The organism is Arthrobacter sp. SDTb3-6, assembly GCF_013376095.1.
In the GTDB taxonomy this organism is placed as follows: domain Bacteria; phylum Actinomycetota; class Actinomycetes; order Actinomycetales; family Micrococcaceae; genus Specibacter.
The window spans coordinates 56744-98128 of the sequence record NZ_JAAMFN010000013.1 but is presented as its reverse complement, the minus strand read 5'-3'; the positions used below and the strand labels follow the sequence as shown (position 1 = coordinate 98128).

Here is a 41385-nt window from a genome sequence, read left to right as displayed (position 1 = left end):
ACACCTTTCCTCTCCGCCTGCCGGTTGCTGCGCGGTACTCGGCAGGAAATCGGGAGGATGTCCCATGATTGACGGCGTTGAAATCCGATTCAAGCGCCGTCCCTGACCTGGCAGAGCCCTGGATCAGCGCGCTTCAAGCACTTGGACCGGGGACTGTTTTTGAATTGTCGGATTGAAAAACAACACACCACTTGAATTACAAGGCGAAGCGTCGTTTATCTTCGGCTGGGTTCCAAGGCAACGAGCGGGGGCACCGTCGCTGACTAAGCGCATCGCCGAGTGTTCCGCTCCCGGGCAACAGCAACGTATCAGGGTGCCGTCAAAGGCCGGGAGTGTGCTGTTGGGTAATTGTGGCTGATGTTAGAGATGCAGGGTATGGAGTGCTGTCGTCCAGTTTGCCGCAATGGCGTGTTGCGCTGCAGCCAGGCCCACTTGACGTGAGCAGACGGCCCGATGCAGGGCATTCTCAACGGTGTCCTTGGGGTTGTACGTGGACGCCGCCCCGGCCCGGTTCGGTTCCACCCAAAGGTTCGATACGGAATTCGCGCCTCCGAGCTCCAGACTGACCAGGTGGTCGTACTCCAGGGTCCGGCCGGACTTGATACCGTACTGGGACAGACTCGCGGTCTTGAACCGCGCCATGACGGCGGAACCAGGTCGGACCTTCGAGGTGTAGCCGGTCCTGCAGATCGTCGTTCGGATGTTACGCTGCGTCACAGCCGGATCAAAGGCTCCGGGTGTGCATCGGGCATCGGGCAGGTACGCTCCGGCGCGGTGGTTGAGCGTCCGCAAGTGGCAGGATCGGGCGTTTAGATGCAGGTCCGTGACCATGGCCTTGCCGGAATGGACGCGCCGCAGGGCCGGTACCGCGGCTTCGGCCACGCTGGCGGGTCCGAGGATCGCAAGAAGGATGCAAAAGACGCTGACAACGGCGATGGAGCTTGTCAGGAACGCTCGGGTGTTGAGACGGGTCACAAGTTCAAGAGGTACAGCACCGCGATCCGAGGCGCAACAGAGTCTCGACGATTGAACTGGAACCCGTCTCACCATGGGGTGGCCCAGATGATGACGGCTTGCAGGACAGTAGCTGACCGACGCGTTTGGGCAAGAATGCCACACGCCGGTGGCCAGCCCGCGTCATTGTCTTCTGGTATTGAGGCTTCGAGTGACTTTCGTTGCGGCGTTTGTGGACTTCGTTGACGTAGGGGCAGGGCCGCCTGCGGCGGAACCTTTGTGCTTTCGGTTGGCTCTCTTCCCGTCGTTGTCCGGGATGGCGCACTGGATGCCGCGGGAGCGCAGGGAGGACCGGAGTCGTTGACCGTGTTGCCGCAGTCCGCCACCGTGTCGGTGGCGACCGGACCCGGTTCAACGTTGCCAACTGCCGGTCGCCTGCCGCCGCACTCATCGCCACAAACCGGGCATGAACCTCCATGCTGTAACTCGAAGGCGCGTTGCCCAGGGAACCGGAGCCGGTATGCGCGTACACCGTGGCCAACGTGGTACACACGGTCGCGGCCGGATAGTTCCCACCTGGCTTCCCCGCCATCGCCCAGACCTGGTTGGTCGAGCAAGTTCATCGTGTCGTAGCCGTCCCTTGGCCGGCCCCGGCCGGCTCCCCACCGACCGACCCGGTGTGCATCACTTGATGGCCTTGCCCAATGGGCGGTGGGCATTCGCCCGGTACCTGCCGATCCCGGTACCAGCCGGTCCAATATGACACCCTTGGACCTCTTCGACGCCTTCACATGCGCGGCGGCTTCACTGTTTCGTGATTTCCCTGCGCGCAGAAAAGGGCACCTTGTAGCCCACCCATCCAATGCGCCAAGGCACCCGAACATGCGCCAGGGCTTTCGCGGGCACAGCCCAAATGAGGCACACACGGCATTATCGAACAACTACCTTTTATGAGTCTCGCTGCGGTCTTGACGCAGGCCCGCAATCCGGCCATCGTTGTATGCGTTGAGCATATTCCCGCAGTTGGCAGGAGGAAGCATGACGAATCCCAGCACGCCCATTCAGGGCGCACCGTCCTCGAAGAGTCCCGCGATGCACGAGGCAAAGGATCGGCGCCAACTGCTGCCTCCCAAGCCGGACCAGCGCGGCCCGGACCTTGTGCCCTCGACCGGCACTCCCACGGGCGGGTTGAGCGGCTCCCGGAGCCCACCCGATCGTGGCTCCGCATGGGGACAGCTCCCTCCAAGGGCAAACCGGTCCAAATTAAGTGTTCATCTATCCGTTCGATGAGGTTCGACGCCGTCGTGCCGGCCGGGCCGGGGCACGCGCCTCCGGGATCCGCGAAAGAATTCCGGCACGCAGGAACGCTCGGAGGGTCGGCAGGGCGGTTGGGGCGGTGGCGGATGGTTGTCACGGTTTAATCAGGGTCACGAAGCGCAGGCTCACGTGACCGTAGGCACAAACAAGGAGGAATGTGATGGGTCTGGGCGACAAGTTTGATGCAGCGAAGGACAAGGTGGCCGGCAAGGCCAAGGAAACCATCGGCAAGGCGACCGATGACAATTCCATGGTCGTCGAGGGCAAGACGGACCAAGTCAAGGGAACCGTGAAGGACAAGGTTGCCGACCTCAAGGCCCACCTCCACGAGGACGCGGACAACCTTAATAAGGACGACACCGAAGGCGGGGCAGCCGGTCCGCAGTAGCGTGCAGTTGCGCAGGGGTGGACGGTGAATCAGTGGCCGCCCGCACCCTGTTCCCCACTCCGCCGGGCCGGCAGTCGCGCGGCAAAGCCGCGGCTGCCTGCCCGGCCGGTGTCGGCAGGGAATCCCGGAGGAAACAATGACCCATGGGAAATGGAGACAGTGCCATGACAATCTTGATCAAGGTCCTGAGCATGGGCGCCGCCTTGGCGGCAGGCGCAGCCGTTCGCAAGGCCCTGGAAGCCGGATGGCGGAAGGGCGCCGGGACCGAACCTCCCAAGGACGCCGGAAACCTCAAGAATCCTCTGCCGGGCGTCATTGCCTTCGCGCTGGCCACCGCGGTCTCGGGCGCCGTCATCCAGGTGGTGACGAAGCGGCTTGGGCGGAAGGCCATCCTCCGGCTCGAGCGGGGTGCCGCCGACGGGTAGGACACGATGCGGTGATGTGTGAAAGACCAGGGGCCGGCAGCATTGATGGGTCGCCCCTCGCAGCCAAGTTTGAGTCAGAAAGGAGCGTGCGTCATGCGCAAAGTGGAGTCATTGGTCACCGGGTCCCGCGTGCTGACCGGACGGAACCATACTTTTTCCTATGTTCTCCCGCCAGGTGACGGCTTCGCTGTCGGGAATTTTCGGTTCGATGTGGACTCCGGGGCCTGGAACTGGTCCCACGGCGCCTTCACCATACATGGATTTGAGCCCGGCGACGTGGTCCCGACCATGGGCTTGGTCCTGGCGCACAAGCATCCCGCGGACCGGGATGAGTTCGAGCGGATTTTCCGCCGCGTCATGACGGACGGCGGAACCATGGTCAGCCATCACCGGATCATTGACGGGCATGGCCGGACACGCCGGGTCATCATGGTCGGCCAAGGCGTGGAGGATGCCGCCGGCCGGATATGTGCCGTCGACGGGCACTTCATCGACCTGACGCGAATCATGGAAGCTGAAACGGCAGCCGGCGCCGATGCGGCGGTACAACGGGCCGTGGAGAAGCGCCACTTCATTGAGCAGGCCAAGGGCATTCTGATGGGACGGCACCGAATTGACGCGGAAGCGGCCTTCGGCATGCTGGCGCAGGTCTCGCAACACTCGCACAGGAAGCTTCGCGACGTTGCGGTGGACCTGGTGGCTTCGGTGGTCCAGGAAGGTGGCTGCCCCGAACTGCCCGGGACGCCGGGCCGGGGCTGACGTCCGGTACCGGAGCGGGGCGGGCCCGGTTTCCCGACGGCGCAGACGGCGGCCTCGGGTGCTGCTGCCGAAGCTGCGCCGCGGGACGCTGTGGGCGTCATGCTTCCGGCACGGGTGCTTCGAGCCGTGTCGGGTCCGGCAGCTGCCGAGGCCCCCGGCCGCCCTTTTCCGTCCACCTCGCGAACCTCTTCCTCAACGCAGTCACGACCTGCTTGGCTGTTCGATGCCGGCCAGACCGGTTTTAGCGTCAAGGCTGCCTGGAACCTGCTCCGCCGTCGCGCTGGACGGCAGGTGGAATGCGCGGAAGGGAAGAAGGGGGCGCTCCCCGGCCGGGCCGGGGAACCGACGGCGAGGTGCCCAAGTGTGGCTTCCGTTCCCGGTTCTGCGGCGTGCTGGCCTAGGGGGCGTAGACTGCGGGCAGGTCTTCAAGCAGCGGGGGCCCGCGACTGCATGCAGTCCCCGGCCTGCGGAGGTCCCTCCGTCCGCGCCGGGTGTGCAAGCGCGGGCCGGCATTCCTGAAGTCCACCCAAGCCTGACAAAGGAATGCTGATGTCAACGAGAGTTTCTGACGACGAACACCCGGACTTTGACCCGGAAGGGGGACTTGAAGGCTTTCAAGGGCAGGACGCGCTCCTCTCCGCGGTCACGGTTTCTGAGCAGCTGCAGGATCTGGTCCTTGACAGCGGGGACGTGGGTGAATTTCTTCGGGAACTGTGCGTCTATTCGGCGGCCCTGGCTTCCGCGGATGGCGACGAACCCATGGATTGTGCCGTGACCCTGTACCGGCGTCGGCGGGCGCTGACGGGAGGGGGGAACACAGACAAGGCACGGATGCTCAATGAGATTCAGGCACGCATGGGTGAGGGTCCTTGCCTGACGGCACTGGTGGAGCAGCACACGGTGGTGGTTGACGAAACGCGGACGGACCTGCGCTGGCCGGAATATGCCGCGGCCCTGGTTAAGGAAAACGTCTACAGTGTCCTGGCCGTTCCGCTCGTTCTGGAACAAGGGGCGGCTGCTTCGATCAACTTTTTCTCCTCCACACCATTTGCCTTCACGGCGGGAATCGTGGCGAGCGCCGAACAGTACGCGGCACAGGCCCAAAAGGCGCTGCGCCTGGCTGTGCGCATCGGCAGCAAGCAGCAGATTGCCGAGGATCTCCAGGAAGCCATGAAATCGCGCACGGCCATTGATCTGGCGGTCGGTGTCATCATGGGGCAGCAGCGCTGTTCCCAGTCTGCTGCCTTCGAACTCCTGAGTCGGGCATCGTCGTCGCGGAACCAGAAGTTGCGCGAAGTGGCCGAAGCTCTCCTGGCAAACATCACCAAGTCCACGGTGGCAACGCACTTCGAGGAATGACCTGCAGGCCTGTCCCGCGGGTACACCGGCCGGGACGGGCAGCACGCGTGGGCCGGCTGCTGGTCCTAGTCCGCCGGTATGGACATTTGAAAGCCGCACTGGCAGCGCAGGACCACACTCGGAAACGTCGCCTTCACATCCGCAGGTTCCCCGTCCCGCGGGTGGCGGGTGGAGAAGCGGATCTCGCCTTTTTCCATCGGTTCGCCGCAATGGATGTAGTAGCGGCCGAAATGCAGGACTCCCGCACGGCCTGGCTGGTTGGCCAGAAGCTTGGCGACGTCTTGGACCGATGCATCGTGCGCGAAAAACGCACCACAGCTCCGGCATTCGTATTCCAGGGAGACCAGGCCGCTTGTCCGTGGAATGTGCGGCTGGATGGATTCAACAATCAGGTATTCGTCGGTTTCGCAGTTTGTGCACGTGAGCGACGATTCCGCCCGGCCCTTGTGATCGCCGCTGGCATGTATGGAGTGGTTGGCAGGCATCGAATCTTCTCCTGGAATGGAGGATTGCTATCAACGCGCCGGACCAGCCACGGCGGCCAGCCGGAATTCCGGCTTCCACACATGCCTGCCAGGGGCATCGATTGGGTGACAGGGCACCCTGCCGTTTGCTTAGGCCGTCGAGTGTAGTCTTCGATAGCTTCGTTTCCTTGTCAAGCACCGTCCCATTCCTTGAACGTTGTCGGAGTACCGGCACCTGCGCCACGCCCGCCACTTCGGCCGCCCTCGCCGACATGGCCTGCGCATACTACCGGCGCTCCCAACCCGGGTGGTTCCGTGCACATGCGTCGCCTGAAGAAGCGATCGAGGCCTTTCCTGCTCGATTGGCCGAAGAAGCGGATGCCAGGGTTTGCAACTTTTACCGGAGCAAAATCCTGGCCTGGGCCCCAGGCCCAGGGTGTGTCGTCCAACCCATCCCCGTCGCCCATCGCCGGCTGCTGCACGAATGGGGGGGCGCCTACAGGGGAACCGGAAATACGTGACCTGTTGGCTGCACAGCTTGGCGGATGTTTGCGACCGCGGCCCATCTGCTGTCCACGGTAACCGATGGCCAGGTTGCCTCGTGGGAAAGCCCGAAGACGCCCACTGCGAGTGATGCCCACCAGCCCATTTGGCGCTGTCGGAACCCGGGGGCTCGGAGGATGCGAAGATTCTGCCGCCGCGGAACCGGCACGGGCCACCAGTGCCGGCCCTGTGACAGGGGCGCTCCGGGGCACCGTCACACCAGCAGAGGGGCCGTCACCGCCGCAGCCACTGTCGTAGGGACCAGGTGCCCGTCACCGGCCGGCGTCCCGTCCACCGTCCAGCCGGGGGCCGGGACGAGGCCACGTTACCCGCGGTCCACGATCGCGTGAACTGCGCCCCTCGGAACCGCCGAATTGACTTCGGCGCAAGATGTCGACCCAGTGGAGAATTTTTCCCGGTGTACGCGTGGAGACAATAATCAGCGGGGGACTCTCATGTTGCCCACTTGGCCTTGTTTTTGAACCGCCTGGTTTTATAGGCTGAAACATGGTCCATTGGAGCGCCCGCGAATTGGTGATTGCCGGCGCTCCGATGGAATTTTGGCCTTTGGCGTGCACGCGTTTTACCCGCCTGCTGCAGGCCTGCAACCGCGAACCTGCCAGGCCGTCAACGGGTGGGCTGGCGGACGCGGCATATCCATCCGGCCAGCTGCCATTGTGGCTGGACGGCGTTCCTGGGGGCACTCCTGCGGGCTCGTGCGTTGCAGCAGGGGCGGCCCCAAAAAATGGGAGTCATTCTGGCCCGACGGTCCGAACGTCCGGTCCCGGCATGGGCCGCGGTGTACCGATCCGCGAAGTTCCCGTCCGCCGGCACGGCATCCCCACCCGCAAGTCCATGCACGAACATCTCGGCTGCGCTGGGACTGGGCTGGCATCCAGCGAGGTGCGACCCGGTCCAGCTGCAAGGCAGGATCTGGAAGGAAAGGCAGACAATGTCCACGATTCAATGGGTTTTGACCATTATTGGCATCATCGTCTTGTTGATCATCATTGCAGTGGTGGCCGCCGCCGTGCGCAGGCGGAGCCGTCGTCACGTGGAGGAACAGCGTGAGAGAGACCGGGAGCAGGCTGCCGAGATGCGGATGGAAGCCAAGGAAGCCGAGCTGAACGCACGAGCGGCGCAGGTCGAGGCTGTCCGCACCGAGGCAGAAGCGGACCAGGCACAGATCGACGCCGAACGGCTGAGGATGCAGGCCGAGGAGCGGCGCACCGCGGCCGATGACCAGGCTGCACAGTCCGTTGAAGGACGCCGCCGCGCCGATGCCGTTGACCCTGACGTGGACCAGGCAGCGGTGGACTTGCCTACCGCCGGGCCGGACGGCGTGGCTTCTCATGATGTTGACAGCCGCCGCGGAGACGGCCGGCTGCCGGGCCAGGACACCGGGAATCCAGGCTGAGGCAGGGTGGGACGGTTCCTTCCGCACCCCTCCCGGGCGGACTGCCAAGGCTACTCGGGCCTGCACCCTGACGACGGCGGACGCCAGAGCCCCTTCTACATGCTTGGGCAGGGCGCGTAAGCGGCCGAAGGGCTCCGCAGCAAGGAACCGGGGACGGCGGCATCATCCGGCGCGTCGCAGGACGTGGGGCTAGCCAGGCTACGGCCCGGGGCCGGCGCATCACCGCCGCGAAGACCCTCATGCGGTACGACAGCCATACCATTCCGCGGGCCTGGGCGCACGCGGGTTCACCTCGCACGCCAATGCGCACATCCACGCCACCGGACTGGATGCCGCAGGGCGAACCCAGTACATTTGCCAACCCCACATTCGGGACATCCGTGACGGCGAGAAGCACCTCCGGTCACGGGCCTGCGCACGGCGGTTGCCGGCCATGCGCAGGATCGTCTCGCGTGATTTGGAACCCTAATTTGGAACAAGGAGTCGCCGGCCGCCGTCGTGACCCGGCAGCCGGCGTCCGGCCCATCGACCGGGTCCGCCTTCGAGTCGGCGGGGCGGCAAAAATGGCGTGGGATTTCCAGCGCCGACGTCAATGGCAACTGGGGTGGCATCGCCGGAAACGAATTCACCGCAAAGGACTTCCGCACCCGGCAGCGCACGGCCGGGGCGGCACCTTCGCCGGCCTGCTCCTTCCGCTCCGGCGCCGCATCCCTCGGGGCCGTGACCGCAGCCGGCCGCGAGGCCGGGGAATGGCTGTAAAACATCCCGGCCAGGGCCGGGGATTCATGGGTGAATCCCCGCGTCATTGGGCCGGTTGAACAGGATTCGTCGCCGCGCCGGACGCCAAAGGGACCGCGCAGTCCTGCCGATCCGGCCCGTCAATACGGCGCCGTAGCGGGGGCTGCGGTCCTGCCGTCAGGGCGCCCGGGAGGGCTCCCTGCCCGGGTCCAACGCTGCCAGGAAGGCCGCGAAGCCGCCGTCGAGGCGTCCGTGCCGCCGGCCGGAGGTGGTGACGCGGCACGAATCCGTGGCAACAACGGCATGGCCCCTGGCGCGTGCCAGGGCTACGAAGTCCCTGTCCTCATGCAGGGCCTGGTCGGCAAAGCCGCCCAGCGCCTCAAACACGTCGGCGCGGAACCCCATGTTGGCCCCATGAACATGCGGATGCCCCTCGCCCAGGTCATGGCAGGCGAACCACTGTGCCAGGGCGTGACGGCCCAGGTCGGCGGCGGCGGGCTCGACTGTGCCGGTCAAAACATCTGCGCCGCCCGTGGCGAACGCATGGTGGCGCACCAGCCACTCGACCGGGACGGTGCTGTCCGCGTCGGTAGTGGCGATCCAAAGTTGCGACGGCGGGACGCGCGCCAGGGCCAGGGCGGCAGCCACGCCGGCGTTCCGTGCGCCGCCAACCCGTCCGGCACATACGGTGCCCACGCGCACCGTGGGGTGGGCCGCCAGGATTTGGGCTGAATGGTCGGTGGTGCTGTCCAGTACCACCGTGAGCGAGGCCAACACCTCGGGGAGCAGACCGGTGAAGCGCTGGATGGCGGAGTTGAGGGCTTCGAGCGTTCGCGGCAGCAACAGGGCCTCGTTCCGCGACGGCACGACGACGGCGATCTCCCGGATGGCCCTCGTCATGGTAGCGCCCGGATGCGGAACGTCTCGAGGACAAAGTCGTCTTCCGAGTAGCTGCCGGCCAAGGCCAGCCGTGGATCTGCCCGCAACAGGCGGTGGACGTCGGCACCGTCCAGCGGCCACCCGGAGATGGGATGGCGCCAGTGGCACGCTGCCAGGACACCGTCCGGCAGCGTCGATGCGGCCACGTGGTCGAGGAGGCGGCCCAGGCCTGTTTCGGAGAAGTAGTAGCCGGTTTCGGAGAGGACGAACAAATCGAAACGTCCCTCCGGCCAGTCCCCGGGAAGGAGCGCCTCCACGATGTCGGCATTCGACAGGGCAGCCGTGCGGCCCCTGGCGGTGGCGACAGCCTCGGGGCTGGCGTCGACGCCCAGAACGTGTGCGCACCGCAGCGCCAGATCGGCCGTCAGCGCCCCTGTTGAGCAGCCAAGTTCAAGGGCGGACTCAAAGCGTTCCCGGGGCAGCACGGCCAACAGGAGCGAGCGCTTCCGTTGTTCATACCAGGAACCGGGAGCCCAGGGTTCGGCGCCGCAGGCGTGGACGGCGTCGAATTGTGTCCGCAGCCAGCCGGGGTAGGCGGGGCCTTCGCGCGTGAAATGCCCTGCCGTGTCGATGAACGTCTCGAAGGGGCGGTGGAAGTGTGAAAGCACGCCCGGGCCGAGCAGGGGTTCGTCGCCGGATGCGGCGGACAGAGGCGCGATTTGGCTGGTGTGGCCCTGGATTGCCGCGGCCTTGGCTGCTTGTTGCTGCCTGGTCAGGTCGAGCCGGCGGAGCGCGGGCCACGGAACCTGCCCGTGGGCCGGAGTGCCCCAGTGCCACAGCCATATCGGGTACTCCAGCAGCAGGCTGTTGGTGGCCCGTGCGGCCCTGGCCGCGGCGGAACCTGCCGCGTCGTGGTCCGTGTGGCCGTCACCTGACCACGGTGCAACGATCAGGGTGCCGTGGCTGCCGGACACGGCGGCGATGATCTCACTTTCCAGTGCCTTTCGTTGTGCGTGGACGCCGCCGTCGGGGATGTCGAGGAAACGGTGCACCGCGGCCGGGGCAACAGCCGCCAGGGCCTTTCGCAGCTCGACGGCGCGGACAGCTGCGAGGTCTTCCGGGGTGTGCGTGGGGGAGTGGGGGTGTGAATTTTCACCCCACGTTGCCACCAGCACCTCGATCGGCACCTGGTGCGCGGCTGCGTGCTGGAGCAGGCCGGCCGCGCCGAGCGTCTCGTCGTCGGGGTGCGCCGCGAGGACCACCAGCTTCGGCACTTCCGCCCAGTCAATGGCCAGCCCCAACATCCGTGCGATGCGCGGACTGCCGAGCCATTCGGACTCGGCAGTCGTGGGCTGGTCGTGCGTGAAGGCTACCATGGCGGGGTTCCCGCCCCTATGGCGGCCAGGATCATGGCCCCGTGCGCGGCGACAGAGCGTTCAGCGTGGTCCTGGCGCATATACAGTTCAAGGTCCGCCACGCGCTGTGCGTGCCCTTGCTCGAACGCCAGGGGTTCCGGGCCCATTCCATGCGCCGCGACGGCCTTGACGGTCTCCGCCGCGCCGACGGCCGCGGCCCGCACCCGGCCCGCGGCGAGGGCGGCGTCGCGCGACGCTTCTCCCATGGGCGCATCCATGCTGTCGGCGAGGCCGGCCGCCGACTGGAATACGGAGCGGGCCGCCCACAGGGCCTGGTCGGCACGGCCCAGGTGCCACAGGGCGATCTGGTCCGGTTTCCGCGAACGGCAATGTTGGAGGAGGCGCCGCGCAAGCGAGGTCGCTGCCCCCTGCCAGACCGCAGCGACGCCGGCTCCGCCCCAGGAAAAGCCGGGCCGTTGGACGTACCAGCCGGGCCTGCCCACGGGAAGTGCACGAACCCCGGTCAATGACAGGCGCCGGCTGGGCACCCGCGGCAGGCCCAGTGCCGTCCATGGCGGGCCCGAGCTCGCCACCCCAGGGTCACGCAGGTCAATGGCGAACAGCCTTGCGCCGTCGTCGGCTTGCGCCGTGATGAGCGCATGGCTGAGGCTGTCCGCGAGTGAGCACCACGGCTTTTCCCCGTCCAGCTGCCACGTGCCCGCATTTTGCCTGGCGAGCAGTTGGGGCCCCGGACCCTGCGCCGCGTATACGCCCCAAGTCCTGCCGTCGGCGTGCAGTTCCGCGCAGCCGGCCTCGGCCAGGATGGCGAGGGCATCCAGGTGCGGCTCGACAATGCGGGCCGCGGTGAGGTCGGCAGCGCCCAGTGTTGCCAACAACTGCCAACGCCCGAGCGTGTTTCCACGCTGGGGCAGTGCTGCGGTGCGGCCCAGGCTGCGGGCCAATTCCAGCATGCGGTCCACGTCCCCCTGGCAGGACAGCGCGGCGGTGTGGCTCGCATCCAGCGCCGCCATGACGGCGGGCGGCGGCGCCGCGCCCGCGTCCAATCGGACGCCCAGGGACGTAGGGGTGTGTGCCTCATGCGGTTCGTTTGGTGCCGGGGTCGGGACAATCACGGGAGCTGCTCCTCATGGTGGAAGTGAATGCTGACGGACAGCCGGTGCGGGCGGTGCCATGGACCTCTGGGGCCGCTACTCTCCGGCTGCCTCCCCTGGAGGCTCAGAGGAGAAGGACTCCCGTTCCCGCCGTGTGGGACCGGCGTTGTCCCCGTCGAGCGGGGCGTCCGTTGAAGGCGCTTCCGCCTCCGGTGGCGGCCCCCACGGCGTCGGATCCGCGGACCCCGCGTCTGTCGCGCCGCCTGGCGGGACCTCGCTTTCGGGGGTGGGCGCGCCGTAGCCCGACTCCTCGGGTGCACGGGGCTGCGTCGGTTCGCTGCCGTTGGTCTCGTCGTTTGTGTTCACTGCCTGCTCCTCGATCGTTGTGGAATCTTGTCTTTTGGTTGTTCGAGCCGGCCACTACTGCGAGGGGCCGGAAGGAAGGGCCCCGCCTTCGTCGCTCCAGTCCTGGCCGAGGTCGTCGTTCAGGGCCGGGTCCGACTCGACGTCCGGGGCATGGTCAATTCCGCGGGGCTGGGGTGCCGTGCCGGACGCCGCGGTGGTCTGCACGGTTGCAGGGCCGCCGGCATTTTCCATTGCCTGATCGGGGCCGGTGAACTTGCCAATCACCCGGGTTCCCAGCTTGGCGGCCCCCTCTTTCAGGGTTTCCCCCACTTGGGTGACGGTGTCCTGCACCTTCGCCGTTTCCCACAGGGAACGGGCAGTGATTTTAAGGTTGTCAAGGTTTTCGTAACCACGGCGCCCGGCCCTTGTGCCCAGCACATACCCTGTGCCCAGCCCCGCAATGAATGCCAGTTTCACTTTCATGGACAGCTCCTTGCCTTAAATCGTTCAATTGCCGGAAAGTGTCTCCCCGGGGACCTTCGGTTTCACCCCGGCCACACGGACCTGAAAAGCGCCGCCCGGGAGCCTGTGCCCGCCCGCAGGAGTCGCTTCCGCGCGCTGGCAGCGGCTTCCGGGCGTCCTCATCCCAAGTAGCGCCCGCCGGTGACGCCGATGACGGTGCCGGAGACATAGGTGCTGGACGGGTCCGCCAGGTAGACGTAGGCCCCGGCGAGTTCGGCCGGTTGGCCGGCCCGCCCCAACGGCGTGTCGTGCCCGAAGTTCCTGATCTTTTCCACGGGTTGCGTGGGCGGTTGGAGGGGGGTCCAGATGGGCCCCGGGGCGACGGCGTTGACCCGGATGCCCCGTTCACCCAGGGAACCGGCCAAGGAATGGGTGAGGCTGACGATGGCCGCCTTTGTCGCCGCGTAGTCAAGCAGCGTGGACGACGGGTGATAGCCCTGGATTGACGTTGTGTTGATGATCGATGCACCGGGGTGAAGGTGCGCCAGTGCTGCCTTGGCCAGCCACAGGAGTGAATACACGTTGGTTTCAAAAGTCCGCTCCAGTTGGCTTGTTTCCAGGTTTTCCAGGGAATCGACCGACATTTGGAAGCCGGCGTTGTTCACGAGAATGTCGAGTCTGCCGAGGGTTTCCACCGTTTGGGCGACGGCGTCCTGGCAGAATGACTCGTGCCGCAGGTCTCCTGGCAGGGCCAGCGCCCGCTGGCCGGCGTCCTCGACCAGTTGCACGGTTTGCGCGGCGTCGCTGTCTTCCTCTGGAAGGTGGGTGAAGGCGACGTCGGCTCCTTCCCGCGCGTAGGCGATGGCGACGGCCCGCCCGATTCCCGAGTCGGCTCCCGTAATCAGGGCGGCCAGTCCGTCCAGGCGGTGGTTGCCGTGGTAGCTGCCTTCGCCGTGGTCCGGGACAGGGTCCATGGCCCCGGTCCAGCCGGGATAGTCCTGCTGTTGGCCGGGAAAGCGTTCGCTGGCGTAGGCCGTGCGCGGGTCGGTGAGCGGAGCGTGACCACCCGACGCCGGAATGTCACTTGTTGGTGGCAGGGACATGGGGACTCCTTTCACTGGTGGCCCCGGTGGCGCCCGTGCCGGGCCAAATGACGCGCGCCGCCTCGAAGGGGTCGCCGTAGTCCCAGGCCGGGTCTTCACGGTTGGGGCGCAGACGCGGGCCGGAGGAGGTGTGGGAAGGGCTGTCTGGGGATTTCGACATCACGGGATCCTTGATGTTCACGAATTTTCGTGTGCGAGTCGCTGAAAAGCACTCTGCAGCCGGCTGCTCGACCCCCGGCGGAAACCGCCGATAGACCACACTCTAGCGGGGAGCCGCGGCTCCTGCCACCCCCTCCGTGCGACCTTCAGGACGCTTCCGGTGCCTTCGGTCCTTGACCGGGACGCCCGCCCTGGGTCTCGCCGATGGCTGCCAGAACGACTTCGGCCCGGTCCACGTGCCGGGCAAATTCTCGGCGTTGCCAGTCCGCACCGGTGCCGCGCGTAAGGCTGCGGTGGAGCAGGTGCCGGATCCGGGTTCCTTCGCTGCCCGGGCCCAGGGCGGCGGACAGGTGCGACAGCAGGCCCGCGGCGACCTGTGCTGCCGGAACGGGGCGAAAGGAACTGGGGTCCAAAAGTTCGCTGCCGAGTCCGTTCCGTGCGGCCAGCCACATTGCCGCGCGCAGGAGCGCTTCCGGGACCGCCGGCGGCGCGACGTCCGCGCGCCACTGTGCGGCGGCCGTCTCCACGAGTGCCCGTGCGAGGCCGGCGAGCACTTCCGCTGTTGCCACGTCGAGGCATACGTCGGCGACGCGGATTTCCACTGTCGGAAAATGCCGCGACAGCCGGGCGTCAAAGTAGACCATGCCCGGATCCAGCAGTACTCCGGTGTCCAGCAGGCTGTCCACCAGGCGCCCATAGGCGCGTGCGGAGCCGAAGATCGGTGTGGGGCCCGTTGTCGGCCAGCGGTTCCAGACCCTGGAGCGGAAACTCGAATAGCCCGTGTCGTTGCCGTTCCAGTAGGGCGAATTGGCACTCAGGGCCAGTAGGAACGGCAACCATATGCGGATGCGGTCGAGCACGCCCACGCCCTCGTCGTCGGAAGCAACCTCCACATGGATGTGCATCCCGCACGTCAACTGCTCGGCTGCCACGAGCCCGTGCAGGTCCGCCATCCGCCGGTACCGCGGGGTGGTGCGCAGATGCGGGGTGGCTGGCAGCGGGGAGGTGGCCAGGACGGCAATCCGGGCCCCGCCGGCCTGCGCAGCGGCATCAGCGGCGGCCCGGCCCGCGCGCAGCTGGTCGGCCAGCACCGCCAAGGTCCCGCAGGGGTCCGTGGAGACCTCAAGCTGCTCCAGCTGCAATTCGCCGGTGACGCGTGCCCCCGCGCCGGCGGGCTGCCAATCCCGTTCCGTGGCCGGCATCGTCAGGACAGCAGAGGCCGCCGGCACAGGGCAGCGAGTGAGGGGATCCACGAGGAGAAATTCCTCCTCAACTCCGAACGTGCGCATCGCGGTCCCGCCATTCCCGAAGTATCCGCATGGAACCGCTGAAGTGGTGTGGGGCGGTCAACGGCGTGGCCGGGCCCGTCCTGCTTAGAGGGTAGGCCCGCCATGGTCGCTTGTCCATGCTTTATTGTCCGCGGTGTCCAGTCTTCCCGGACCCTGTCATGTTCGACGCGCAAGCCGGGCCGGACGGTATGCCGACGCCGCCGGACCTGGCGCCCTTCCCCCCGCCATAACGTCTGTTGGTGTGATTGGCCATGAGGCGTTCGAGCCACAGCTTCCGGCTGAAATTCATGGCTGGCTCACAGGGCTGCGCAACGGCGGGTTCCGGGCGTGCCAGGCGGGGCGCCTGGCAGCGTCCGTACCGGCCGGGGAACCGCAGTGTGGTCCAGCCGTGCGGGCAAGGACGAGGCCACGTCGCCCCAGCTGCGGGGCGGCCGCCCGGGGACGGGACCTTCCCCGCGCCGGGTATGGGGCCGCGGTGGTTTTATTCGCGTTGTTCTGGCTCCAGTCCACAACCACCTTCCTGGCCTGCAGCTCGCTGCGCATCCGCGAAATGACCGGTTCGGGGTGGTCCTCTTCCAACGCACGCTGCATTCGGCCAATCCGGCCCAGCCAGGTCAGTGTCGCCAGGTCGTTGACGGGCGGTTACACGTGGGAGTGGTCCATGTGCTTTTGGGTGGTGCGGGGATGCTGGCCGCCGCGTTGCCCAGAGTTTAGACTCGCAGCATGTTGCACGATTCGAATGAACCCTTCCCGCCCCACGTGCTGCGCGAGTACGCCATGCTCGCTGACGGTGAACGGGGGGCGCTTCTTGGCCCGCGCGGCGACGTGGTGTGGATGTGCGCGCCGCGCTGGCACAGCGGAGCGGTGTTCTCGGCCCTGATCGGCGGGCCGGGGGTATTTGGTGTGACTCCCACGGATCTGCACTCCGTCTGGGGCGGCAGTTACGAGGACGGGACGCTCATCTGGAACAGCCGCTGGACCACGAATGCCGGCCAGATCGGATGCCGCGAGGCCCTCATGTACCCGGGCGAGCCAGAGCGGGCCGTCATCCTTCGCCGCATCCGCGGCGTGGCGGGTCCGGCGCGCGTCAGGGTGGTGTTGGACGCCCGTGCCAACTTCGGCCGGCACCGGATGACCCGCCTGTCATTGTCCGAGGGGGTATGGACGGCGCGGTCTGGGGACCTGCGCATCCGCCTCACCGGGGCGGCGGGGGCCCGGATCGACGACGGCGTGTTGTCGATGGAGGTTGATGTTGAGGAAGGCGCGGAACACGACCTGGTGCTGGAAGTGTCCTCGGTGCGCCTTCCACGCACCCCGCCGGATCCGGACGCGTCCTGGATTGCGACCGAGGAAGCCTGGCGGAAGGCCGTCCCGGGCATGGGCAACACCATCGCGCCCGACGATGCGCGCCAGTCATATGCCGTCCTGCGGGGGATGACCGGGGCGGATGGTGCCATGGTGGCCGCGGCGACGATGGGACTGCCTGAGCGGGCCAACGCGAACCGCAACTACGACTACCGCTACGCCTGGATCCGCGACCAGTGCTTCGCCGGCGAGGCCGCGGCCGCCTGTGGCGCCCTTGATTTGTTGGATGATGCTGTACGCTTCGTGACCGGAAGGCTGCTCGCCGACGGCCCCCGGATGAAACCGGCCTACACGGTTGACTGTGGCAGGGTTCCCGATGAAGTCGAACTGGGGCTGCCCGGCTACCCGGGAGGTTCCAGCAAGGTGGGCAACTGGGTCAACAAACAATTCCAGCTTGACGCCTTCGGGGAGTGCCTGCTGCTCTTTGCGGCCGCCGCCGGGCTCGACCGGCTGGAACTGGACCATTGGCGCGCGGTTGAGACGTGCATAGCCGCGATAGAGGAGCGCTGGCGGGAGCCGGACGCCGGGATCTGGGAGCTGGACAACCGGAGGTGGGCGCATTCGCGGCTGATTTGCGTGGCCGGGCTGCGTGCCATCGCGAGGCACGCGCCTGCCGCCCAGGGTTCACAGTGGGCTGTTTTGGCGGACGTGATCGCCGCCGACGTGTCCGAGGATTGTCTCCACCCGACCGGTCGGTGGCAGCGGGCGCCCGGGGATGAGCGGGTGGACGGTTCGTTGCTTATGCCGATTGTTCGCGGGGCCCTGACGCCCGACGACGTCCGCAGCGCGGTGACGCTCTCTGCCATCCATCGCGAGCTGGGCAGGCAGGGGTTCCTGTACCGCTTCAGCCAGGACGCCCGGCCGCTGGCCGACGCCGAGGGCGCGTTTCTGCTGTGTGGTTTCACCATGGCGACCGCGCTGCACCTCCACGGGGAGGAAAAGGAAGCGGTTCGTTGGTTCGAACGGAACCGTGCGGCCTGCGGTTCGCCGGGCCTGTTTACGGAGGAATACGACATCGAGCAGCGCCAGCTGCGCGGCAACTTCCCGCAGGGCTTTGTCCATGCGGCCATGTTGGAAGCCTCCCGGCGCCTTGCCGAACCGGGAGGCGGGCATGCCCCGATCGACATCTGACCAGGCCCGGTCCGGGGGAAGCGGCACCTCTGGGCCGGAATGAGGGGGCGCTTAGGCGACCCGGTATTCCTCCATCGCGCCGGTCCGGACGGCCAGCCCGTTGCCCGGCTCCGTGGAGGGGCGCAGGGCCCCGCCGTGCGGGTCAAGGCAGCCCTCGAAAAACAGGTTTTCGATGCGGACATGGTCATGGAACCATTCCAGGTGCCTGAAGTTGGGGGTGGCTGCCGCGGCATGGACGGTCATGTGCGGGGCACAGTGGCCGGATATTTCCAGGTTGCAGGCAGCCGCGAGCGCCGCAATGCGCAACCACTCGCTGATGCCTCCGCACCGGGAGACGTCGGCCTGCACGCAGTCCAGGGCATCCGCGACACACATGCGCCGGTAGTAGGCAAGGTCCGTGCCGTATTCGCCCGCGGCCACGTCTGCGTCCACGCGTTCGCGGACCTCGCGCAGGCCCGCAAGGTTGTCCGAGGAGACGGGCTCCTCAAACCAGCTGATGTCCAGCTCACGAACCTTGGCCATGATCCGGATGGCCTGTTTTGCCGTGTAGGCGCCGTTGGCGTCGACGAACAATGCCGCATTGGGGCCGATGATGTCGCGGGCCTGGCGCATCCTCTCCACGTCCCGCCCTTCCTCAGTGCCAAACGACTCGCCGATCTTCATCTTGGCCCGGGGGATTCCCTGGCCGTGAACCCAGCCGCCCAGCTGCCCGGCGAGCTGGGCTTCGTTGTATGTGGTGAAACCGCCGCTGCCGTAGACCGCAACCTCGTCCCGCACGGCACCCAGCAGGCGGTGCAACGGCAGGTGGAGCAGCCGGGCCTTCAAGTCCCAGAGCGCGCAGTCGGCCGCTGAGATGGCGTAGGCGGCCATCCCCGGACGCGGGGTGTTGCGTGTTGCCTGCGCCATCGCCTGGGCGGCGCGGCCGACGTCGAGGGCGGGCAGGCCCTGTACCGCAGGGGAGAGGACTTCCCCGACGAGAGCCGAACATGCGGCGGGGCCGTACGTCCACCCCAAGCCTGTCACGCCGCCGGCGCTCGCCTGCACCAGGACCAGGGTGGTGGAGTCCCACGCAAAGGTGCCGTCCCCCTCCGGGGCGTCGGTGGGCACTTTATAGGCTGCGGTTTTCAGTTCCTCGACGGCGGGGTCCGCGTCCATCTCAGCCCTCCTTGTGGGGGAGGGCCTCCTGCAGCTTGGTCTTCACTCCCTCCTTGATGAAGCCCCAGGCGCTGGAGTCGCCCTTGAGGACCGACTTGGCGCTGTCCATCGCCTGCTCCAGCGTGGCGTGTGGCGGGATGGGCGGAATGTCGGGATCGACGTGCACGTCCAGCACGGTGGGCCGGTCTGCCGCAAGGGCCCGTTCCCAGGCCGGTCCGACGTCGTCGGGGCTTTCCACCGTGATGCCCTGCAGCCCGATCAGGTTGGCGAATTCGCCGTACGGCACGTCCGGCAGGGTCTGCGACTCCTCAAAGGCCGGTGCGCCCTCCATGGCGCGCATCTCCCAGGTGACCTGGTTCAGGTCGTCGTTGTGCAGGACCGCCACGATCAGGCGAGGATCGGCCCACTCCTGCCAGTAGTGCTTGATGGTGATCAGCTCCGCCATGCCGTTCATCTGCATGGCGCCGTCACCGGCGAAGGCGACGACGGGGCGCTCCGGGCAGCCAAACTTCGCCCCGATGGCGTACGGCACGGCAGGACCCATGGTGGCCAGCGCGCCGGACAGGGAGCCGCGCATGGCATCGCGGAAGCGCAGCTGGCGGGCGTACCAATTGGCGCTGGAGCCCGAGTCGGCCGTGACGATGGCATTGGACGGCAGCCGCCGCGACAATTCGGAAAACAGCATCATGGGGTCGATGGGATTCGCGGAGACGTTGGCCTCCATGTCCATCGTTTCCCACCAGCGCGCCACGTTGTCCTCGATGGTGGTGCGCCAGGAGGTGTCTTCGCGGGGACGTAGCAGCGGGATCAAGGCTTCCAGCGTCGTTTTGGCGTCCCCGACAATGTTGCGCTCGTACCCGTAGCGGAGGCCAATCATTTTCGGGTCAATGTCGATCTGCACCGCCCTGGCCTGCCCTGGTTTCGGCAGGAACTGGGTGTAGGGGAAGCTGGAGCCGACGGTCAGCAGCGTGTCGCAGTCGCGCATCATTTCGTAGCTGGGCCGCGTGCCGAGCAGTCCGATGGAACCGGTGACGTAGGGAAGTTCGTCGGACAGGACGTCCTTGCCGAGCAGCGCCTTGGCCACGCCGGCGCCCAGCAGGTCCGCCACCTCCATCAGCTCCGCCCCGGCGCCCTTGGCCCCGGTGCCGACCAGCATGGCCACCTTCCTGCCGGCGTTGAGGATGGCGGCCGCCTCCCGGATGCCCGCGGCGTCGGGGGTGATGGTCGGCCACTGCACGCCAAGGCTCGAAGGGACCATCTTAAACTCGTGGGTGGGGGCGGAATAGGGCAGTTCCTGCACGTCGGAGGGAATGATGATCGCCGTCGGCGCCCTTTCGGCCAAGGCGATCCGGACGGCGCGGTCCAGGACGTTGGGCAGCTGTTCGGGGACGGTGACCATTTGGACGTAGTTGTTGGCGACGTCCTTGAACAGGCTCAGCAGGTCCACCTCCTGCTGGTACGCGCCCCCCAAGGCGCTTTGCGCCGTCTGGCCCACGATGGCCACGACGGGCACATGGTCCAGTTTTGCGTCGTACAGGCCGTTGAGAACGTGGATGGCGCCGGGTCCCGAGGTCGCCATGCACACGCCCAGGCGGCCCGTGAACTTCGCGTAGCCCACGGCTTCAAAAGCGGACATCTCCTCGTGCCTGGACTGGACGAACTTGGGTTTGTTCCCTGCCCTGCCAAATGCGGCGAGCGTGCCGTTGATCCCGTCGCCGGGGAACGCGAACACGTGGTCCACCCCCCATTCTCGCAGGCGGTTGAGCAGGAAGTCTGCAACTGTTTGCTTGGCCATGATGGTGTCCTTTCAGTTCGGCAGGTGACCGGTGCCGTTTCGGCTGGCGGCGATTAGCCCCGCCGCCGTGCGGGCGGCGATGGCCATGATGGTCAGGGCCGGGTTGGCGCTGCCCTGCGTGGGAAGCACGCTCCCGTCCACGATGAGCAGGTTCGGCACGGCGAAGCTCACACAGTCGGAGTTGACCACGCCGGCGTCCTGCGTCGCCGCCATGCGGGCGCCGCCGACCAGGTGTGCGTAGCGGTTGATCGTGATGACCTCCTCCGCGCCGGCGGCCGTGAGGATTTCCTCCATGCCGGCCTGCGCCGCGTGCATGAGCGCTGTGTCGTTCTCGCATTGGGAATAGCTGAAGTTCGCCACCGGCATGCCGCGGCGGTCCTTTTCCTCCGAAAGCGTCACCCGGTTCCCGGCCTGGGGCAGGAATTCACACAGGGCGCCCAGGCAGGCCCAGTGCACGTAATCGCTCATGTACTTGCGCAGGTCGGTGCCCCAATGGCCCTGTGCCATGATGTGCTCGGCCCAGGTGATGGGCAGCGGGGAAACCGTCTGGATGGAATACCCCCGCTTGTACGGCCTGGTGGGGTCGGTTTCGTAGAATTCCTCGCTGCTGACCTCCGGCGGCGGCGCCTTCCACATGCGCACCTCCTGCTCGAAGCGGCCTGCGGTCTGGGGCGCCCCTTGGACCATGAGGTACCGCCCCACCTGGTCGAAGTCGTTGCACAACCCGTCGGGGAACCGCTGTGAGGCGGAATTCAGGAGCAGCCTCGGCGTCTCGATGGAGTAGCCGGCGACGGCGACCATGCGGGCCCGCTGGAAATGTTCCGTGCCGCGGTGCTCGTAGTGGACCCCTGTGGCCCGGCCGGTGCGCCCGTCAACGGCGACGCGCGTGACCATGGTGTCGGCCCGGACCTCGGCTCCGTGGGCCAGGGCGTCCGGGATGTGGGTGATCAGCGGGGAAGCCTTGGCGTTGACCTTGCACCCCTGGAGGCAGAAGCCGCGGTAAATGCAGTGCGGCCGGTTCCCGAAGCGGCCGTTGGCGATGGCCACCGGCCCCACCTTCGCTGTGACCCCTGCCTTCAAGGCCCCGCGCAGGAACAACTCGCCGTTGCCGGAGACCGGATGTGGCCGGTGCGGGTAGCCGTGCGGATCCCCCCACGGCCAGTGTTCCCCGGCCACGGGCAGTTCCCCTTCAATGTCCTCGTAGTAGGGCCGGAGGTCTTCATAGCGCAGGGGCCAGTCGGCCCCCACGCCGTCCGCCGAGAGCGTGTGGAAGTCGCTGGGATGGAACCGCGGGACGTAGCCGGCGAAGTGGACCATGGAACCGCCCACGCCACGCCCTGAGTTGTTTGAGCCCAGCGGCACCGGGTCCGCACCGGAGATGACGCGCGGCTCCGTCCAGTACAGATCGTGGGAACCGGCCTCGTCGCTGACCCAGTCCCTCTCCGGGTCCCAAAACGGGCCGGCCTCCAGGACCAGCACACGCCACCCGGCCCGGGCCAGGCGCTGCAGCAGGGTGGCACCGCCGGCCCCGGCCCCCACGATGACCAGGTCCACTTCGTCGCCGTCGTCAAACCGTCGCATGCCGTCGCGCAGGCCCGGGTCGATGCCGGGGCGGGCGGGCAACAGCCAGGCGGACCCGTTGCGCTCCCTGACCCCCGTCATGATTGCCTCCGCAACGGGTCTTGGCGGGGCCGTGCATCAGCCACTTCGGTCGGCTCCCGGGCGTCCAGGCCAAGGTTTTTGTAACCGCGTGGATAGGCTGGGCCGGTGAAGCCAATCTCGTCCCACGCCCATGGATGTGAATAGAAGGCGGTGCAGCCGTAGCGTGTCCACAGGCTCCAGACATGGGACGCCGGCCATTCGTGCCAGTTGTCCTTCCCGAGATTTTGGACGCTTTGCAGGACCCGGTGCTGCTCGTGCCAACCGGCGCGCGCAAACGTGCTGCCGCAACGCAGCCGGGCGTCGTCGTCCAGCCAGGCCAGGGAGATTTTCCAGGCCCGGCCGTCCTCCGGCATCCCCTGGTAGTGCCAGCCGTCCGTGGCAGCCTCGGCGAGGCGGGCGTCCACCATTTGCACAATTGGAATGCGCGGTTCCTCTTTCTGGCCCAGCAGTTGGTTGAACAGCGCGTCCGCGGCGGCCTCTTCGGCCGGCGTCAGGTAGCGCATGTGTGGCTGGTTGCCCAGGCGCTGCATCACAACCGACTCCGTGGCAGGATCCCAGTTCCCGGACAGCTCCGCGGAGTGCAGTCCCGGGAACCGTCGCCCGCCGTCACGCTCTGTGAGGGGCAGCGCCTTGGAGCCCCCTGTCGCGGGGGCGCTCACCGTTCCCGCCTCAGGATGCCCGCCAGCAGCCCCATCGCCCCGACCATCGTGACCAGCAGCGGGGCGAGCAGCGGCGGACCCATCTCCATGTTGTAGCGCAGGTTGCCGAAGCCGCCTGGCTTCTCCGCAATGCCACGGGCGTGCAGCCAAGTGCCCTGGAGCCCGTTGGCCACAATCAGTGCGGACGCCACCGGCAGGGCCGTCTTCGCCATGCGCCGGCTGAAGAACCCTGCCACCCCGGCCGCCGCACCCACGGGGCCGAGGACAACGGGAGCCCACATCCAAGGGTCGCCGAAGCTGGCCTTGTCGTGCTCGAAAAAGATCTCCGCCGCCGTGACCAGCGATCCGACGGCGGTCACCGCGGACAGGGACCGCTCGAACCGGCCGGTTTCGATGTTGCGCACCATCCGGTCGATGCCGACCAATGCTTCGGCAACCAGTTCGGGTGATTTCTCGTGCCGGCTAAAAGGGGCGGTCATTGTGGCTCTCCTGTCAGTACCTTGTGCGTGGGTTGGGCGGGTTCCTGCGGCCCGCAGCGGACCGTTCATCTGTTCTCCAGCAGGGCGAAGGACCCGGCGATTACGGCGTCCCTCCGTGCGGGGCGGCGCAGGCGCCGGGATCCGGCGGCGAGGGCCACCATGGTGGCGCAGTGTGCGGCGTCGACGAGTGAAAACACCCGGTGCAGTCCGTGCGGGGCGGCCAGCCGGTCAGCGCCGGCCAGCAGCGCGGCCTGGGCCACGTGCCGGGCACCCAGGACCCGCACAATGGTGACGGCTCCCTTGGGAGGGGGGCCTCCTGACAGCACCCGGTAGACGCCCGACGGCCAAATCAGCTCGCACGCGCCATAGCAGGCGCGCACGAGCTCCAGCGTCCTCATCGCAACAGCCGCCGCACCAGTGCCAGTGCCGCGGCGGCACCAACGAGTGCCGTCCCGGACACCAGCAGCCCGTGATGCTGGGAGGCCCACAACTGGCTGCTGGCGGGGGCTGACCTGTCGTCAAAAGCGCCGTGCGCGCCGAAGTCGCGTTCGACGTCGGCCGGTTCCCACAGGTTGGCCGGCTGGTCCGCCGGCTTCGCCTCATCGGTCTGTTGTGATTCATAGCCTGTGCGGGCCAGGTACCGGTCCAGTACGGCCGGGACGATGGCGTTGGCGGCGAGGACCTTCATGGTGCTGCCGCCCACCCAGTATTCGCGCCGCCTGGGATGGTCGGCCGCGTAGATCACGGCCCTGGCGGCCACCTCGGGCTGATAGATGGGCGGCACCGGCTGGGCCTTGCGTGGGAGCCGGGACAACACCCAGGAGAACTGGGGCGTGTTGACGGCCGGCATTTGGACCATGGTGGTGTGGATTCCGCTGCGGTCGTGAAGCAGTTCGCACCGCAGGGCCTCGTTGAATCCCTGGATGGCGTGCTTGGCGCCGCAGTAGGCGCTCTGCAGCGGGATGCCCCGGTAGGCCAGCGCGGAGCCCACCTGGACGATCGTTCCGCGGTTCCGGGGGACCATGCATCGCAGGGCGGCCATGGTGCCGTAGACGTAGCCCAAGTAGGAGACTTCGGTGACGCGCTTGAATTCGTCAGGGCTGATCTCCGTGAACGGTGCGAAGACGGACGTAAAGGCGACATTGACCCACACGTCGACGGGGCCGAGCTCTGCCTCAATGCGCGTGGCAGCTGCGTCCACTTCGTCGGCGACGGACACGTCCACTTCCAGGGGAAGCGGCGTCCCCCCGGCAGCGGCCACCTCTGCCGCCGCGGCCGTGAGCCCGGCTGTTCCGCGGGCCAGGAGCGCCACCTTGGCCCCCGTGCGGGCGAAGGCGACAGCGGTGGCCCGTCCGATCCCGCCGCTGGACCCGGTGACGACGACGACGCGCCCGGGAGGGCGGGCATCGGCGGCCGCTGTCGATGGGGCAGGGGAGGCAGATGCGCCGTGGTTGTTGGTTGCAGGTTCCGTGGAAGTGGTCATGGGACATCCTTCGGCAAGATCGCGGCGGTTTCCGGCCGGCGTTGCTTGCCGGCGATGTGGGGTGCCACGGTTGTGAACATGCGCCGCCAACCCTTTCAGGGGTGCTCGCGGCGGGCCTGGCGTATGACCTCAACTACTCTTGACGCTAGCGCTGACGCCGGTCCTTGTCCACAGCGGGTGGCCGGAGCGGCCAATGTCTGCGGGGCCGGGTTCGGATGCACGGCGGCCCTGGTGGTTGGCCTTTCCGGCCCCTGCGCATGCCGTCCGGGTGGCCACCGCCCCGGCCCGTGGACCCTGGCCGGGGCGGCACGGCGATCATGGGTTGCCCCCACCGTCGGGCGGTCCCTTCGTGTCAGCCGGCGGGGCTCGTCCATCACCTCAATCACCACAGCGTGTATCAACGCGGCGCGGACCCGTCGTTCCGGTCCTAACAGGCCCGTTTGCCTGCGGCGGGCCTGCTGGACGTGGAAGACAAAGCCACACTGGACCGGCGTTGACGTCCCTCCGGTGGATAGGCAAGTCATTGCGGATGGACGCGAATGGGAATAGCGTTGGAAGTCAGCCGCCATGGCGGCCAGGGGATGCGGGTTAGCACTGCCGGATGAATTCCAAGGCATGTACACCGCAGGTGGTCCGCATTCCATCAAACCCGGGAAGCAGCCCCGGCCATCACATCGACGCTGCCCGGCCCCGAGGTCGGAGCGGTCCTTGACAGTCCGGACCTCCGGGGCCGGCGCGGACGTAAAGGAGGTGGAAAAATGGTTGGGTTGATAGTGCTGCTCCTTGTCATTTGGGCAATCATTGCCATTCTCGGATTCACGTTGAAGGGCCTGATCTGGCTGGCAATCATCGGCATAGTGCTGTTCATCATCACCGGCGCCGTTGGTTGGACGCGCAGAAGCGCCCTGCACCGCTAGGACCATCGGCTCCACCTGAAGGGTGGACGGTCGCGGAAGGGAAGGGCTGGGGACGCCACCGGGTCAATCGTTCGTGCGTGTTCACGGTACCGGCCCGCGCCGGGCGCGGCGCCCTGAAGTTGCGCCGTGCCCGCGCAGCCCAACTGCTGCAGCCTGTACTTGGTCGTGGGGGCCAAGCATGTGGAAATGCGTGCCTGGGGAGGGCATATTCGCGAAGCGCAAGGTGCGCAAGGTGAGGAGAGAAGTCTGATGTCGCACGAGTTGGATGGCAAGACCATTGTGTTTCTGGCCGCTGCCTCGGGTGTCGAACAAATCGAACTCGTGACGCCATGGGAGGCGGTCACCGCCGCCGGGGGCACACCCGTCCTGGTGTCGGACGTCCCCGGCGAGATGCAGGCATTCCACCACGATACCGAACCGGGGGACACGTTCCCCATCGACAAGACTGTTCAGGAAATCCCGGTGGAACGCTGTGCCGCCCTGGTACTGCCGGGCGGAACCACCAACCCTGACAAGCTCAGGCTCAGTCCGGAGGCTGTGGAATTCGTGGCGGCGGTCGTCGGGGCCGGAAAACCTGTCGCGGCCATCTGCCACGGTCCGTGGATGCTGGTGGAGGCTGATGTCCTTGCCGGCAAGACACTCACCAGCTGGCCGAGCCTGCGCACCGACATCCGCAATGCCGGCGGAACATGGATCGACGAGCCGGTGCATGTCTGCATTGAACATGGCTGGCCACTGGTGACCAGCCGCAGGCCCGATGACCTGCCGGCCTTTGTGACGGCGATGGTGACCGCGTTCACGTAGGTGTTTTGCCGCCCTGCCCTGACGGGACCGCCTGACGGGACCGGGGCGTGCTCGGCGGTGCAGCCACGGATGGACCGGCTGCCGTAGGGAAGCTTCCACTGGATGTCATCGTCGGGCCGGGCGGCTCGTTGTTCCTTGTCGGGCACGAGATCCAAATTGATGCCGCCGCCGGCTTACCGCATGACTTGACGACGGCCCTGGCCCAGGTCGGCCTGACCGGAACCACGGAGCTGATGGGGGACGCGGCGGGCCCGTTACTTTGGCCGGCTGGGTGACAGGCACGGTTGTAAGACGCCCTTCATCCTGGCCTCGGCCATCTACCTGGCCGGAGCATGCCAGATATTTCGCGTTGGCCGATGGCCCATGGGCGCGAGGATGAAACCGGGAGAATGGTTGGGAAGATCGAGTCGGACATCCGCACCTCCGACGGCGAACCTGCGGAGGTGGGCGAATCGGCGGCTCTGCAAGTATCCCCGCTTCCAGGCATTCCGTTCCGTGAGGTGACCTGGTCGTTCTGCTACAACGCAATTTTCTTCTCCGGGGCTCCAGTGTTGCGATGGTTCCACGGCGTATCGCCCAGCGGCATCACCTTTTATTCGTCCCCCCGCGGCGTGGGGCCTGGCGATCTCCGATTTCTTCGCCATCGGACAGACCGCCGGTGCCATTGTCCCTGTTCTTTATGACTCCATGAGTGGCGGTGGATTGAGCCGCTGGCCGCCGGTGACCCCCTCGGGGTGCTGTCTTGGCCGTCGGGGGAGGGGTCGCATTGATCTTCTGGGAGAAATCGGAAGGGGGCGGTAGCTTGCACCAATGGCCCCACCCTCTCCAAGGCCAAGGCGGCAGCGCAGAGTCCCGGGAAGCCCGGATCTGACGGCGAGACCATATAAGCAGTGTCCGTTTGGCCGGAACCGGAAACAAGGTGCCCGATCATTTCAAGGGTGATTGCGGTGGCCAGGACCGGGCGCAAGGTGAACCCGGCGCGGACCGCCTGGACAGGAGCCGTTACAGGGGACGCGCCAGCAGGAATCCACACCTGCAGCGCAAGATCCTCACGTCGCCCATGACACTGGAGCCCCTGGCCACGGATGCTTCCCGGGCGGTGTGCTCTCCATCCTGCTGCATGACTTCCCCGCAATGGATGTATTCGTGTCCGAAGTGCAGCACGCCGGGCCCCGCGGGCTCCATGCCAAGAAGGCCAGCTACCCGCCTGACCGTGGCAACGTGGGCGTAGAAGCCGTCACACATGGCGCAGGCGTACTCGACTTCCACAAGGTCCCGGTTCGCCGGCGACAGGGGTCCGATGGACTCAACCACAAGGTGCTCGTCCGTGTCGCAGTATGAACACCAAGGACTCGCATCGGGGCCTTCCGTGCTGCCGGAACGTTCGTCCGCCGCGGGGGCGATCGTCATGGCTGCCTCTTTGAGGGCCCACAACTTGAGAGGGAATAAGGTGGTGAAGCGCTCCGCCTTCGCCCCGATTCAAGTCTCGGGAGAGGCCGCAGGATGGCGCCACGTTCATCGAGCAATGGATCTTCTGCAATCATCATCGGAAGCCTAACCGTGGAAGCAAAGCATGGAGGGTTGAACCTCCACCGTCTGCTTAGGCGGCCAGCGCCCGTGCTGGCAACTACATTTTAGCGTGGGCTGTTTTCTCCGTCCATGCCTGACCACATGTTTGGTGAGTGGGCCGCTGCGCCTGCTGGCAGTCCACGATTGACGTCACTGTGGATTGCTCCGACGGGCTGCCTTCATAGGACCATGCTTCCTCCCACAGGCCCGAATCCGGCGTGTTGACCGTGTCAACACCATTTCTGCCCGACTGGCCTGGACTACGTCGGACCAGGCCGGAGCCCGCATGTCTGCGCGGGTGCCCGGTGTCTGCCTGGAGGCTTTCCCGGGTGCGTGTCCCGCCTCGGGCAACACCCTTTTGCAGCTGCCTGGAAGGCTGGCCAGTCCTGATTTCGCGGTCGCTCCTTGGCTTCCCCTTCGCGGTTCCGGTACGTTTTTCCTACAACTCTTCATGGGGCTTTGGAGGCTATGCAACGCGAGCTGGCGGCACTGTTTGCTTTGTCATTTTTTGCGTGGGAGCTGCCCACTTGAAATTGTGGTTGCCGGACGGGTGGCCGGTGGTCGTTGCCGATTTGGCCTGTGTCCACCGGTCCGGATCCACTGAAGGCACTCGTGCCAACCGGCCTCGGGGCGACACCCCTCACCAAGGTGCCCACGGCTGTGCCAGTCGTCGGATTTGCCCTGCCCCAACGAGTCCCAGCAATGTCAGCGGATCGCGGCGGCGGCTCTGGCCGGCCGTTTGGTGGGTGCGGAGCATTCCTGCGTCGTGGACCCGTGTCATTCTGACGTTCGGCTGCCGCTCAACCCGAAGGGGGCTCCCCGGGGTGCCCCATCAGGCATGGCAGGATGGGACACCGACCAGCGGTGCCTGACCCCAACGGATGCGTTGGGCCAGGCCGGTGCGAGAACGCCTTTGGTCCTAACGGCCCACGAGGCCGAGGTGGTATTCGTTGTAGCGGGCGCCGGTCACACCAACACGGTCCGCCAGGGCGGAAAGACCGGCCTGTTCATCTGCCGAGAGGGCTACTGCGGTGGATCCGGCATTTTCCCCGATGCGGGATGTGCTCCGGGTGCCAGGGATGGGGACGATCCAGGGTTGCTGGGCAAGGAGCCAGGCCAGGGCGATCTGTGCGGGGGTCGCACACTTGGCCTGTGCGGTCGCTACGACGTGCTCAACGAGTGCCCGGTTCGCGGCACGGTTTTCTTCGCTGAACCGCGGGATGGTGGTGCGTATATCGCCGCTCGCGAATTGCGTGCCCTGGTCGAGCGTACCTGTCAGGAAGCCTTTGCCCAGGGGGCTGAACGGGACGAATCCGATGCACAGCCCGGCGAGCGTCGGCAGGACCTCGGCTTCCGGTTCACGGGTCCACAGTGAATATTCGCTTTGCAGCGCCGTCACCGGGTGGACGGCGTGGGCGCGGCGGATGGTGTGGGCTGCTGCTTCGGAGAGCCCGAAGTGCCGCACCTTGCCTTCTGCGATGAGTTCGGAGACGGTGCCGGCAACGTCTTCGATCGGCACCTGGGGATCGACGCGGTGCTGGTAGAACAGGTCGATGGTGTCGGTGCGCAGACGCTGCAGCGAGGCATCTGCCACCCGCCGGATCTGTTCCGGGCGGCTGTTCAGCCCGCCCTTGCCGCCTTCGATGTCAAAACCGAACTTGGTGGCGATGACGACCTGGTCGCGTACGGGTTCCAGAGCCTCGCCGACGAGCTCCTCGTTGGCATGGGGGCCGTAAACCTCGGCGGTGTCAAAGAACGTCACGCCGCGGTCGACGGCCGAGCGCAGGACGGCGACCATGTCCCCACGGGTGCCGGGGTTGGGTCCGTAGCCTTGCGACATGCCCATGCAGCCCAGCCCGATGGCGGACACCTCAAGTCCTTGTCCGAGGGTGCGGGTATTCAATTAGTGGGTGTCCTTCCGGTAGTCTCCGTCCGTGACATGCTCCAGCCAGTTGGTGGTGGTCGACGGGTCATCGGCGTTGTCCAGCAGCGCCAGGTGTTCCATGAAATCTTCGGGCGTGGCGCCGTGCCAGTGTTCCTCGCCCGGCGGCGTGTAGATCGTTTGGCCGGGGGTGGCGCGGATGACGTGTCCGTCGCGTGTGCCGATCAGCGCGACGCCTTCGGTGATGTGCAGGGTTTGGCCGAGCGCATGGGAGTGCCAGGCGGTGTGCGCCCCTGGAGTGAACCGTACTCGGGCGGCGACCATGCGCTGGCCGGGCTGGTGCGGGGCGGCGATTGCATCCACGTACACGTCGCCGGTGAATGTTTCCGCAGGGCCCTTGCCTGTCGCGGCCTTGGGGGTGATCTCCATCAGTGCATCTCCTCAAATTATTCGCTGTGCTGGTTGTGGCGCCGCGACGGCGGGCCGGCTTCCCTGGTGACGCGGACGACGTCGGCGAGGCTGGGGACCCTGTGCGTCTCACCGGGGCGGCGGGGCGCTCTGGGAATTTTCCTGTTCCGGCAGGCGGGCGGAGTTCCGGCCGTACTCGCTGGCGGCCCAGGAGGCGAGCAGTTGCAGCCGCTCGGCCGAGTCCGAGCCAGGCTCCGCGGCGTAGATGGTGATTGACAGGCCAGGTTCGGATTCCATCTCCATGCCCTCATAGGCGAGTGTCAGTTCGCCCACAATCTCGTGGTGGAAGGTCTTGAATCCGGTTCCGTGATGACGGACGTTGTGGGAGCCCCACAGGCGGCGGAACTCGGCGTTGCGGGTGGACAGTTCGCCGATGAGGTCATGGAGTTCCTTGTTGTGGGGGTCGCGCCCGGCTTCGGTGCGCAGGATCGCGACGGTGACCTCGGCGAACATGTCCCAATCCGGGTAGAACCCGCGGGCCCTCTCGTCGAGGAAAGTGAATCGGGCGATGTTCGGCGGCTGCCCGGGCATGTCAAAGGAGTCTTTGTAGAACGCGCGGGCGAGGGTGTTGGTCGCGAGGATGTCCATGCGGCCGTTGCGCACGAACGCGGGCCCGGCGGTCACGGCGTCGAGCACCCATTGCAGGCTGGGGTGCGGCGTCCACCACTTCGGGTTCCGACGTCGCGGTGGCCGGGCCACGGGGCTGGCGGCGTGGGCGAGGTCGAACAGGTGGGCCCGCTCGGCGTCGTCCAGGCGCAGCGCCTTGGCAAGCGCGTCAAGGATCTGCGGGGAGGCACCGCTGATCGCGCCCCGCTCGAGCTTGGTGTAGTACTCCACGCTCACACCGGCCAGGGTTGCGACCTCGCTGCGGCGCAGCCCGGCGACCCGCCGGTTGGCTCCCTCGGGCAGGCCAACCTGTTCAGGGGTCACCCGGGCCCGGCGCGAGGTGAGGAACTCGCGTACTTCTGCCCTGTTGTTCATGCCTTCAACGGTAGGCGCTCAACCACGCATAAGGGAGTCCCTGCCGGTACCCCTATCAACCGGGTCTTCCACGCGCGTGAAAACGGCAGGAGCATGGAACGCAGGCCGGCGGTGTGATCACCCTGGCGGGTGGGCGCCGGACACCGGGCCCAGCGAAGTCACTTCTGAAGGAGACCATCATGCGTGGTGTTGTCATGCACGCCCCCGGGGACGTCCGGGTCGAAGACCGCCCCAACCCGACCATCCAAGAACCCACCGACGCGATCATTCGCATCACCGCCACGTGCGTTTGCGGTTCGGACCTGTGGCCGTACCGGGGTGCCGAACCCGTCGAGGACACGCCCATGGGCCACGAGTACATCGGCATCGTCGAGCAGACAGGTCAGGCCGTCACGGAGATCAAGGTCGGCGACTACGTCGTCGGATCCTTCGTCGCTTCCGACAACACCTGCGAGATCTGCCGGGCCGGCTACCAATCCAGGTGCATCCACCAGGTCATGATGGGCGCCGTCGGAACCCAGGCCGAGTACGCCCGCATCCCGCTCGCCGACGGCACACTCGTCAAGGTTCCCGGGGAACCCACCGAGGCACAGGCGCGCAGCCTGCTCGCCGCCTCCGATGTGCTCGGCACCGGCTGGTTCGCCGCAGTCGCCGCCGAGGCCGGACCGGGCAAGACCGTCGCCGTTGTCGGCGACGGCGCCGTGGGGCTCCTCGGAATCCTCGCCGCAAGGCGCCTCGGCGCCGAGAAGGTCATCGCCATGTCCCGCCACGCCGACCGGCAGGCCCTGGCCCGGACGTTTGGCGCCACCGACATCGTGGAAGAGCGCGGAGACGAAGGCATCGCGAAGATCAAGGAACTCACGAACGGCTACGGCGCACACTCGACCATAGAGGCCGTCGGCACCCAGGAAGCCATGGAGCAGGCCATCGGCGCGACCAGGCCCGGCGGACACGTCGGATTCGTCGGCGTCTCCCACGACGTCGACCTGAAAGGCCAGGAGCTGTTCTTCTCCAGCGTTCACCTGCACGGCGGCCCCGCCCCGGTGCGCCGGTTCCTGCCAGAGCTGGTCGACCTGATCATGACCGGCCAAATCAACCCCGGTGAGGTGTTCGACCTCACGCTGCCCCTCGAGGAGGCGGCCGAGGGCTATCGGGCCATGGACCAGCGCCGCGCCACCAAAGTCCTCCTCACCCTCTGAACCACAGCAGGCGGCACCGGCCCCCGGACGACCTCCCGGGGGGACAGTGCCGCCGTCGTCATCTCCCGCGTTCCCACGAAAGACCCCATACATGACAGACAACGACACCGCCCGCAAGGTCGGAACCGCCCTTGGCACATTGCTGATGCTGCTGACAGTGTTCGGCCCCATCTCCATGGACCTTTACCTGCCGGTCCTTCCCGCCCTGACAACTGAGCTAGGTGCGACAATGTCGGCGGCACAGTTCACCCTCACCGCCTGCCTGATCGGCCTGGCCGTCGGACAGGTCATCGCCGGCCCACTCTCGGACCGGTTCGGACGCCGGACGCCCCTGACCATCGGAATCCTCGCCTACATCGGCGCTTCTGCCCTGTGCGCGGTCAGCCCAGGCATCACGTCCCTGGTCATCGCCCGACTCGTGCAGGGCCTCGCCGGAGCCGTGGGCATCGTCATCGCCCAGGCCGCGGGCCGCGACGTCTACGAAGGGAACGCACTCATCCGCTTCTACGGGCGCCTGACCGTCCTCGGCGGTCTCGCCGCGATCGTCGGTCCCGTCCTCGGCGGCCAGCTCGCCCGCATCACCGACTGGCGCGGCACCTTCCTCCTCCTCGCCGCCATCGGCGCACTCCTGCTCATCGCCTCCCTGATCATCTTCGGCGAAACCCTCCCCGCGAACCAGCGAACCAGCGGCGGCATGGCCCAGACAGGCCGCGATTTCCGCAGGCTGTGCTCCGACCCGCTGTTCGTAGGCAGCGTACTCATCGGGGGCCTGACGTACGCGGCCCTGTTCGCCTACCTGTCCGGCGCGAGCTACATCCTCCAGGGCACCTACGGGCTCTCACCCCAGGCCTACTCGATCGCTTTCGGAGCAAACTCCGCCGGCTTCATGGTCTTCGGGTACATAGGCGGCCGCACCGCCGAACGCTGGTCCGAACGCGGCACCCTCATCGCCGGCGCCACCATGAGCGGCCTTGGCGCCCTGGGACTGCTGGCCACCGGCCTGCTCGCCCTGTCCCTGCCGGTAATGCTCATCTCGTTGTTCGTTCTCGCCTCCGGAGTAGCTCTCGCCTCACCCCCGACAACGTCCCTCGCCCTGGCCGACTACCCCGCGCTGGCCGGCACCGCGTCCTCCCTGCTCGGATGCGCGCGCTTCGGCCTCGGCGGCATCGCCGCCCCACTTGTCGGGCTCGGTGGCGCGGACGCCGTCCTCCCACTCGGCATTGTCACCGTCGTCTCCATCGTGCTCGCGGTTCTTGCCCACCTTATCCTCGTCGGGCGCACACCAAAGCGCGAAGCGCGAGAGCCAGCGCGCCCGTCAATCGACTCCGCCGGTGTCGGCACCCATCCCTGACGGGAATGACAGCCAAGTGGACACGCGTCATGCGTGTGGGTGGGGCTCGTGAGGACAGCCATGCCTTGGGGCCGCACCATCATGGACCCGGAACCGGGCTTGTCGATCGACATCCATGCTGCGCAGCGACGCCCGGTTTGGCCGAGTGGCTGCACCTGCCCGCTTCCTGGCCCCGTGCCGTTGACGGTGCATCGGGGTCCTCTGCCGGCCGCCAACTGTGCAGGGGGCCAGTGCGGAGAGCGAGGTTCTATTTGCTTCGTGTGGGCAACGTTCCCCCAACGACCAGTACTCGATGTTTTCGCCGGCGGCACGGGCGGCGGCGGAGGCGGCTGAGTGAAATTCGGGAACACTGATGTCTGGCATGCCGGGGACCATCAGCAACGGGCGCTCCAAAGGCAGCTGCGCGATGGGAGACGCCTGCGTATAACGCTTTGGGGCATCAGTGACCGGGGCGAGGACAATACCGGCCTCGGCAAGGGCAGCCGACTGAAGTGCCAACTGGCCGCCGGCCGAATGGCCGACTCAAACAACAAGGCCGCTGGCACTCAATTGTTGCCGTACATCCTGGACGATGTAGACGGCAGCGAGAACATCGGCAAGACCGCCAGCCCTTTTGCCGGTTGATGTTGCGGAGCCTACATTTCAACAAATTGATGCTCCGGCTTTCCATATACAACGTTTTCATGGTCAGGAAATTTCAACTCGACACCGCCCCGATAGAGACAGTCACAGCCATTCCTTTCACGGTTGGGCGCATACAAGTCTTATTTGGCCTCGCGTGCGGGAGTTTGCCGGTGTCTTCAGAAGGGGACAACCCGAGGTGAATACCACGCCTAATTGCTCTTGTTCTTGCCATGCCAGCGGGAAAGCCCATTGCTGCGAACTTCCGGTTTACGCGCCCGGGTCGCACATTCCAGCACTCTGCCGTACTCACTCAGGGAAATCTTGCTGCCGAAGAGGACGCACGGCCGTGCTGGCAGATCCCAAGTTCGATGATGCCGTCAGCCGTGTGGCCCTCGAGTAGCCCGATTAAGGTCCGGGAGCCTGCTGGTCCGCTCATTCTGGGATGGGACAGCGACCTTGTTGTACTTGACCGCGGCCTAGCCTAAATCCAACGCACGAAGCACCTTCTTCAGCCCCTTTTAGGGGCAGGAAGCGGGTTGTTCCGATTGGGGACGTGCGGCAGGGGATCGCCCATTTGATAGGCCAAGGCGCATGGCCTCGATTCTTGACACCTTCTGGGCGGCACCAACCTCGGTGCTCCGTGGCATACCGTCTCTGGTGAAAGTAAGCCGGTACCTGTAGGAGCGGTGTTTGAGACCCGGCGCAAGCGCATCCATCCGCTGCTTGGGCCCCGTGGTCATCGAGGTGGAAAGCACCGCTTCGGCAGCGGTTGCCGGCCACGATTCGGGCACGTCGGAAAAGTCGAGAACCGCACTATTCAGGCATCACTGCACGGGCGTCGATGCCGCTTCCAGCCCGTCCGGCTGGCATTGGGGTATGCCATTATGAACGGGCTTCGCTTAGGGTATTTCAGGTGCTCGAAGCGACCCTCCCGTCGGGTTCGATTCAGTGTCTTAAACGTCAGAGAACGAGACGGGGCCGGTACCGGGACAATCAGCCGTTCCGATACCGGCCTCCACCGGGGGGTGTCCCTATGTTTTTCGTCAAGGGGTTGGCTGGATTTTCTTCAAGTATTTTTGGGATGCCGTTTTTGGGCAGGGGGTAGTTGCTGGCGGTGAGTGCCCGTCAGCTGGTTTTCCTGGTTTGGTTAGGTTGCCTTGGCCACTGGCGCCTCGTAGAAGGTGCCGTCGCGGAGCATCGCGAAGAGCACGTCACACCGCCTGCGGGCGAGGGCAATCAGGGCCTGGTTGTGCCGTTTCCCCTCGGCCCTTTTCCGGTCGTAATAGGCCCGTGAGAGCGGGTCCTTCAACGCCGCGAACGCGGAGAGGAAGAACGCCCGTTTCAGGGTCTTGTTGCCCTTTCTGGAGGGGTGGTCGCCGCGGATCGAGGTCCCGGACCGCCAGGTGACCGGGGCGAGCCCGGCGTAGGAGGCCAGGTGCCCGGAGGAGCGGAATTCCTTGCCGGCGACCTCGGTGATGATGCGTGCTGCGGTCCTGACGCCTACCGCCGGCATGGAGGTCAGGACCTGGTGAAGAGGGTGGGCCTCCACGAGGGCTTCGACCTGTTCCAGGAGCTCCTCGCGGGCGCCGCGGAGCTGTTTGAGCATGCCTGCGAGCTGGGCCAGGACGATGCCGGCGGCGCCGGTCCCGGCGACGACCACGGACTGCTCGCCCAGGGCGGTGAAGACATCGGCGGTCCAGCGTTTCCCGGCCCGTGGGGCATGCTTGCCCAGCAGGGTGCCGACGCGGGCCTGGCCGGCCTTGCGGAGCTTGTCCGGGGACGGATACTTCAGCAGCAGCTCGACCATGGCGGGATGGTCCAGGTGGGGACCGATCACGCGTTCCAGGGCGGGGTGGATCTGTGTCAGGAGCCCGCGGATCCGGTTCGATGTCGCCGTGGCCTGCTTCGCCAGATCATCGTCAAACCCGCACAACATGGAGAGTTCGGCGGCTTGTTCGTCGGCGAGCACGATCGAACGCAGCGTGTGTGGCAGGGAGCGTGCCGCCTCGGCAATGATCGCAGCGTCCCGGGCGTCGGTCTTGGCCTCTCCCGGGTGCAGGTCCGCGATGCGGCGCATCGCCAGCCCGGGAATGTAGCCGACCATGATCCCCTCGGACTGGGCCACAGCGACGGGCAGGGCACCAATGGTGGAGGGCTGGTCCACGACCAGCAACACGGTGCCCTTGCCGGCCACGGCCTTGATGATGGCCCGGAGTTTCGCCTCGTCCTGGGGCAGGGCCCGGTCCAGTAGCTTCTTGCCGGCACGGTCGATGGCGACCGCGTGGTGGTTGCTCTTGCCGACATCAACGCCTATGAAGATATCGACGGATTCATGGTCTTTGATCAACGCTAACCTCCCAGAAAAAGTGTCCTGTGAAACCTTCGTTGGCTTGTCCTGCGGCGGCAAGGCTCGGCATCCACGTTACGGCTGACCTACACGGCGGTTCCTTGTGCTGGTCCGGTCCCCATTAGCGATATCCCTGGCGCCTATCGGACCCCGGTGGCAACACCCCCCGGATCATGGATGACTGGGGGCAGGAACCATGCCGGGACCGACAGGCCAACAACCCCAATTCTTACTCGTCTAAGGGGCTACTAAAAAGGTAACGGGAGCTGGGGCTAGGCCCTCGTGGTGACCTGCACAGGGGCGGGTTCAACGCCTGTGGCCGGGATGGAAACACTGGGTGCGGCGGAAGGCGGAGCGGGGGCAACTGCTGTGTCGAGACCAAGCCTGCGGCGGTCGCGCTGCTGGTTGACGAACACCAGGGCCAAGACACCGAACGTAAGCATCAGACCGCCGGCGAGGGCGAACGCCGCACGGTATCCCTCCGCCGGGGTGGCGGCTCCTCCGATGAGAAAACCCGAGATTGCCGGTGCAAACACGCCGCCGGTGGTCAGGACGGCGTTGGCGATGGAGAGGTTGGCACCGCGCTGGCTGACTGTGGTCAGTTCTGCCACCACGAGGTACGTGATGGCGAAGAGCGCCGGTGCCGTGCCGAAACCGATGACCATGAGGGCGATGGACAAGACGGGGGAGGTGGTCAGGGTGGCGCCCACCAGGCAGGCCCCCGCGATCAAGCCCGCACCGCCCAGAACCCAGCCGCGGGCCTTACGGGTGGGAATGCCTTTAAGGTGCAAGAGCTGCGTCAGTGCGCTCAGACCCACGGTGGCGATGGTGCCCCAAGCTGCGGGCAGTGCGATCATGGTTCCGGCCTGCTGGCCGCTGAACCCCAGGACGTTCTGGAAGTACGCCGGTCCCCAGGACATGGCCAGGGTGAAGGTCCAGTAACCGAAGAAGGACGCCAGCACGGCGAAGATCCAGCTGGGGGAGAGCATGGTGCGCCAGTAGCGGATCTTGGTTTCGACCAATACGGGGGCATCCTCGAGTGCGATGCCGTCAATTTCCTGCTCGGCCTTGCGGCTGGTGTAGGGGCCTTCCTTACCTACGATGAACCAGAAGAGGGTCCAGACAAGGCCCACGATGGCAAGCAGCGCGAACGCAGTCTGCCAGCCGAACTGCCCGATCACCCAGGCCAGGACCGGGGCGAACGCCACGATGCCCAGCGTCACGCCGGAGGACGCCAGCGCGGCCGGGGTCGCGCCCTTCTTCTCGGGGAACCACTTGTAGATACCGTGCATAAGCACCGGCGCCAGTGGACCCTCGCCGGCGCCCAGCAGCAGTCGGCTGGTCCAGAGGGCGGGCAGCGATGCGAACAGCAGGATCGGGGCCTGCGCCAGAGACCACAGCAGGCACAACGCCAGCAGTATCCACTTGGTTGACACCTTGTTCGCCAGCGGTGCAGCCGCGATCTGCGCCACGCCGAAGGTCAGGAACATGGCGCTGCCCACAAGGCCGAACTGCTCCGGCGTGATGCCGAGCTGTTTCATGATCGGCACCGCGGCGATGCCCAGGACGGCCTTGTCCGCCCAGTTGAGCATCATCAGGAAGAGCAAGGTGAACGTGATGTACCAGCCGTAACGGTTGCGCTTGGCCCGGGGCCAGGTCCGGGGATCGCGGGATTTCACGGAGCGCGATGCCACGTCCAGAAGGGGAGTTGCAGACACGGTATGCCCAATCGTTGAAGAGGGAGCCTTTGCAGGTTTGCAGCGGCGTTTCCTTGACTCTAGGGTCGTGTGATGGGGCTTACATTGAAGCTTTCCGTTGGGTGGAAAGCCGCTTTCAGCGGTGACGCACGTACACCCGTGACGGACGCGTCGGCGGGGGAGGCGATGTGCATCGAGCGGCGGGTGACCGCGGCAGGGACCAGGTCTCGGACGGCGGAAAACACGGCAAGGAACCCGACCTGGATGAGGATCCCGTACCCGATGGTCGCCCAATCCACGGCGAAGGTGGCCACGGAGGCGGCGGACATCGCCAGGAACGTCCTGGGATGATCCTCCGTTCGGACGGGCCATGCTGATTGAGAGGGCCCGCGCTGACGTCGCCTGGAGTTTCCAGATACGTATGTCCGCTGCGATGCCTGCGGCGAGCACGGCAAGCCAGGACATGTTCTCCGTCGTCGTTCCCGAAGCAGGTGGTCCGGTGGTGAGCCAAGGCGGAGCCAGGGGCTGTACTCGGCAGAGGGTGGCGGGCGGGTTGGGATTCCTTAGAGCGGGGCCAGAACGGGGCTGCCGATGGTGAACCGTTGCCCGCTCACTGCCACGTCCACGGGGCCGTCGAAGCTGGAGGCGGCACGGCTGCGCCACCATTCGGGCTCGGCCCGGCCGGCCAGGTGTGAAAGCACGAGGCGTCCCACGCCGGCGGCTGTGGCAACGCGCCCGGCGCCCTCGGGCGGGGTGTGCGCGATCCGCTGGTGGTTCAGGAATTCCGGGGAGAAGCCCTTGCCCGCGTAGAAGTCCAGGTTCACGGCTTCGTGCACCAGGACATCCGCGCTGGTGGCGAGCACGGCCAAGGTATCACATTCGGCGGTGTCGCCGGAGTAAACCACCGAACCGGCGTCGGTATCGAAGCGGAACGCCAGTGCGGGACGGACGGGAGGGTGCTCCACCAGGATGCCGGTAACCTTGACCCGGTCATCTTCGTAGACGTCGAACGGGCGAGCCGCCTCCGGCGCGCCGTGCCGTGGCGTGATGAGGTCGACGGTTCGCAGCAGGGAGGCCAGTTCCGGGCGTGCCTCGTCGTGGACGCGGATGTCGATGTCATACGAGAACGCCTTCAGCGAATGCGAGACCAGTTCGCTGGTGCTTGAAAGCCTCGCGCCGCCGTCGCGGGTGTGATCCTTGCCTGGGCCCACCACGGATACAGGTCCGGTGAAGCCCTCCACCGGGTTGCCCCAATTCCACAGCAGGAATCCGGGCAGCTCCACCACGTGGTCCGAGTGCAGGTGGGTGACGAAACCGGCCACGAAATCCTTGCCGCGCAGTCCCGCTTCGTGGGCGGCGCGGGAACAGCCCAGTCCGAAGTCCACCATGTAGAAGGCGTCGCCCACCACGAGGGCGCTGGACATACCGTTTTCCGGTCCGCGGATGGCCGGTCCGGCGGCGGTGCCAAGGGTGATCAGTTCGACGCTCACGAGGAAGTCCTTCTGCAGGTTTGGTGCGGGATCAGGAATGGGGGCGGGCATTAATGACGCGGGTCTCCAGGTATTCCTCCAGCCCCCAGTGGCCGCGTTCGCGCCCGACGCCGGAGGCCTTCCAACCGCCAAACGGGGCATCCGGTTCCACCAGCGTGTGCTGGTTGATCCACACCGTTCCGGCCTCAATCCGGGAGGCGGTGGCGTAAGCGCGCTCCTGGTCCGGGCTCCACACGGACGCGCCGAGGCCGAATTTCCCGGCGTTCAGCCCCGCGATGGTGGCATCGAGATCGTCGTAGGCAACAATCGGCAGCGCGGCCCCGAACTGTTCCTGCTCCACCAGCCCCATCCCCGGCTCGGCATCGATCACTACGGTGGGGGAGAGGAAGTAGCCGGGCAGGTCGCAGCCTGGATTGCCGCCGGTGATGATGCGGGCGCCACCGCCGACGGCGGAGTCCACCAGGCCGTGGACCAGTTTGAGCTGCGATTCATTGTGCATGGGCCCCATGGTGGTAGCTTCCGCGAGGCCATGGCCCAAGACGTGGCGGGATGCCTCGCTGGCGATGGCCTCGGCGAGTTCCCTGCTGCGGCTGCGCGGGACGTAGACGCGCTTGACCGCCATGCAGACCTGGCCGGCATTGCGGAACGCGCTGCCCACGATCCCGCGGGCCGTGACCGCGATGTCCGCGTCGTCCAGCACGATGGCTGGATCGTTGCCGCCGAGTTCCATAGTAACGCGCTTGACCGTGGCGGCTGCCTGCTGCGCAATGGATATCCCGACATCGGTGGAGCCGGTGAACGAGATCTTCCGGATTCCAGGGGAGACGCCCAAGGCAACGTTGACCGTGCGCCGCGAGCTGGTCCGGGTCTGCAGCACGCCGGCCGGAAGGACCTCGTTGAGCAGGTTGACCAATGCGATGGTGGACAGCGGCGTGGACGGTGAGGGCTTGGCGATCACGGTGCAGCCCGCCACCAGTGCCGGAGCCAGCTTCACACAAAGCAGTGAGATGGGAAAGTTCCAGGGCGTGATGGTGCCCACTACACCCACCGGCCGGTATTGCACCTCCAAGGCGCGGTCGGCGCGCGGCGCCAGCGGTTCCACCTCATCCCACGCCAGGCCAGCGTAGTGCTCAAAGAGCCCCGCGGCCACAGTGAACTCGCCCGCGGCCTCGGCCTTGGGCTTGCCTTGTTCCCGGGAGAGCAGGGTGGCCAGGGAGTCCAGATCGCGGCGGACCAGGGCGGCGGCCTTGCGGAGGGCG

39 protein-coding genes (1 of these 39 running past the window's edge) are annotated in these 41385 nt (G+C 66.6%); 12 read left to right on the top strand and 27 right to left on the bottom strand.

Annotated features, from left to right (window positions below; all coding sequences use genetic code 11):
• Nucleotides 1-360: 360 nt before the first annotated feature.
• The gene (locus tag G6035_RS08595; protein WP_218063047.1) at nt 361-975 is read right to left on the bottom strand and encodes a hypothetical protein; all 615 of its coding nucleotides are present in this window, start codon (nt 973-975) and stop codon (nt 361-363) included.
• Between the two features lie 1456 nt (nt 976-2431).
• On the opposite strand from G6035_RS08595, the gene G6035_RS08590 reads away from it, so the two are divergent.
• From G6035_RS08590 to G6035_RS08575, 4 genes are all read left to right on the top strand, one after another.
• The gene (locus G6035_RS08590; protein ID WP_176616672.1) at nt 2432-2659 is read left to right on the top strand and encodes a CsbD family protein; all 228 of its coding nucleotides are present in this window, start codon (nt 2432-2434) and stop codon (nt 2657-2659) included.
• 164 nt (nt 2660-2823) lie between these two features.
• Entirely contained in the window at nt 2824-3084 is a 261-nt protein-coding gene (locus tag G6035_RS08585; RefSeq protein WP_176616662.1) for a DUF4235 domain-containing protein, read from the top strand.
• Nucleotides 3085-3177: 93 nt separating this feature from the next.
• On the top strand, nt 3178-3843 hold the full coding sequence (locus G6035_RS08580) for a PAS and ANTAR domain-containing protein (protein ID WP_176616661.1): 666 nt from the start codon (nt 3178-3180) through the stop codon (nt 3841-3843).
• 549 nt (nt 3844-4392) lie between these two features.
• Nucleotides 4393-5202, top strand: a complete 810-nt coding sequence (locus G6035_RS08575; protein ID WP_176616660.1) for a GAF and ANTAR domain-containing protein — start codon at nt 4393-4395, stop codon at nt 5200-5202.
• Between the two features lie 65 nt (nt 5203-5267).
• On the opposite strand, the gene G6035_RS08570 is transcribed toward G6035_RS08575, so the two are convergent.
• The gene (locus G6035_RS08570) at nt 5268-5687 is read right to left on the bottom strand and encodes a hypothetical protein (RefSeq protein ID WP_176616659.1); all 420 of its coding nucleotides are present in this window, start codon (nt 5685-5687) and stop codon (nt 5268-5270) included.
• 1474 nt (nt 5688-7161) lie between these two features.
• Between G6035_RS08570 and G6035_RS08565 the strand changes: the two genes are divergently transcribed.
• The gene (locus G6035_RS08565) at nt 7162-7626 is read left to right on the top strand and encodes a hypothetical protein (RefSeq protein WP_176616658.1); all 465 of its coding nucleotides are present in this window, start codon (nt 7162-7164) and stop codon (nt 7624-7626) included.
• A 498-nt stretch (nt 7627-8124) separates the two neighbouring features.
• Nucleotides 8125-8385 (top strand): hypothetical protein, encoded by a 261-nt coding sequence (locus tag G6035_RS08560; RefSeq protein WP_176616657.1) that lies wholly within the window; start codon nt 8125-8127, stop codon nt 8383-8385.
• 156 nt (nt 8386-8541) lie between these two features.
• Here the strand turns inward: G6035_RS08560 and G6035_RS08555 are convergent, their stop codons facing one another.
• The 9 genes from G6035_RS08555 to G6035_RS20565 all read right to left on the bottom strand — a co-directional run bounded on the left by G6035_RS08555 (nt 8542) and on the right by G6035_RS20565 (nt 15659).
• The gene (locus G6035_RS08555; protein WP_176616656.1) at nt 8542-9264 is read right to left on the bottom strand and encodes a glycosyltransferase family 2 protein; all 723 of its coding nucleotides are present in this window, start codon (nt 9262-9264) and stop codon (nt 8542-8544) included.
• Nucleotides 9261-10619, bottom strand: coding sequence for a bifunctional PIG-L family deacetylase/class I SAM-dependent methyltransferase (locus tag G6035_RS08550; protein WP_176616655.1), 1359 nt, complete (start codon nt 10617-10619; stop codon nt 9261-9263). Before G6035_RS08550 ends, G6035_RS08555 begins: the two co-directional genes overlap by 4 nt.
• The gene (locus G6035_RS08545) at nt 10613-11731 is read right to left on the bottom strand and encodes an acyl-CoA dehydrogenase family protein (protein WP_176616654.1); all 1119 of its coding nucleotides are present in this window, start codon (nt 11729-11731) and stop codon (nt 10613-10615) included. The genes G6035_RS08550 and G6035_RS08545 overlap by 7 nt, the downstream gene beginning before the upstream one ends.
• 75 nt (nt 11732-11806) lie before the next feature.
• Complete coding sequence (locus G6035_RS08540; RefSeq protein WP_176616653.1) at nt 11807-12076, bottom strand: hypothetical protein; 270 nt, start codon at nt 12074-12076, stop codon at nt 11807-11809.
• Nucleotides 12077-12130: 54 nt separating this feature from the next.
• Nucleotides 12131-12538: a hypothetical protein gene (locus G6035_RS08535; protein ID WP_176616652.1), complete on the bottom strand. Its 408-nt coding sequence runs from the start codon at nt 12536-12538 to the stop codon at nt 12131-12133.
• A gap of 158 nt (nt 12539-12696) precedes the next feature.
• Complete coding sequence (locus G6035_RS08530) at nt 12697-13620, bottom strand: SDR family oxidoreductase (RefSeq protein ID WP_176616651.1); 924 nt, start codon at nt 13618-13620, stop codon at nt 12697-12699.
• Complete coding sequence (locus G6035_RS08525; RefSeq protein WP_176616650.1) at nt 13598-13780, bottom strand: hypothetical protein; 183 nt, start codon at nt 13778-13780, stop codon at nt 13598-13600. The genes G6035_RS08530 and G6035_RS08525 overlap by 23 nt, the downstream gene beginning before the upstream one ends.
• A 145-nt stretch (nt 13781-13925) precedes the next feature.
• Nucleotides 13926-15068, bottom strand: a complete 1143-nt coding sequence (locus tag G6035_RS08520) for a glutamate--cysteine ligase (RefSeq protein ID WP_176616649.1) — start codon at nt 15066-15068, stop codon at nt 13926-13928.
• Between the two features lie 285 nt (nt 15069-15353).
• On the bottom strand, nt 15354-15659 hold the full coding sequence (locus tag G6035_RS20565) for a hypothetical protein (RefSeq protein ID WP_371130930.1): 306 nt from the start codon (nt 15657-15659) through the stop codon (nt 15354-15356).
• A gap of 132 nt (nt 15660-15791) precedes the next feature.
• On the opposite strand from G6035_RS20565, the gene G6035_RS08515 reads away from it, so the two are divergent.
• Nucleotides 15792-17564 carry a glycoside hydrolase family 15 protein gene (locus G6035_RS08515; RefSeq protein WP_176616648.1) on the top strand — a complete coding sequence of 591 codons (1773 nt, stop codon included), beginning with the start codon at nt 15792-15794 and terminating at the stop codon, nt 17562-17564.
• A gap of 51 nt (nt 17565-17615) precedes the next feature.
• Here the strand turns inward: G6035_RS08515 and G6035_RS08510 are convergent, their stop codons facing one another.
• From G6035_RS08510 to G6035_RS08480, 7 genes are all read right to left on the bottom strand, one after another.
• Entirely contained in the window at nt 17616-18719 is a 1104-nt protein-coding gene (locus G6035_RS08510) for an enolase C-terminal domain-like protein (protein WP_176616647.1), read from the bottom strand.
• 1 nt (nt 18720) lies between these two features.
• Complete coding sequence (locus tag G6035_RS08505; RefSeq protein ID WP_176616646.1) at nt 18721-20514, bottom strand: thiamine pyrophosphate-requiring protein; 1794 nt, start codon at nt 20512-20514, stop codon at nt 18721-18723.
• Between the two features lie 12 nt (nt 20515-20526).
• The gene (locus tag G6035_RS08500; protein WP_176616645.1) at nt 20527-22176 is read right to left on the bottom strand and encodes a GMC family oxidoreductase; all 1650 of its coding nucleotides are present in this window, start codon (nt 22174-22176) and stop codon (nt 20527-20529) included.
• Entirely contained in the window at nt 22173-22835 is a 663-nt protein-coding gene (locus G6035_RS08495) for a gluconate 2-dehydrogenase subunit 3 family protein (RefSeq protein WP_176616644.1), read from the bottom strand. The genes G6035_RS08500 and G6035_RS08495 overlap by 4 nt, the downstream gene beginning before the upstream one ends.
• Nucleotides 22832-23314, bottom strand: a complete 483-nt coding sequence (locus tag G6035_RS08490; protein WP_218063046.1) for a hypothetical protein — start codon at nt 23312-23314, stop codon at nt 22832-22834. Before G6035_RS08490 ends, G6035_RS08495 begins: the two co-directional genes overlap by 4 nt.
• A gap of 65 nt (nt 23315-23379) precedes the next feature.
• The gene (locus G6035_RS08485) at nt 23380-23712 is read right to left on the bottom strand and encodes a hypothetical protein (RefSeq protein ID WP_176616643.1); all 333 of its coding nucleotides are present in this window, start codon (nt 23710-23712) and stop codon (nt 23380-23382) included.
• On the bottom strand, nt 23709-24797 hold the full coding sequence (locus tag G6035_RS08480; RefSeq protein ID WP_176616642.1) for an SDR family oxidoreductase: 1089 nt from the start codon (nt 24795-24797) through the stop codon (nt 23709-23711). Before G6035_RS08480 ends, G6035_RS08485 begins: the two co-directional genes overlap by 4 nt.
• A 758-nt stretch (nt 24798-25555) precedes the next feature.
• On the opposite strand from G6035_RS08480, the gene G6035_RS08475 reads away from it, so the two are divergent.
• Nucleotides 25556-25714 (top strand): hypothetical protein, encoded by a 159-nt coding sequence (locus tag G6035_RS08475; protein ID WP_176616641.1) that lies wholly within the window; start codon nt 25556-25558, stop codon nt 25712-25714.
• A gap of 126 nt (nt 25715-25840) precedes the next feature.
• A complete protein-coding gene (locus tag G6035_RS08470; RefSeq protein ID WP_371130926.1) occupies nt 25841-26518 on the top strand; it encodes a type 1 glutamine amidotransferase domain-containing protein in 678 nt (225 codons plus the stop codon).
• Between the two features lie 1002 nt (nt 26519-27520).
• Here the strand turns inward: G6035_RS08470 and G6035_RS08465 are convergent.
• The 4 genes from G6035_RS08465 to G6035_RS08450 form a co-directional block, all read right to left on the bottom strand.
• On the bottom strand, nt 27521-27928 hold the full coding sequence (locus tag G6035_RS08465) for a hypothetical protein (protein WP_176616640.1): 408 nt from the start codon (nt 27926-27928) through the stop codon (nt 27521-27523).
• Nucleotides 27929-29006: 1078 nt separating this feature from the next.
• Complete coding sequence (locus tag G6035_RS08460) at nt 29007-29990, bottom strand: aldo/keto reductase (RefSeq protein ID WP_176616639.1); 984 nt, start codon at nt 29988-29990, stop codon at nt 29007-29009.
• Entirely contained in the window at nt 29991-30398 is a 408-nt protein-coding gene (locus G6035_RS08455) for a cupin domain-containing protein (RefSeq protein ID WP_176616638.1), read from the bottom strand.
• Between the two features lie 108 nt (nt 30399-30506).
• Nucleotides 30507-31418 carry a helix-turn-helix transcriptional regulator gene (locus G6035_RS08450; RefSeq protein WP_176616637.1) on the bottom strand — a complete coding sequence of 304 codons (912 nt, stop codon included), beginning with the start codon at nt 31416-31418 and terminating at the stop codon, nt 30507-30509.
• Between the two features lie 179 nt (nt 31419-31597).
• On the opposite strand from G6035_RS08450, the gene G6035_RS08445 reads away from it, so the two are divergent.
• From G6035_RS08445 to G6035_RS08435, 3 genes are all read left to right on the top strand, one after another.
• Nucleotides 31598-32617, top strand: coding sequence for a zinc-dependent alcohol dehydrogenase family protein (locus G6035_RS08445; protein ID WP_176616636.1), 1020 nt, complete (start codon nt 31598-31600; stop codon nt 32615-32617).
• A gap of 91 nt (nt 32618-32708) precedes the next feature.
• Nucleotides 32709-33968 (top strand): multidrug effflux MFS transporter, encoded by a 1260-nt coding sequence (locus tag G6035_RS08440; RefSeq protein ID WP_176616635.1) that lies wholly within the window; start codon nt 32709-32711, stop codon nt 33966-33968.
• Between the two features lie 333 nt (nt 33969-34301).
• Nucleotides 34302-34592, top strand: a complete 291-nt coding sequence (locus tag G6035_RS08435) for a hypothetical protein (RefSeq protein WP_176616634.1) — start codon at nt 34302-34304, stop codon at nt 34590-34592.
• A gap of 1147 nt (nt 34593-35739) precedes the next feature.
• Here G6035_RS08435 and G6035_RS08430 read toward each other — a convergent pair.
• From G6035_RS08430 to G6035_RS08410, 5 genes are all read right to left on the bottom strand, one after another.
• Nucleotides 35740-36939: an IS110 family transposase gene (locus G6035_RS08430; RefSeq protein ID WP_218063045.1), complete on the bottom strand. Its 1200-nt coding sequence runs from the start codon at nt 36937-36939 to the stop codon at nt 35740-35742.
• Between the two features lie 272 nt (nt 36940-37211).
• Entirely contained in the window at nt 37212-38657 is a 1446-nt protein-coding gene (locus G6035_RS08425; RefSeq protein WP_256884320.1) for an MFS transporter, read from the bottom strand.
• Nucleotides 38658-38716: 59 nt separating this feature from the next.
• Nucleotides 38717-38965: a hypothetical protein gene (locus G6035_RS08420; RefSeq protein ID WP_176616633.1), complete on the bottom strand. Its 249-nt coding sequence runs from the start codon at nt 38963-38965 to the stop codon at nt 38717-38719.
• Between the two features lie 234 nt (nt 38966-39199).
• Complete coding sequence (locus tag G6035_RS08415; RefSeq protein ID WP_256884319.1) at nt 39200-40126, bottom strand: MBL fold metallo-hydrolase; 927 nt, start codon at nt 40124-40126, stop codon at nt 39200-39202.
• Between the two features lie 31 nt (nt 40127-40157).
• On the bottom strand, nt 40158-41385 hold the 3' portion of the coding sequence (locus G6035_RS08410; RefSeq protein WP_176616631.1) for an aldehyde dehydrogenase family protein. 152 nt of this gene lie beyond the right edge of the window; the window shows 1228 of its 1380 coding nt (coding positions 153-1380); its start codon lies off the right edge, out of view; it ends in the stop codon at nt 40158-40160.

What these genes read in the sequence shown, in the direction of transcription:
- G6035_RS08590 (WP_176616672.1), top strand. Translation starts at nt 2,432, where the DNA reads ATGGGTCTGGGCGACAAGTTTGATGCAGCGAAGGACAAGGTGGCCGGC.
- G6035_RS08585 (WP_176616662.1), top strand. Translation starts at nt 2,824, where the DNA reads ATGACAATCTTGATCAAGGTCCTGAGCATGGGCGCCGCCTTGGCGGCA.
- G6035_RS08580 (WP_176616661.1), top strand. Translation starts at nt 3,178, where the DNA reads ATGCGCAAAGTGGAGTCATTGGTCACCGGGTCCCGCGTGCTGACCGGA.
- G6035_RS08575 (WP_176616660.1), top strand. Translation starts at nt 4,393, where the DNA reads ATGTCAACGAGAGTTTCTGACGACGAACACCCGGACTTTGACCCGGAA.
- G6035_RS08570 (WP_176616659.1), bottom strand. Translation starts at nt 5,687, where the DNA reads ATGCCTGCCAACCACTCCATACATGCCAGCGGCGATCACAAGGGCCGG.
- G6035_RS08565 (WP_176616658.1), top strand. Translation starts at nt 7,162, where the DNA reads ATGTCCACGATTCAATGGGTTTTGACCATTATTGGCATCATCGTCTTG.
- G6035_RS08555 (WP_176616656.1), bottom strand. Translation starts at nt 9,264, where the DNA reads ATGACGAGGGCCATCCGGGAGATCGCCGTCGTCGTGCCGTCGCGGAAC.
- G6035_RS08550 (WP_176616655.1), bottom strand. Translation starts at nt 10,619, where the DNA reads ATGGTAGCCTTCACGCACGACCAGCCCACGACTGCCGAGTCCGAATGG.
- G6035_RS08535 (WP_176616652.1), bottom strand. Translation starts at nt 12,538, where the DNA reads ATGAAAGTGAAACTGGCATTCATTGCGGGGCTGGGCACAGGGTATGTG.
- G6035_RS08530 (WP_176616651.1), bottom strand. Translation starts at nt 13,620, where the DNA reads ATGTCCCTGCCACCAACAAGTGACATTCCGGCGTCGGGTGGTCACGCT.
- G6035_RS08525 (WP_176616650.1), bottom strand. Translation starts at nt 13,780, where the DNA reads ATGTCGAAATCCCCAGACAGCCCTTCCCACACCTCCTCCGGCCCGCGT.
- G6035_RS08520 (WP_176616649.1), bottom strand. Translation starts at nt 15,068, where the DNA reads ATGCGCACGTTCGGAGTTGAGGAGGAATTTCTCCTCGTGGATCCCCTC.
- G6035_RS20565 (WP_371130930.1), bottom strand. Translation starts at nt 15,659, where the DNA reads ATGCAGCGTGCGTTGGAAGAGGACCACCCCGAACCGGTCATTTCGCGG.
- G6035_RS08515 (WP_176616648.1), top strand. Translation starts at nt 15,792, where the DNA reads ATGTTGCACGATTCGAATGAACCCTTCCCGCCCCACGTGCTGCGCGAG.
- G6035_RS08510 (WP_176616647.1), bottom strand. Translation starts at nt 18,719, where the DNA reads ATGGACGCGGACCCCGCCGTCGAGGAACTGAAAACCGCAGCCTATAAA.
- G6035_RS08505 (WP_176616646.1), bottom strand. Translation starts at nt 20,514, where the DNA reads ATGGCCAAGCAAACAGTTGCAGACTTCCTGCTCAACCGCCTGCGAGAA.
- G6035_RS08500 (WP_176616645.1), bottom strand. Translation starts at nt 22,176, where the DNA reads ATGACGGGGGTCAGGGAGCGCAACGGGTCCGCCTGGCTGTTGCCCGCC.
- G6035_RS08490 (WP_218063046.1), bottom strand. Translation starts at nt 23,314, where the DNA reads ATGACCGCCCCTTTTAGCCGGCACGAGAAATCACCCGAACTGGTTGCC.
- G6035_RS08485 (WP_176616643.1), bottom strand. Translation starts at nt 23,712, where the DNA reads ATGAGGACGCTGGAGCTCGTGCGCGCCTGCTATGGCGCGTGCGAGCTG.
- G6035_RS08480 (WP_176616642.1), bottom strand. Translation starts at nt 24,797, where the DNA reads ATGACCACTTCCACGGAACCTGCAACCAACAACCACGGCGCATCTGCC.
- G6035_RS08475 (WP_176616641.1), top strand. Translation starts at nt 25,556, where the DNA reads ATGGTTGGGTTGATAGTGCTGCTCCTTGTCATTTGGGCAATCATTGCC.
- G6035_RS08465 (WP_176616640.1), bottom strand. Translation starts at nt 27,928, where the DNA reads ATGACGATCGCCCCCGCGGCGGACGAACGTTCCGGCAGCACGGAAGGC.
- G6035_RS08455 (WP_176616638.1), bottom strand. Translation starts at nt 30,398, where the DNA reads ATGGAGATCACCCCCAAGGCCGCGACAGGCAAGGGCCCTGCGGAAACA.
- G6035_RS08450 (WP_176616637.1), bottom strand. Translation starts at nt 31,418, where the DNA reads ATGAACAACAGGGCAGAAGTACGCGAGTTCCTCACCTCGCGCCGGGCC.
- G6035_RS08445 (WP_176616636.1), top strand. Translation starts at nt 31,598, where the DNA reads ATGCGTGGTGTTGTCATGCACGCCCCCGGGGACGTCCGGGTCGAAGAC.
- G6035_RS08440 (WP_176616635.1), top strand. Translation starts at nt 32,709, where the DNA reads ATGACAGACAACGACACCGCCCGCAAGGTCGGAACCGCCCTTGGCACA.
- G6035_RS08420 (WP_176616633.1), bottom strand. Translation starts at nt 38,965, where the DNA reads ATGTCCGCCGCCTCCGTGGCCACCTTCGCCGTGGATTGGGCGACCATC.